Here is a 56007-nt window from a genome sequence, read left to right as displayed (position 1 = left end):
GTGGTGGCGATCTCTCGCGTAGACGGCACGCGATCACCGTCCTTGAGCTGACCAGACTTGATCTGCTCGCGGATGTGACGGACCACCTGCAAGTACGGCGGCTCAGGTCGTTCGATCGATGGCACGTGCGCCTCCTTCTGCACGGTCCAGCGTACTAGTGCACCCACGCTATCAGTGCACTAGAACACCAGGTCAGGCGGCCATCGTAACAGTGCACTAGTTCACCACTTGCCGGTGCACTAGTGCACCTGGTAGCTTCGTCTGCGTTGTCAACGCGGCCCACCAGAGCCGCAGGGCAACGCGAAGCACAACTCAGCGACTCGACGCGCAGGACCGGGCTGCCAGGCCGGACGCCACCGTCGCCGGTCATGTTCTTTGACAACTGAACAGGGTCAGCAAAACCTGCACCCCTGGCAGCACGTCGGGCCTCACGGCCTGGCGATAGCCCGCAACGACCTGCGCAGCGTGCTGCGCGGTGAGCGACGTGAGGCATTGGACGCCGATGCCGGGAGATCTACGGCCGAGGCTGACCCCTTGAGAGCGCTCAAGACCGTTTTCGAGTGCCGGTTCCTCATCGTCCGCGGCTTGTCGGGCCGGTGAGGTTCCGGGACCCAACGGTCTGCGACTACTGCGGAGACGTCTGTTTCCGCAGGTAGGCGCTTCCCTCGATCATTTGCAAACGTAAAGGATTCTTTCATGCCTGAGATCAAGAGCATTGTGTCCCCGCTGGCTGCGTTCCGTCTGGCCGAGGAGCAGGCCTGCGCCGGTTACCTCAAGGCACGTAAGTCGATGCTCCACCTGGCGACGCAGGTCGCCTCGATCAGTCAGCTGGTTCGGGAGCGGCCTGGCCGTGCTGATTACCGGGCTGCGCTCGGCAACGTGATGGGCAAGCACCTCGACGCCCAGGAGCGCACGAGGCTGGCCTACAGCCGGTGGCAGCGTGCGCAGCGGCGGGCCGATGCGTTCTGGTCGGCCGCGAACAAGGCCGGTGCGCCGGTGTCGGGTGTGCACACGCTGGCTGAGGTGGCCTGATGGCCGGGTACAGCGAACAGGTCCTGGCCCGTGTCGAGCAGGCGCAGGCGGACGTGGCAGACCAGCTGCGCCGCGCGGACACCAAGGTTGCGCTGTTGCTGCCGTTGTTCGGCGGGTTCCTGGCGGGTGTGGTCGCGCTGACGACGCGGGGCCTTCCGGTGGTGGCTGAAGTGCTGGTCTGGCTGGCCGCGCTGCCGATGTTTCTCAGCGTGCTGCTGCTGTTGTCGGCGGTGCGTCCGAGGTTCCGCGTGGGTGACAGGTACGGCTTCCCGCACTTCGCGGGCTTCGTGGAGCGCCCGTCTGAGCTGCTGGAGCAGTTCGACGCGGAGATGCCGGCGACCGCGGTGGCGGTGGACGTGTGCCGGTTGTCGGTGATCGTGCGGGCCAAGTACACCGCTGTGCGGCGGGCTGTTGATCTGCTGATGGCCGGTTTGCTGCTGGTGGGCGTCGCCCTGGTCGTGCTGGCGGTGTTGTAGCCGTGGGCCGCCGTCAGTACCCGTGGGTGCTCGCCGCGGTGCCGTGGTCGGACGCGCCGCAGTACACACGCGGCACGCACGACGGGTTGCCGCTGCTGTCCCACGGCTGTGCGCCACGGGACAAGCTGGCCACCTACCGCCAGCTCCGTGCGATCGGGCGACGGCCGGGCGGACAGGACCCGGTGGCGGTGCTGTACGGGCGCCACAACCGTTCCAAGAAGCGCTGGTTCGCCAGCCTCTACCTGATCAGCCGTTCGCTGCCGGTCCGGCCGATGACACCCGCGAAATGGACCGCCCTGGCGAAAGCGAACCTCGCCCGCCGGATCTGCCGCACGTGCGGCAAAGACCCCCTGTACGTGGTGCCGACCAGCACGCGGCAGTGCTGGCCCTGCTTCGAGATCACCTGTGAGAGCAACGAAACCACTGACGTGATGGAGGCTGCGTGATGAACGAAATGGTCGGTCTGCTCGAACTGGCCGCGCGCGTGCTGCGTGAGCACCCGGACGCTCCTGCGGTGGTGAACGCGGAAGTGTGTCACCGCAGCGGTCATGGCCTGCTGGTGTCGCTGCAGCTCGGGTACGCCGCCCGGCTGCGGGAGATCACTGACGCGGTGGCGTCGTGGGCGCTGGCACTGGACGCTGCGGTGCAGGTGGTGGACCGGAAGAGCTACGCGGAGATTGCCGCGTACGGCGTCGTGGGCGGTCAGACCGTGTGGGTGTGGGACCACCTCGAACCTGCTCAGGTCATCGAACTGCTCGACAGGACTGGCGAGAGCTTCGAGGGCGGCCGGATGGTCTTCGACCCGGTGGCCCTGCTCAGCGCGCTCGCGGTCCGGGCGGTGGCCTGATGAGCGTGTCGTTCGTGCGAGTGCCCACCCAGACCGTGCAGGACTGCCGCGACGGCTGTGACCTCAAAACGGTGCTGGTCGATCCCCGGTTTCGGTGAACCGGTCCGGGTGCATGCGGGCACCTACGAGTACCGATGCCCGGCCGAGCCCGGTCGGCGCCACTGACTTCGCCCTGCCCTGGCGGCTCGAACCGCCACTCACGCCCTGCCGGGTCAGGTTCCACCACCCCACCCGAACAGGAAGGACCCGACCATGTCCCGTCCAGGGATCGACTGGTGCACGCGATGCGGCCACAAGAGGGCCGAGCAGGGCAAGACGAAGAAGCCCTGTTGGTGCCCCTAGCTGCAAGTGCGGCCCGTCCAAGGCCCCCAAGCCGCGCTGATCCCGCTGACTTCGCCCCGAGCTCCTCACGTCCCTGTTGCACACCAAGGAGGTTCACCGTGTCGGCTATCGAAGACGAGTACCGCAACCACAAGCGCAAGCGGCCCGGCCGCGGCTCTTCCACCCAAGCGAACATCGTCTGGTCACGGCAAACGATCGCGATCCTCAACCGCATCGCGGCCGAACAGCCGCACCTGAAGGCGTGGGCGCGCAACGAGATCAACCACGAGATGCAGTGGATTGCCGACCTGCGCACCGGCAAAGACTCCTGAGCCGCACCACGCTCTCATTCGCCCTGGTCCGGCGGCTCGAACCGCCAAGTACGCCCCGCCGGACCAGGTTCCACCACCCCACCCGATCAGCAGACCGAGAAAGGGCATGCCCAGTGTCTCTCCTCAACAAGCTCGGAACCAAGTCCAGCGCCACCCACTGCACCGCCCCGACCGGCAAGCACGGCCGCCACTGCGGCAAGCGCATCCGCCTGGGCCGTTACGGCGACGGCGTCACCTGCGGCGCCCCGGAGTGCCAACTCTGGCGCTCCTGCGCGGAGGACAGGAAGACCAACCAGGCCAAGAACGTCTGGGAGTAGGAGCACGCCGTGAGCACAGTTGAGGAACTGCGCCGAGTGCTCGCCGAGATCGCCAACTCCGCGAAAACCGACACCGCCGAGAAGGTGATCCGCCAGCGCATCGCGCAGATGGAACGCGACGCCGTTGCGCAGTGGCAACCACGGCAGCAGGACTGATCACTGCCACAGCGCCACCCGCGCGGCGGGCCGCTCGAACCGCCAAGCACGTACCGGCCACCGCACCACCGCCGCGCTCTACCAGCTGCCCGACGTCGTCGCGCCGACGGCTGGTGATGACGCGGTGGCCGGCTGCTCACCGCCGCGCTCAAGCACCTTGACCAGGAAGGAGACCTCACGATGTTCAACAACCCCACCGCCGCGCCCGACCATGCCTGTAACTGTGCAGGCCCGGTCGCTTCACGTTGCAAGACCTGTTGCAAGCGCTGCCACTGCTCATAGCGCGGCGGGTAGCTCGAACCGCCAGTGACGCAAGCGTCCAGGACGAATACGTCACGCACGCCACCGCCCGCGCGTTCACCACACCCCACCGTGAAGTCCATCCACAGCACGGAAAGGGCGCACCGCCATGCAGTCACAGTCGATCCGGCAGGACAAGGTCATCAACCTGATCCGGGCCATCCGCGAAGAGCACCACGCGGACTTCCTGAGCGGATCGGGCCACCGCGATCACCTGGAAGCGGCCGAAGCCGCCGCCCGCAAGCGCCACACGATCGAGCGCAACTGCACCACCGGCGAGATCCAGGCCGCGCACACCGAAGCGTTGAAGCTCGGGTACCTGCCCTGACTCTCCTCCCGCACCGCCACATCCCACCCCAGGCCGGGCGGCTCGAACCGCCACGAACGCTCCGCCCGCCTGGGGTCTCCCATCACCTCACAGACAGGACCCCTACGTGTTATGCCTGCCACCAACCCCCTTGCCGCCACTCGCCTGTCACTGCGCGATGTCATGGCCGCGATGACGGAGAACTGCCCCTCGATGAACGCCAAGCCGGGTGAGGTCGCCGCCTGGTTCGAGCGCTGCGTGAACCTGCTGCGGCCGATCACCCGCGACCGCTCCCACCCCGAGCACGACGAAGCCTGTGTGCTGGCCGCGCAGTACTCCGCCGACGCGATCGCCGCCCGCAAGCCCGCCGCCAGGAACGGAGCTGGACGATGACCAACGAGCCGATGTTGTTGCTGCTGCTGGGTTCCAGTGTCGCGGTCGTGTTCGCGGTGCTGCTGTGGAAGCTGCTCGTACTCACCGCCGGCATCGCCGCCACACAGTGGGCGATCGTGACCGGGCTGCCCGATGAGCCGGTGGCGCAGGTGCTGGCGTACGGGATTCCCGCGCTGCTAGCCGCGTTCGCACTTCTCTACGTCCCGCGCCTCGCCGCCTGGGGCTCTGCCCGCTCGATCACCCGTTCGACGCGTCTTCTCGTGAGGGGAGCCCACTGATGACCAGCGCCTACCCCATGCCCTTGGACGAGCTGATCCCGCGCGTGCGTGCGCTGGCCAGTGAGACGGGAGAGAAGCCGTCGCTGCGCGGTGTGATGGACAGGTTCAGCGTGGGGGCCAAGAAGGCCCGTGCCGCGCTCGCCGTGCTCGACGACACCGACACCGGCGACCGCGACACCGAGCACGAGCGCCGGTTGCACTCGGTGCCCGCGCTCGCTGCCGCGCCCGCAGATCTCGACACGGCCGCACCTGCGCCGGTCACGCCCGCCGCGCCGGACGTGGACGCGTCGCCCGCGCCGACCGTGCCGGACACGGACACGGACACACCGGTTCTCCCGGCGCAGCCGCAGGTGTCCGATCAGGACCCGGTGATTGCCGCAGGGCAGGTCAGCACAGCCGTAGACACACCCGCGCACACCGTGCCGCAAGGGCGTCGTGTGGGCTGGTCGCGGACCCGCTCGCAGGTGCGGCGCTGGCCCATCGTGCTCATCGCGCTCGGTGCGTTCGTCTCGATCTGGGGTGGCTGGGTCGAGCTGGGCAAGCTCACCGGGTTTGGTGAGATCACCCCGCTGCCCGGCATCGCGGACGGCTGGACGATCAACTCAGCGATCACGCTACCGCTCGGCATGGAGGCTTACGCGGCGCTGGCGTTGCAGGTGTGGCTGTCCGGCCGCACTCGCTCGGACACGGCCCGCTCGTTCGCGAAGTGGTCCGCGCTCGGTGCGCTCGTGCTCGGAGCGGGCGGACAGGTCGCCTACCACCTGATGAAAGCCGCGGGTATGACCGTTGCCCCGTGGCAGATCACCACCGTCGTGTCCTGCCTGCCCGTGATCGTGCTCGGGTTCGGCGCCGCGCTGGTGCACCTGATGACCGACGACCCCACCCACGACACACAACCGGAGGAGGTGCGCTGATGAGCACCGTGGACACCACCACGCCCGACCACAACGACGACGGCGACGCGGACGCGACCGTGTACGACCTGTCCGCGCACCGCGCCGTCCCGGCACTGCCCGCCGGGCGGCGCGGCGAGATCGTGCCCGATCACGCGATCGAGGGTGAGGTGCTGTCCGCGGAGGAGTCCGCCGCGCTGGACCAGCGCCTTGCCGCGCAACGCGCCCGGCAGGCCGCTGGCGTGGTGCTGCGCACCAGCCGCACCATGGCCGTGAGCACGGTGCGAGTGATGCGTGACGAGCGCACGCACCGTGTGGCCAAAGCGTTGGGCCGCAACGTGTTCGTCTACGTCCCGGCCGGTGCCGCGAAGGTGGCGCGGCGGGTGTGGGAGTCGCGGACCTCCTCCCGCTACGAACGGATGATGCGTCAGGCCGAACTGGCCGGTGACCTGGACAAGGTCGCAGACTGGGAGGCCCGGCGGGAGGCCGAACGCGAACGCCGGCACCGCCGCCGCCAGGACCTGCTGCACGCCCCGGTGGCGATCGCCCGCGCGGCGGCGGTCAGCCTGGTCACGGTCACCGTGCTGCTGCTGATCCTCGGCATCATCCTTGCCGTCGCCAGCGGCGAGTTCGCGCAGGTCCTGCGCCCGATCCGGGCCGTGGTCGACGCGATCGCGTGGCTGGTGTGGCTGGCATCGGTCCTGGCTCTGCCGCTGGCCGTCGCGGTGCCCGCGGTCGGGTTGGGCGTGCTGTGGAACATCGGCCGCAAGGCCGATGTCCCGACCTGGCTCGCTCCCGCCCGCCAGGTGCGCGACAACGCCCCGCCGATCACACCGTCCATTGTGGTCAAGGCCTTGCGTGACCTCGGAGTGCGTGAGCTGCGCAAGGCGATCGACGACATGGGCGACGCAGGTGCGGGAATGCTCTCGCCGATCGTGCTCGCCGGGTGCGGTGTCGAGCTGGAAGTCTCGCTGCCCTCGGGTGTGTCCACGAAGGACATCACCGACCGCCACCGGCGGCTGGCGGAGAACCTCAACCGGCACGAACACGAGGTGTTCATCACCATCCCCACCGCCGCGCGCACAGTGCGGCTGTGGATCGCCGACCCCGGCGCCCTGGACGAGCCGATCGGACCGTCGCCGCTCGTGCTGGACGACACCATCACCGCCGACCTGTACACCGGCCGCGCGCCGTGGGGACAGGACCTGCGCGGTGACCTGGTGGCCATCGCCTTGCTACAGCGGCATTTGCTCATCACCGGTCTGTCCAACCAGGGCAAGACCGCCGCCCTTCGGGCGCTCGCTTTGTGGCTCGCGCTCGATCCCACGGTGGAGCTGCGCATCGCCGATCTCAAGGGCATCGGCGACTGGCACATGTTCACCGGCCTGGCCACCACCATGATCGCCGGACCGACCGATGAGCACGTCATCGCCGCCACGCACATGCTCGAAGCCGGGGTGGAGGAGATGGAACGCCGCCTGGCCGCTGTCGACCCCGAGGTGCACAAGAACGGCGTCACCCGCGACCTCGCCCGTTCCGGCGAGGGATTCCACCCGCTGTTCCTGCTGGTGGACGAGGCGCAGCAGGCGTTCATGTGCCCCGCGATCGGGGACGACAAGCGCCCGTACGGCGGCAGCAAGAGCACGTCTCGGTACTTCATGGCCGCCCGCAAGCTGCACAACCAGGGCCGCGCGGTGAACGTGATCCTGTGGCAGGGCACGCAGAACCCGACTGATCAGAACCTGCCCAAGCTCGTGCGGGAAGGCGCGCACATCCGCGGTTCGCTCGTGCTCGGCACCGAGGCCGAGTCCCGCATGGCGTTGGGAGACAAGGCCGTCAACGCCGGGGCCGCACCGCACAAGCTGCGCCAGGGCCTGGACAAGGGCACGCTCGTCATCGCCGGGGACGGCGTGCCCCTCGCGCCCGGCCAGTCCAGCCTGACCGTCCGCACCCACTTCATCGACGGTGAGGAGGCCACCGTCATCGCGGACCGGGCCAAGGCCATGCGCGCTCCGGTCACCAGCAACACCGGCGAGACCGCACCGGCGCGGGACTTCCTCGCCGACCTCGCGCAGATCATGGGCGGGGAGGTCCGCGTCCGCACGGAGGTCATCCGCCAGCGGCTGCGCGAACTGCACCCCGCCACCTACGAGGGCATGACCGCGGGCGACCTCACCGCCAAGCTCACCACCGCCGGCATCGAGCCCTACAAGACCAGCGGAGTCATGCACGTCCGCACCGCCACCGTCCACCAGGCGATCGCGGAGCGTGACGGAAACGACGGTGAGTAGAGCAGGGAACCACCCCCGCGAACGGCGGGGAGGCACGCACAGGACGGGGAGGACTCCCCACCCGCCTCCCCGCCACAACTCCCCAACCTGAGCAGCACCAACACCCCACCAGGGAGCCGGGGAGGCGCACGCCCCCGACCAGCGAAAACCCCGAAAACACGAGTTCCGCGCGGGCCGCGCCAGCCTCCCCGCGCCACTTCCGCACACCCACACACAGTCACTCACAGTGACGGACTGGAGATGGCATGCAGGAGACCGTCAGCGTCCTCGACCTCACGCCCAACACCAAGATCCGACTCAACGGAGGCCTCATCGTCACCGTCACTGCCGTCACCAACCGCGGTGGCACCGCGACCCTGCACACCACCGTCGGCGCCCTGCTGGTGCAGCTGCCCTGCCAGGCCCGGCTGGCCTGAAAGGCGATCACGATGCCGAACTGGACCATGCACATCGAGAAGTCCCGGTCCTGGTGGAACGGCACCTCGACCACCCTGTGCGGCCTGACCATCACCAAGGTCGAGAAGACCGGCTACTGGTGGACCGGAACCTCCGTCACCTGCCCGGCGTGCAAGGCGATCAAGCGGGGTGGCCGCTGATGGCACGCCAGGTCATGCACATCAAGAAGTCGCGCTCCTGGTGGGACGGCAGCGTCACCACGCTGTGCGGGCTCAAGATCCTCGACCCCGAACGGATCTGGTTCCCCAGCCTGTCCGGCAACGTCAGCTGCCCCGCGTGCGTCGCCGCGTCCGAGAACGGCGCACGGTCGTGACGGGGTTCGTCGCCACCTGCGCCGCGCCAGGCTGCGGCAACACCGTCTCACCCGGCCAGGTCATGTGCAGCACGTGCGCGCTGGCGCACACGGCACACCTCCACCGAAAGGAATGCCCATGAGCCGTCCACGGCCCTTCACGCCGATCGAGCCCAGGCCGATCACGATCGGCTCCCGGGTCCTGTTCGGCCACTACCCGAACAACCCTGTGATCGTCACCAGGGTGGACCGCGACCCGGCCGGAGTCGTCAGCTACCGCGTCGCGGACGACGACGGCAACGTGGTTGGCCATGTCGGCGACGAATTCGCCACCCCGGCCATCGAGTGGTTGTGGACCCCCGACCATGGCATCTGGGTCGGCGAGGGACCCGAACCCGCCGCGCCGTACATCCCGAACTACAGGGCCAGGTGCTTCGGACCGCCGCTGTGCGAGACCTGCGCGGAAGACCTGGAGATCTTGAGGTCCGGCAGCTGGTGACCACTACTGCAACAACCTCTCTTCAGAGTGGAAAACAAACCCGCAAACCCGCAACGCGGTGGGCGCGGGTTTGCTGATCTGCGGAAACACCGTGCGGGTTTGGGTGCGGGTTTGGCTGGCGGTGCGGGTTTGAAACCCGCAAACCCGCCACCCAAACCCGCAACCACCACGCACCCGCCAGCTGCCCACCACAACTGGCAGGCCCTACTACCCCGCGCGGGGTAGTAGGGCCGTCCTTCGACCACGGCGGCACAACCCCTCTGCCGCCCACATGAGCGAGGCACGGCCACACCCCCTGGCCGTGCCTCGCTTCTCGTTGCGCCACAACCCACCACCCCCGCTCGACCCACCCGGCACGCACCCCGATCACGCCGTGCACAGAAGGGATTGGCCATGACCGCGAACCCGACCGCGCAGACCGCCGCCACCGCCGCGCTGTGGCTGGCCACCCACCACAAGTGGCACGTGCTGCCCCTGCACCCCAGCACCAAACGCCCGCTGGCCGGGTGCACGGACTGCCGCAACGGCGACCTCCACCACGCCGACCAGTGCCCGTGCCTGGCACGCGGCAACGGCGCGCTATGCCACGGCGTGTGGGCCGCCACCAACGACACCGACGTCATCACCCGCTGGGCAAGCCGGTGGCGCACCAGTGTGTGGGCCGTCCACCTCGGAGTGTCCGGGCTGCTCGCGGTCGACCTCGACGCCCACGGCGGAACCGCGCCCGCCCAACCACTCAACGGCCTGCCCTGGCCCGACAGGGAACCGCCACCAGCCGACGGCATCGACACCTACGCCACCCTGGCCAGCCTGTCCGGCGCCGCCCTGGACACCGACACGTTCGCCACCGACACCCCCAGCAGCGGGCTGCACCTGGTGTATACCGCTGAACCCGGCCGGTGGAAGTCCAGCCGCGGCTACGTCCGCAAGGGCGACGACACCGTCCGCACCGGACTCGGGTGGCAGATCGACATCAAAGCCCACGGCGGCTACGTCATCCTGCCCGGCTCCACCAGCACGACCGGCACCTACCGGCGCGCCTCGAACACCGTCACGCCCGCACCACGGCCGAACTGGCTGGCCGACGCGCTCACCCGCACCGGCCACGACCGCACCACCCCACCGGCCCCGGCCGCGAAAGCGCCGGCACCCGTGGTGGCGGTCGACGGCCACGGACCGGCCCGGTACGCCGCGTCCGCGCTGCGGTCCGCGTGCACCGAGCTGGCCGCGATGCAGCCCAACACCGGCCGCAACCGCAAGCTGTTCCGCTCCGCCTCACGCCTGGCCGGGATGGTCGAGGCCGGATGGATCGACCGCACAGGCGTCGAAACCGCACTGGCACAAGCCGCACAGCACGCCGGACTCCCGGCCGGTGAAATCCGCTACGCCCTCGCGTCCGGGTTCAAGCGGCCACGGCCAGCACCCGACATCAGGAGCGCCGCATGAACCGTCCCCGTCTGCTCGACTTGTTCTGCCGCGCGGGCGGTGCGTCCGCCGGGTACCACGCGGCCGGGTTCGACGTGACCGGTGTCGACATCGAACCCCAGCCGCACTACCCGTTCCCGTTCATCCAGGCTGACGCGCTCACCGTCGACCTGTCCGGCTACGACGTCATCGCGGCATCGGCGCCCTGCCAGAGGTTCTCCCAAGCCACGCCACGGCACCGGCGTGACGCCCACCCGGACCTGCTCGACCCGGTCCGGACAAGGCTGCGTAAGGCTGTGGAACGCGGTGACGCGTGGGGCTACGTCATCGAGAACGTGCCCGGCGCACCGATGCACGACCCCATCACGATCTGCGGTGAGACGCTGCGCCTGGGTGTACGACGACACCGGTTGTTCGAGTCGAACCTGCCGCTGTTCGGCACGCCCTGCCACCACGACCGCGGCACCCCCGCCGTTCCCGTCTACGGCAGACCGCGCTGGCAGACATCGTCCGTACCCACCGACGTGGCACGGGAAGCGATGGGCATCGACTGGATGCCGTGGACCGACCTCACCCAAGCCATCCCGCCCGCCTACACCGCATGGATTGGCGTACAGCTCATCGGCCACGCACGCCAGCAGGTGACGCAAGCGGCTCGACTGCGTGTGACGCAAGCGGCCAGGACGGAAACGTCACACGCAGTCGAGCCGCAAACGTCACGCGGTGACGCAACCCATGAGCTCGACGGCCCCGAGCTCATGCCTTCCGTCACCACCCGCTCATGCCGTTGCGGCACACCGCTGCGTCGGCCGCCAACCGGCCGGTGGCCGCTGCACTGCTCCCAAGCCTGCCGACAGGCCGCCTACCGAGAACGCACCAAGGGAACCGCCGCATGAGCACCACACCGCCAACCCCGCACACCACCAGCAGGACGGAGAGGAGGACACGAGCATGACCGCCACCGCAGACACCGGCCCGATCAGCCCGGCCGCCAACACCGCGCCCGCGGACCGGCTGGCCATCGAGATCGGCGGCGAGGCCGAAACCATCCGTGTCCTGACCACCGCCCTGGGCCAGGGCGCGCTGCCCGACGTCTACGTCTCCGGTGGCCAGCTGGTGCACCTCTCCCGCGTGTCCGGCCCGGCCGACACCGCCACCGACCACGCACACACCACCAGCGCAGCGCTGCCCGTGCGCGCCGAACCGCTCACCGCCGCCTCGCTGGCCTGGCTGCTCGCCCACCACACGTTCACCCACCGCATGAAGCGCAACAAGGACACCGAGGAATTCGAACCGGTGGAGACCAGCCCCACCAAAGCGGCACTGTCCGCGGTGCTGTCCTCGCGCTACTGGCCCGACGTCCGGCCGCTGACCGGCGTCGTCACCTCACCGGTGCTGCGCCCGGACGGCAGCCTGCTGCAGACCAGCGGATACGACACCGCCACCGGCCTGTACTACGCGCCCACCACCCCCATGCCGGCAATCCCTGCCACGCCCACCACACAGGAGGTCACCGACGCCCTGACGTTCGTGCTCGACACGTTGCTGTGCGACTTCCCCTTCGTCGCCCCGGCCGACCAGGCGAACCACCTCGCGCTGCTCGTGGCGCCGATCCTGCGCCCCTACCTCGGATGCCTAACCCCATTCGGCCTGATCTCCGCCACCACCCAAAGCTCAGGCAAGACGCTGCTCGCGGAGATCCCCGGCTACCTCTACGGCAGCAAAAACCTCGTCTGGCGCAAGGGCGATGACTCCGAGCTGGAGAAGGCCATCACCAGCGCCCTGCACAGCCCGGCGCCGATCATGCTGTGGGACAACGTCGCCGAAGGCACCGTCGTGTCCTCCGCCGTGCTCGCCCAGCTGCTCACCAGCCCGCACTGGTCCGCCCGCATGCTCGGCTCCTCCGGCGCCGGGTTCACCGCGGCCAACAACCGGCTCTGGCTGGCCACCGGCAACAACATCCGGCTAGGCGGCGACATGGCCACCCGCACCGTGCTGGTCCGCCTCGACCCCAACGACCCGCACCCCGACCAGCGCGACCAAACCCGGTTCGGCATCCCGCACCTGGACACCTGGCTCAAGAACCCGGCCAACCGCGTCACCGTGCTACGGCACCTGCTCATCCTGGTCATGGACTGGATCAACGCAGGCGCACCACGCAGCGGCCACACCATGCGCCAGTTCACCAGCTGGGCAGGCGCGGCCGGCGGATTCCTCGCCCACCACGGCATCGACGGCTTCCTCGACAACCTCGACGACATGCGCGACACCGACGACGAAAACACCGAATGGAACGCCTTCCTCGCCCGCTGGCACGAACTGCACGGCGACCGACGCGTCACCAGCCGCATCCTCTGCCAGACCGCCGAAATCGACGTCGTCAACGGCCAACCCGTCGACCGCTGGGAAGGAGCATTCCTCACCGACGACAACGGCCGCATCCCCTCCGTCAAAAGCATCGGCCGCCTGCTCACCGGCCACATCGGCCGCTACCACGGCAACCACGTCCTGCGCTCCGTCAAAGACAGCCACGCCAACGCCCTCGTCTACTGGGTCGAAACCCGCACCGACCAGCAGCAGCCCGGGCCAGACGACACGCAAGACGACAGCCATCAACCGCGGCTACCCGCCTAGCCACGCCAGAACGCCCGTCGCGGGTTTGAACCCGCCTGCGGGTTTGCGCCGGGTTTGACGCGGGTTTGCCCACAACCCAAACCCGCACCACATCACCGCAGCTCACAGACCTTCCACACCCCAGTTGCGGGTTTGCGGGTTTGAAACCCGCATCCCCCACCAGCCCGCACACACAGCGGGCAACACCGGCCCACCCGGACGGCTCGAACCGCCAACCACGCACCGCCCGGACAGGGACACCACCACCCTCACAGAACGGATTCACCCATGACAAACAAGGCCGCCGAAGTGGCTGCATTGATTGCTCGACTGACTGAGCTGCTGACCAGTAGCGGTCTTCCGGGCGCTCCGGACGCTCCACCGGAGCCCGCGCGGAAGATGCCCGAACGCGTGCTTCTAACGCCTGAGGAAGCGGCAGCACGCATCGGCGTAGGGCGGACCACTATGTACCGCCTGATCAAGACGAATGAAGTCGTCTCCGTCCAGATCGGTCGCCTACGCCGAATCGCCGCCAGCGAAGTCGACGAATACACCGCGCGCCTGCTTGCGGGTCAGTCCAACCGAGCCGCTGCCTAGGAGGCGAACGTGCCACGTACGAAGAAAACTCGGCAGGCCAACAACACCTCATCCGTCTACTTCGGTGCAGATGAGTACTGGCATGGTCGCGTAACGGTCGGAACGAAGGACAACGGCAAGCCAGATCGTCGGCACATCATGCGGCGAGATGAAACCGAGTGCCGCGAAGCCGTTCGAGAGCTGGAGAACCAGCGGGACGGCGGCCAGATCCAGAAGGCAGGCGTCAGGCGCTGGCGCGTCCGCGAGTGGCTGATCCACTGGGTTGACAACATCGCAGGGCCGAGCGTGCGATTCAAGACGCTTGAGGGATACCAGACTGCGATCTACAACCACATCATCCCTGCCCTGGGAGACAACTGGATGCGCAAGGTGGAGCCAGAACACTTCGAACGGCTCTACGCAAACATGCGAGCGAAAGGGCTCAAGCCCGGTACCGCACACCAGGTGCACCGCACAGCACGGACGGCATGGCGTGAGGCCCGCCGCCGAAAAGTCGTGATGGAGAACATTTTCGAGGTCGTGAAAGCACCACGACTGGATGAGGAGGAGATCGAGCCGTTCGAACCTGAAGAGATTCAAGCGCTGATGGCCGCTGCCTTGGCGAGGCCGCGAAACGGCGTGCGGTTCATCCTCGCTCTGGCACTGGGCACCAGGAAAGGCGAGACAATTGGCTTTCGCTGGTCGCGCTTGAACAAGAGGACGAAGGTCCTCTCAGTGAAGAAGCAGCGCCAGCGCCAGACCTACAGGCACGGGTGCGCCGACCCGGCCGCTTGTATCGCGACGCGTCATAAGACGAAGCCCTGTACGGCGCCGTGCAAGAAGCACAAGAGGTGCCCGGCACCGTGCCCGCCAGGTTGCACAGGCCATGCGCGTTACTGCCTGAGCAGAGTGGGCGGCGTCGTAGAAGTGGACGTGAAGTCCAAGAAAGGGCGCCGACCGTTGCCCCTACCTGACCAGCTCTTCGACCTGCTGATCGCACACGAGGAGGTGCAGGCCAAGGAACGAGAAGCAGCAGGCTCGGAGTGGCACGGCGGCGACTGGATGTTCACGCAGCCCAACGGGAAACCGATCGACCCGCGTGCGGACCATGACGACTGGAAGGCGCTTCTCGCCGAGGCAGACGTGCGGGACGCGCGCCTGCATGACGCACGACACACGGCGGCAACCGTCCTCCTGTTGCTGAACGTGCCGCAACGCGTCGTCCAGGAGTTCATGGGCTGGACCAACGCAAAGGTGGCAGAGCGGTACATGCACGTCACCGAGTCCATGCGGCAGGACGTCGCGGGAAGGCTCAACGGCTTCCTCTGGGCACCTGAATGAGACTGGAAATGAGACTGGACGCAACGGGGGTGCCTCACCAACTGGCGAGGCACCCCTGTTTGTACTGGTCAACCAGCGGAAGCGGAGGGATTTGAACCCCCGGACGGTTGCCCGTCTCCCGCTTTCAAGGCGGGTGCATTCGGCCGCTCTGCCACGCTTCCCAGACGCCATGGGCGTCAGCCGAGAAGCCTAGCCGTTCGACTCCCGCAGGTGTGTCATGACCCGGTCGAACACCTTGGCCAGCACTTCGCCCTCCTCGGGCGTGAGCAGGTCGACGATGTGGGCGCGGACGCCGCGCAGGTGAGTCGGGGCCGCCTCCACCAGCTGGGCCATGCCCTTCTGGGTCAGTTCGGCGAGGACGCCTCGGCCGTCTTCCGTGCACTCGCGGCGCAGGACCAGGCCGGCCTTTTCCATGCGGGCGACCTGGTGGGAGACGCGGGACTTCGAGGAGGCCACGTCTTCGGCCAGCTGGGTCATGCGCATGCGGTGGTTCGGCTGCTCGGACAGGCGTACGAGGATCTCGTAGTCGGCGAGTGACACGCCGTGGGTGTCCTGTAGCTCGCGGTGCAGGCGGTCCATGAGCATGGAGGAACCGTTCACGTAGGTGCGCCATGCACGCATCTCGCCCTCGTCGAGCCAGCGCGGCTCCTGCTCACTCGGTGTCACGGGAACAAGGTTAGACCTGCGGATGACGATCGAGTCATTCCTCTGGTAAACGCCGCGTCCGGGAGGCAGACTCCTCCGCCGTACACGCGCGTTAACCACGCCTTTGCTGGAGAGGCTCTCACCCATGAGTTCGTTCAGACGGCTATCCGTTCTGGCGATCACCGCCGCCGCGGCCACTGTCATCAGCACCACTGGACCTGCCCAGGCCGACGTCCAGTCACTGCGCGGTCGGGGCACGGTTGACGTGCGCCTGATCGGCATCAACGACCTGCACGGCAACATCGAGCCGCCCAGCGGGTCGTCGGGGCGGGTCGTGCTGGCTGACGGCACGACCGTCGACGCTGGTGGTGCCGCCTACAACGCCACGCACATCAAGAACCTCCAGGCGGAGGTCAAGAACTCGGTCATCGTCGGGCAGGGTGACCTGATCGGCGCTTCGCCGATCGTGTCGGCGCTGTTCCACGACGAGCCGACGATCGAGGTGCTCAACAAGGTCGGCATGGACGCGACCGCCGCGGGCAACCACGAGTTCGACGAGGGTTACAAGGAGCTTCTGCGCATGCAGCGCGGTGGCTGCCACCCGACGGACGGCTGCCAGTTCCGCGACACGTACCCCGGCGCGAAGTTCCCGATCCTCGGCGCGAACGTCACCAAGGCCAAGACCGGGCTGCCCGCGCTGCCGCCGTTCTGGGTGGAGATCCGCGACGGGATGCCCATCGGGTTCATCGGCATGCCGCTCAAGGACGTGCCGATCCTGGTCGACCCGAACGGCATCAAGGAGCTCGAGTTCGGTGACGAGGTCAAGGCCGCCAACAAGTACGCCAACTTCCTCGACGCCATCGGCGTGAAGTCGATCGTGCTGCTCGTCCACCAGGGCGACCAGGTGACGTCGCCCGGCGGCGGGCCCAACGCGTGCAACGTCGCGCCGCAGAACCCCGGCAGCTACATCGCCACGAACGTCAGCCCGAAGATCGACGCCGTCTTCTCCGGTCACAGCCACCAGCACTACAACTGCGTGGTGAAGGACCCCGCCGGCAACCCGCGGCCGTTCATCGAGGGCCTCGCCTTCGGGCGTGAGCTGAGCGTGGTCGACCTCAAGATCGACCGTCGGACGCGTGACGTCATCCGCGGCGAGACCAAGGCCGAGAACAAGATCGTCACGCGCACGGTCACGCCGGACCCGGAGATCCAGGCCCTGATCGACGTGGCCAAGACGAAGGTCCGCCCGATCGCGAACAGGCCGGTCGGCACCATCGCCGCGGACATCCTGAGGGCGCAGGTCCCCTCCGGCGAGTCGCCGCTGGGCAACCTGATCGCCGACTCGCAGCTCGCGGCCACCACCGGCAACGGCGCTGTGATCGCGCTGATGAACCCCGGTGGCGTGCGCGCGGACCTCACCTACCTCAGTTCGCCTGAGGGCGAGGGCAACGGTGTGGCGACCTACGGCGAGACGTTCACCGTGCAGCCGTTCGGCAACATCCTGCAAACGGTCACGCTGACCGGCGCGAACATCAAGAACGTGCTGGAGCAGCAGTTCAGCACGACCAGGACGTTCGTGCTGCAGCCTTCCGCGGGCCTGAAGTACAGCTGGTCGGCGTCTGCGCCGTTCGGTTCGAAGGTCTCCGGCGTCACGATCAACGGCGCGCCCCTCGACCCGAACGCGAGCTACCGCGTGACGATCAACAGCTTCCTGCAGGGCGGCGGTGACGGCTTCAGCGAGTTCACCAAGGGCACGAACATCACCGGCGGTGGCATCGACCTGGACGCGTTCTCCGCCTACCTGGCGGCGCACCCCGGTCAGGCGCCCCCGGCGACCGACCGCATCACGCGACTGCCGTAACCACAGGACGCACCTGAAGGCCATCTCGGTGACGAAGTTCGCCGAGATGGCCTTTTTCGTGTGTCGGACTGCTCCATTTGATCTAGGGTGAGGGTCGATGTCCTGGTTGCGTCGGCTCCTGCTGCTCGCCGGTCTGGTGACCGGCGCCTGGTTGCTGGGCAGCTCAGGTGAGGCGAACGCCGACGTCAAGGTCGAGATCGACCAGCTCGAGCTCGAGGTGGAGCTCCCCGTCGTCGACGTCGGCCTGAAGGTCGAGACCGGGCTCGTTCCGCAGCAGCCGCAGGTGCCCGTGCCACCGGTGCCGGACCCTCGCACCGAGGCTCCCGCCCTGCCCGTGGCACCGCGCACGCCGCCTCAGCCGGTCGCCGACGCGCCGGCGCCGGTCCGGACCGAGGTGCCGGAGCAGCAGCAACACACGCCGCCGTCGACGACGCGGCCCACGGACCCCGCTCCTGCCCCGCAGCCGCCGCAACCGCAGGCGGAGACACCGATCACCGGCACGCTCCCCCAGAGCGGCGCGGGTCAGGCGGGTGGCAGCCAGATCCCGGTGGGCATGCTGCCGCACGCGATGCGACCGCCCACCGCAACGACGTCTCTCATCAGTACCGAACAGCTGGACACACCGCGTAGCTTCCGCGCAGAAGAACCAACGTTTTCCCCCGATTGATCCAGTCCCGCGACTCCACAGCCGTGCACAGGGATCAGTCATTCCACTCCAGGGAGAACATTCATGCGCAAGAACCTCAACCGAACCATGTCCGCCGCGCTCCTGACCGGCGGCATCATGGTCGCGACCGCCGGGTTCGCCCAGGCCGTTCCGCTGCCGATCGACGTCGACGAAGAGATCCGCGTCGGCAACCTGGTGAGCGCCCCGGTCAAGGTCTGCGGCAACGTGATCAACATCCTCGGCGAGAGCGACGCGACCTGCGACTCCGCCCCGCAGACCGCCGACCAGCGCACGATGGCCGACAACGCGCTCGTCTCCGCACCGGTCACGGTGTGCGGCAACTCGGTCGGCGTTGTCGGCGGTGGCAACGGGAGCTGCGGCGAGACCAAGCCGGAGCCGCCCAACGGCACCATCGAGGCCCCCGTGACGGTCTGCGGCACCAGCGCGGCCGTGCTCGGCACCGCGAGCGGTGACTGCGGCAAGACCGAGGCGCCCGAGGAGCCGCAGCCGGAAGAGCCCCAGCCGGAGGAGCCGCAGCCCGAGCAGCCCCAGCCGGAGCAGCCGGGCGAGAACCCCGGTGGCCAGAACCCCGGTGGCGGCAACAACGGTGACAACAACTCCGGTGGCGGCAACCCCGGCAGCGGCGACACGGGTGCCGGCGTCCCGCAGACGGGCAACAAGGCGTCGCAGCAGGCGTCCCCGATCCCGAACCTGTCCAAGACCGGTGCCGACCCGCTCGAGTTCCTGCTGGTGGGTCTCAGCCTGATGACCGCGGGCGTCATGGCCCGTCGTGGCGCGCGGCGCGTGACCAAGGCCTGATCGTGTCCTGAACGTTTCCATCAATCGCCCGGCGAGGGGCTCCCTCGTCGGGCGATTGCTGTCTGCACAGTCGATCTCCGCAGGTCACCCGACTGACTTCACCAATTCAGGTTCCGGGTGAAGTGTTGAGATATATGGCGATCAAGCGCATGCTCGATAACGAGCTGGCAACCGGAAGGTGACTCAACTAGACCACCGGATGCCACGCCCAGAAGGGGTAGGTGGTGCCGTGCAGGTAACTCCTCGCTGTGGCGAAACGCGGTCTGTTGCATCCCCGCGAGTGGATCGGACGTGACCGGTCCGGTCGCGACTGCGTAGCAACTTCGAACGGGGTTTCGGGTGCCCAGGCGCCATCGGCGTCGCTCGGCGCACTTCGACGCTGTTGAGCTCGACATCGGTTTCGTCTCATGGCGTCACCGGTCGGGCGCCACGCCAACCACCGTTGGCCGTAGTCGCTACATCCAAATGGGAAAGCCTCGGTGCGGTGCCCCGACGTCGGGCTCCGCACCGAGGCGTGTTTGGTGCTTTATCGTTTGCGGCACCCATGGGGTCCTTGGCAGGAGGATTGCGGTGCAGTTCAACGAAGGCGCGGAACTCGATCTTTCTCAGGTTTCGGACCAGCGTGGCGTTGGAGGGCGCGTCGCCGGCGTCGGCGGTGGCCTCGGCGTGGTCGGCCTCATCATCTACTTCCTGGTGCAGCAGTTCACCGGCATCCAGCTGCCCGCGGGCGGCCTGGAGGGACTGGGCACCAACACCCAGGTCGAATCCGGCCAGCTGGCCGAGAAGTGCAAGACCGGCGCCGACGCGAACCGCGACAGCGACTGCCGGGTCGTCGCCACGATCAACTCGATCCAGGCCTTCTGGACCGACCAGTTCGCCCGCTCGGGCAACACCTACCAGGTCACCAAGACCAACTTCTTCCGCAACAGCGTGAGCACCCGCTGCGGCAACGCCAGCTCGGCCGTCGGCCCCTTCTACTGCCCCGCCGACTCCCAGGTGTACATCGACCTGGACTTCTTCAACGAGCTGCGCACCAAGTTCGGCGCGACCGGCGGCCCGTTCGTCGAGGCCTACGTGCTCGCTCACGAGTACGGCCACCACGTGCAGAACCTGCTCGGCACCTCCGACCGCGTCAGCTCGCGGACCGGCCCCACCTCCGACTCCGTTCGGCTGGAGCTGCAGGCCGACTGCTACGCGGGCGCGTGGGCCAAGGCCGCGACGACGACCCCGTCGGCCAATGGTCAGCCTCTCATCACGAACATCACCCAGGAGGACGTGAACGCGGCCCTGGACGCGGCGGCGCGCATCGGTGACGACTTCATCCAGCGCGAGCTCGGCGGTGGCCGGGTCGACACGACCAAGTTCAGCCACGGCAGCTCGGCGCAGCGGCAGAAGTGGTTCACGACCGGGCTGCAGACGGGCGATCCCAGTCGGTGCAACACGTTCGACACGAACAACCTTGGCTGACCGGCCATCCCGCCGGAATTGTCAGACCCTTCTGGAAAAATGAAAGCAGGGGTCCCCTTGCGGGGGACCCCTGCGTCAGCGAGAACTGCTTACGCCACGGCCGCGTGCGAGTGGTCCTCGTGCGCGGTCAGCGACATCTTGGCCGCGGCACGTGCCTCGGCCCTCTTGGCGCGCGGCGGCACGCCGTTGACGTCCTCAGTGGACACACCGTAGGCCGCGGTCACGAACGCGATGGCGCCCGCGTTGCGGCCCAGGGCCGTGCGGTCGACGTTGCCGAGGTTGTCACAGGCCGAGTGGTAGCAGGGGTCGTAGGCGATGCCCGCGGTGCCGCCCCACTTGGCTGCCTGGGCCGCGGTCTTGACGCCCTCGGCGCCGGTGAACAGGCCGCCGGCCGGGATGCCCTGCGCGATGAACTCGCCGTAGTCGGAACGGCCGGAGAAGTCGGTGCCCTCCGTCGGGATGCCCTTGGCCGCGAAGTAGTCGGCGAAGGCCTTCTCGATCTGCGCCGAGCCGAACGGGCCGGGGCCCGCGCCCACGTTGTCGGAGTTGTCGCCGTCGTAGATGAAGTACGCGGCGTTCGGGGAGCCGACCATGTCGAAGTTCAGGTACAGGGCGATGTCCAGCTGCTGTTCGAACGTCAGCGAGCGGACCCACTCCTCGGAGCCGATCAGGCCGCGCTCCTCCGCGCCCCACCAGGCGAAGCGGACCGCGTTGTCGACCTTCGGGCGGGAGCCCATCTGCAGCGCGGTTTCCAGCAGGGCCGCGGAGCCCGTGCCGTTGTCGTTGATGCCGGCGCCTGTTTCGACGCTGTCGAGGTGGGCGCCCGCCATCACGACGTTGTTCGTGCGGCCGGTGCGGGTCTGGGCGATGACGTTGCGCTGCGTCCGGGTCTCGTTGTGGAAGCGCATGTCGACGGTCACCGAGGAGCCGGCCTTCGTCGCCAGCGTGGTGCCGTCGGCCTGGGAGATGCCGCCGACGGGGATCTTGCCGGGGTTGGTCAGCGTCACGTTGGTGAGCGGGCCCGCGGTGTTGTTCGAGACCAGCACCGCGACGGCTCCGGCGGCGAAGGCGTTGAGGTGCTTCTGCTCGAAGGTGCAGCCGCCGCGGCGGATCAGGGCGACCGAGCCGGTGAAGTCCTGGCCCGCGAAGTCGGACGCCTCGCAGCCCGTGGTGGTGTCCTCCGGGACGACGCGCAGCGGGCCGGTGACGCCGCCGGCCGGGGTCTGCGGTGAGGCGGTCATGATGATCGCCTGGTAGTTCACGCCGTCGACGCGAGCCGTCTCGGCGTCGATGACCGGGATTTCGAAGCTGAAGTTCGGCGTGCTCACGATGAAACCCTCGTCGCGGAGCTTGCCCGCGACGTACTCCACGCTGGCGTCGTAGCCGGGGGTCAGGGCGGCGCGGGTGCCGTTGTTGCGGTCGGCGATGCGCTGGAAGGCGATCAGGTGCCGGTTGACGCCCTCGACGGTCACCTTCTTCGCGAGCTTCTTGGCGAGTGCGGGGCCTGCTGGTTCGGTTGCGGCGGATGCGGTGGCGGTTGGGGCTGCGACCAGCGCCGAGATGGCAAGCAGGGTCGCCAGCTTTGATCTGCCGGACATGAACGTTCCCCTTCGTTGGAGAGTCGCTGAACCCTCACAAAAAGGAGACGTGGGACACAATCCTACGGGCGAAGGGTGTTCAGCTGGTGATCAGCTGAACACACTCAGCGAGGTCTTCGACTTGAACGCTCCACTCCGGGCGCACGAAGTTCGCCGCGTCCAGCCGCAGTCGCACGTGCTCAAGACGCTCGCCGCGGGGTGCGAGGCCGATCGTGCCGTCGTGGACGTAGCCGAGCTTCTCGCTGACGCGGTTCGACGCGTGGTTGCCCTCCCACGCGGCCGAACGCGCGATGCGGGCACCCAGATGGTCGAACGCGAACTGCAGCACGGCGATCCGCATCTCGGTCCCGAACCCCTGGCCCTGGAACTTCCGGCCGATCCACGAGCCCGTGTTCACCTCCCGCAGCACCGCGAAGTCCCGCGCACCGACGTCCTGGACGCCGATGACCTTGCCCTCGTGGCGGACCAGGAACGTCACCGTCCAGTCGCCTGCCGCCAGCTTCGCGCGCTGGCTCCAGAAGAACTGGACCATGCCACGGCCGTTGTCGTCGGCGAGGCGGTCGGTCCACGGCACGTTGAACGGCATCTCCGCCGGGTCGTGCACGCCGTCCTTCGCCACCTCGACGAGCTCGAACAAGCCCTCGTCGTCGTCAGGGCGCAGCTCCAGGCGCGGGGTGCGGAGAACGAGGTGCCGCAACGGCCAGGGGTCCATGTTCCGATGGTGCCTTCCCCGTCCAACGGATTACGGTCGACTGTATGCGTGCCATCACTGTTCGCGAACCCGGCGGCCCGGACGTGCTCGAGTGGACCGAGGTCGCAGACCCGGTGCCCGGCAAGGGCGAAGTGCTGATCGACGTCGCCGCGAGTGCGGTCAACCGCGCGGATCTCCTGCAGCGCCAGGGCTTCTACCCGCCACCGCCCGGCGCGTCGGACATCATCGGCCTGGAGTGCTCCGGCACGATCGCCGCAGTCGGCGAGGGCGTGACCGGCTGGAACGTCGGCGACGAGGTGTGCGCGCTGCTCGCGGGTGGCGGCTACGCGGAGAAGGTCGTGGTCCCGGCGCCACAGGTTCTCCCGCTGCCGAAGGGCGTCGACGTCGTCACGGCGGCCGCGCTGCCCGAGGTGGCGTGCACGGTGTGGTCCAACGTCGTGATGGACGGCAGGCTCAAGACGGGTGAGACGTTCCTCGTCCACGGCGGCGCGGGCGGCATCGGCACGCACGCGATCCAGGTCGCCAAGGCGCTCGGCGCTACGGTGGCGGTCACAGCCGGGTCCGACGAGCGTCTGCGCAGGTGCGCGGAGCTCGGCGCGGACATCACCGTCAACTACAAGACGCAGGACTTCGTGGCCGAGGTCAAGCAGGCCGACGTCGTCCTCGACAACATGGGCGCCTCCTACCTGGCGCGCAACGTCGACGTCCTCGCCCCCGACGGCCGGTTGATGATCATCGGCATGCAGGGCGGTGTGAAGGGCGAGCTGCCGATCGGCAAGCTCCTCACCAAGCGGGCGATGGTGATGGCCACCGGCCTGCGGGGGCGCAGCGTCGACAGCAAGGGCGCGATCGTGGCGCAGGTCCGCGAACACCTCTGGCCGTTGATCGAAAGCGGCGCGGTGCGGCCGATCGTCGGCGAAACGGTGCCGATGTCGGACGCGGCGCAGGCGCACCGGCTGCTGGACGAGGGCGACGTCTTCGGGAAGGTCCTGCTCAGGCGAGAGCGGTAGCACCGGCGAGCGAGGTCCGGGGAGCCGTGCGGAACTCCAGCCCGAACTCCTCGGACCACCGTGCGAGCACGGCCTGTTCGTCGGGCCGGTCGACGTCGTCGACCAGCACCGTCGCTCCCGGCGCCAGCACGGCGCGCAGCACGGGCAACGCCGGATAGCGCGAGTCGCCCAGCCCCGGTCCGTCCACGAGCAGGAGATCCACGAGGCCGAACCGGTCGACGAACCCGAGCACCTCGTCGTGCACCTGCTGTGGCGCGTACCACTGGCCGTGCCGCGACAACGCCGCCGGATGCCGTGACAACGGCGCGTGCACAACGCGAGCGACCGAGCCCAGCCCTTCACGCCGCAGCTGCGAGGCCACGAAAGCTGCGGTGCGTTCGTCGTGCTCGATCGACAGCAGATGCCCGAAACCTCGCTGCTGCAGCAACCGGGCCAGCAGCACCGAGGAAGACCCGCAGCCCAGCTCCACCAGGACGGTCCGGGCGCCGAGCACGATCTCGTCCATCACCGCGACCAGGGCCGCCGGTCGCAGGTCGCCGGCGATCGCCGGCAGGTACTCCGTGTTCAACGATCCGAGACGCTGCAGAGCCGAGAGATCGGCGAGCTCGCGAGCAAGCGAGTCGTCCAAACAAGATCTCCCAAACCTCAGCCCAGCTCGGCCACCGCCCTCACCAGGTCGTCCACCTCGACCGCGTTCGTGTAGTGGGCGAGCCCGACGCGGATGGCGCCGCCGACCTCGCCGACGCCCAGCACCGAGAACACCCCGTGCTGACCGGGGTCGGCGAACGCGCAGACACCTCGTGACGCGAGGTGCTCCACGCTGTCCTCCGCCTTGACCCCGGCGATCGTGAACGCCAGCGCGGGAACCCTGCGCATGGCGTCGCCGATCACCATCACGTGTCGCAGCGAACGCAGTTCGTTGATGAGATTAGCGAGCAGCCCGGCCTGGTACGCCTTCACGGATCCCAAAGACGTGACGAGTCGCTCACGGCGCGTGCCCGAAGCCGCGTCGTCGAGGTCCGCGAGGTACTCCACGGACGCGACGAGACCGGCGAGCATCGGGTAGGCGTGCGGGCCGAGCTCCAGCCGTTCCGGACCGCGGGCCATCGGGTCGACCGAGCAGGACGGCAGCCGCTCCAGCATCGCCGGGTCGCGGAACACCAGCGCGCCGACCGGCGGCCCGCCCCACTGACCAGCGGAGAGAGCCACGACGTCTGCGCCCATGCCAACGATGTCCAACGGCACGAACGGCGCGGCCGAGGACGCGTCGACGACCATCAGCGAACCGTGCGCGCGAGCCACCGCGGAGATCTTGGCGAGGTCGGGGCGGGTGCCCACCACACCGGACGCCGCGGTGATGGCGATGAGCTTGGTGCGGTCGGTGACCAGCTCGTCGTACTGCCAGCTCGGCAGCTCGCACGTCTCGATGTCGATTTCTGCCCATTTGACCGCGCTGCCGGTGCGCTGGGTGGCGCGCAACCAAGGCGCGATGTTCGCCGGGTGATCCAACCTGGACACGAGCACCTCGTCGCCCATGAACCAGTCGTCGGTCATCGCGTCCGCGAGGCGTTGCAGCAGCACCGCCGACGACGGGCCGAGCACTACGCCCGCCGGGTCACCGCCGACGAGGTCCGCGACGGACCTGCGAGCAGCGTCCACGATCGCCTCTGCCCGTTGCGAGGCAGGGAAGATACCGCCTGGTCCGGAGACCGGGGCGCGCAGCGCGGTGGAGACGGCGGTGGCGACCTGCTCTGGCACCTGCATGCCGGCCGGTGCGTCGAGGTGGACCCAGCCGTCGCCGAGCGCGGGGAAGAGCCCTCGTACCCGTGCGACGTCGAACGCCATGCCACACACCGTACGTATGAACGCAAACACGGTGTCGGCCAGCCCCCACCCGGATAACCGTTGACGAACGAAAGAGGCAAGGATGGAGACCATGAACCAGGAGCAGCCCGTCGTCATCGTCGGCGGCCAGGACGGTGACATCACCGACATGGTCGAGCAGCCGGCGAAGGTCATGCGGATCGGCACGATGATCAAGCAGCTGCTTGAGGAGGTGCGGGCGGCACCTCTGGACGAGGCGAGCCGCAACCGCCTCAAGGAGATCCACAAGCGGTCCATCGAGGAGCTCGAGGACGGCCTCGCACCGGAGCTGCGCGAGGAGCTGGAGCGCCTCTCGCTGCCGTTCACCGAGGACGGCACTCCGTCCGACGCCGAGCTGCGCATCGCGCAGGCACAGCTCGTCGGCTGGCTGGAGGGCCTGTTCCACGGCATCCAGACGGCTCTGTTCGCGCAGCAGATGGCCGCACGCGCACAGCTTGAGCAGATGCGCGGCCGCGCGCTGCCCGCCGGCGGCAGCGGCGATGCCCACGAAAGCGGCAGCACCGGCAAAGGCACCGGTCAGTACCTCTAGCGCTGACACCAGGGCCTGGCTCTACTATGCGCTGAACTTTCGGGAAGGAGCCGTCGTGCTCGAACGCGTCCGCCGCGGTCTGCAGGCCGAGCAGCTGCGCCACAAGCTGCGTGTCAAGGCGATCGAACTGATCCAGGACGCGATCGCGCCGCAGCGCGAGCAGATCGCACGGCTGCAGGCTCAGCTCGACGACTTGAGCAAAGAGGTCGCACACCAGGCGGACCGGATCGTCGACCACACAGTCGCTCACGAGGTGCGGGCACGCCGCGACATCGTGTTCGCCGCTGACCGGGAAGCATCGCTGCAGAGCGCGCGGTTCGTGCAGCAGCACATGCCGCGCGTACCGCACTTCGGCGCACCCCACGAGACGCTCAGATACGCGCTGGGTCTGGCTCCGGAGGGCGGCATGGCCCTCGAGTTCGGGGTCTACACCGGCGCCACCCTCAAGATCATCGCCAAGGCCAGGGAGACCGAGGTCTACGGCTTCGACTCCTTCGAGGGTCTGCCGGAGGATTGGCGCAACGGTTTCCCCGCCGGCACGTTCACGATGGACGGCCTGCCGGACGTGCCCGGCGCCGAGCTCGTCCCCGGCTGGTTCGACGAGACACTGCCGAAGTTCCTCGAACAGCACGCGGGCCCGGTCACGTTCCTGCACGTCGACTGCGACCTGTACTCGTCCACCAAGACCGTGCTCGACCTGGTCGGCCCGCGGCTGGTCGAAGGCAGCGTCATCGTGTTCGACGAGTACTTCAACTACCCGCAGTGGCAGGAACACGAGTACAAGGCCTGGATGGAGTACGTCGAGGCGCACGGCGTCGAGTTCGAGTACCTCGGGTACACCTATGACCACGAACAGGTCATCGTCAAGGTGATCAAGGTCTGAGGCCGGTAATCGCACCGTGACCGCCCAGCGAGCAGGCCTCGGGACGGACGCCGGTACGCTCAGTCCTCGTGCAAGCCACCAGTACCGTCGACCATCCTGAGGCACCGCCCGCCGTCAAGTCGCGCAGCTTCAAGCGCGCGTTCGGGGACGTGCGTGAGGCGTGGGACCACCGCGAGCTGTGGGGCCACCTCGGCTGGCAGGACATAAAGCAACGCTATCGCCGCTCTGTCATCGGCCCCTTGTGGATCACCATCTCGATGGGGACGACAGCGCTGGCGCTCGGCTTGCTGTACTCGGTGTTGCTCGGCGCGGAGCTGCCGGCGTTCCTGCCGTACATCACGGCGGGCTTCATCGTCTGGAACTTCATCCTCGGATGCGTCACCGAGGGCACGGACGTGTTCATCGCGAACGAGGGGCTGATCAAGCACCTGCCGGCGCCGATCACCGTGCACGTGATGCGCATGGTGTGGCGCCAGGTGCTGTTCCTGCTGCACAACCTCGTGATCTACGTGATCGTCATGATGATCTTCTTCGGCACGCTCTCCGAGCCGTACAGGATGACCCAGGACGGCCCGCTTCAGCCCGGCCTGAGCTGGACGGTCGCGCTGGCGATACCCGGGTTCATCCTGCTGGCGATCAACGCCGTGTGGGTGTCGCTGCTGTTCGGTGTGATCAGCACCCGCTTCCGCGACATCCCGCCGGTTGTGAACAGCTTCATCAACCTGGTGTTCTTCATGACGCCGATCGTCTGGGACGCGAGCATCCTGACGAAGGTCACCAAGGGCAGCCCCGAGGACGGCGCCTGGCGCATGTGGATCGCCGAGCTCAACCCGGTGTACCACTTCGTCGAGATCGTCCGCGCCCCGCTGCTCGGCCACACGGTCGACTGGCACCACTGGGCGGTCGTCGGCGGCTTCACGGTGGTCGGCTGGCTGCTCGCACTGGTCATCCTGCGCAACTACCGCGCTCGCGTCTCCTACTGGGTCTGAAAGGAGGTCGACTCACACCATGGTCAGCATCGACGTCTGGAACGCATCGGTCGACTTCCCGATCTTCGACGCGAAGTCGAGGTCGCTGAAGAAGCTCGCGCTCGGCAAGGTCGGCGGCAAGATCGGCTCGGAGGGCCGGGTGCCGATCATCGAGGCGCTGCACGACATCACGCTGTCGCTCAAGGACGGCGACCGGGTCGGCCTGGTCGGCCACAACGGCGCCGGCAAGTCCACGCTGCTGCGCCTGCTGGCGGGCATCTACGAGCCGACGCGCGGCCACTCGCGCATCGTCGGCAAGGTGGCGCCGGTCTTCGACCTCGGCGTCGGCATGGACCCGGAGATCTCCGGGTACGAGAACATCATGATCCGGGGTCTGTTCCTCGGCATGACCCGCAAGCAGATGGAAGCCCGCGTCAACGACATCGCTGAGTTCACCGAGCTCGGCGACTACCTGCAGATGCCGCTGCGCACGTACTCGACCGGTATGCGGGTGCGGCTCGCGCTCGGCGTCGTCACCTCGATCGACCCCGAGATCCTGCTGCTCGACGAGGGCATCGGCGCCGTCGACGCGGCGTTCATGGCGAAGGCCCGCGACCGCCTCAAGGACCTCGTGAAGCGGTCCGGTCTGCTCGTGTTCGCGAACCACTCCGACGAGACGCTGCTGGACTTCTGCGACAGCGCGATCTGGATGGACGAGGGCCGCGTCAAGATGCACGGCGGTCTGCGCGAGGTGCTCACCGAGTACAAGGGCCACGACCCGTTCGAACGGATGAGCGCGGAACAGCTGGCCAGGCTCGGCTACACCTCCCCCGTCCTCAGTGGAAATGGCGGCGAATAGACCGTGAATCTCCAGGCACTGCCCAAGGGCTCCGTCGTCGCGGTGGTGGTCACCCGCCACCGCCGCGAGCTGCTGGCCGAGTCGCTCAAGGCGCTGGCCACCCAGACCCGTGTCCCCGACCACCTGGTCGTCGTCGACAACGGCCCTGACCAGCCGGTCGACGACCTCGTCGAGCAGTGCCCGCTCCCCACGACCTACCTGCCGTCGCACCGCAACCTCGGTGGCGCCGGAGGCTTCGCGCTGGGCATCCTGCACGCGCTCTCGCTGGGCGCGGACTGGGTGTGGCTCGCCGACGACGACGGCCGTCCTGCCGACGAGAACGTGCTGGCCGTGCTGCTCGAGGAGGCAGACCGCCGCAAGCTCGCCGAGATCTCGCCGGTCGTCACGAACATCGACAGCCCGGACAAGCTCGCGTTCCCGCTGCGGCGCGGCCTGACGTGGAAGCGTTCGGCGGCGGAGCTCGGCACGAACTTCCTGCCCGGCATCGCCTCGCTGTTCAACGGCGCGCTGTTCCGCGCGTCCACGCTGGACGTCATCGGCGTGCCGGACTACCGGTTGTTCTTCCGCGGCGACGAGGTGGAGATCCACCGCCGGCTCGTCCGCTCCGGCCTGCCCTTCGGCACCTCGCTGCGGGTCGCGTACGTGCACCCGGACGGCTCCGACGAGTTCAAGCCGATGCTGGGCGGCAAGTTCCACGCCCAGGACCCGGAGAACCCGATCAAGCGCTACTACACCTACCGCAACCGCGGGTACCTGCTGTCACAGCCGGGCATGCGGAAGCTGGGCGCACTCGAGGTGTTCCGGTTCGGCCTGTACTTCCTCGCCGTGAAGCGGGACCCCAAGGCGTTCGTCGAGTGGCTCAAGCTCGTGCGCCTGGGGCAGCGGGAGCGCTTCTTCCGCAAGTGATCTGCTGAGGGCGGAATCGCTGCGCGCGAAACCGCCCTTCAACAGCTTCGGCACGCGGTTTGCTGAACGGCATGAGCCGACTTGTGCTGTTCCTCGCCGCCAACCCGAACCCGATCACCCTCACGGTCACCGACGAGACGCGGGACGATCTTGCGCCGCGCCTGACGCAGATCGTCCGCAACGGCCACACGCAGCCGATCGCGGGCCCGGACGGCCGTGAGTACGTCGTCAACTTCTCCAACGTCGTCGTCGCGCACTTCGAGTAACCACTCGCGCACCGGACGTGATCGGAGTAAGACGTGATGGGTGATCTCCCGACGCAGACTTCTCTCCTTGGCGGGCGCGAGCGCGCTGCTCGCGGCGTGCGGCTCGAACACCGGCAGGGGCGGCAGCGGCCAGGCCCTGAAGCAGTGGTACCACGCCTACGGCGAGCCCGGCGTGCAGCAAGCCGTGGAGCGGTACGCCAGCTCGTACCCGAAAACTCAGGTCGACGTGCAGTGGAACCCCGGAGACTACGACTCCAAGCTCGCGACGAGCCTGCTGTCCGACGGCGGACCGGACGTCTTCGAGTCCACCCCGCAGATCAGCTCGGTCCGGGCGGGTCAGCTCGTGCCGCTCGACGACGTCTTCGGCGACGCCAGGAACGATTTCTCCGAGTCGATTCTCGCGACGCACACCGTTGACGGGAAGATCTACGGAGTTCCGCAGGCGGTGGACATGCAGATGTTGTTCTACCGCAAGAGCTTCCTCGCACAGGCCGGAGTCCAGCCTCCATCCACTGTAGACGAACTGATCGACGCGGCCCGGCGGCTGACCCGGGACGGGGTCAAGGGGCTGTTCGCCGGTAACGACGGTGGCGGCGGGGTGCTGGGCGGGCCTGCGCTGTGGTCTGCGGGGCTCGACTACGTGCGCGACCATCAGGTCGGGTTCGACGATCCCCTTGCGGCTCAGGCGATCGGCAAGCTGCGCGAGCTTTACACCAGCGGCGGCCTGCTGCTCGGCGCGGTGAAGGACTGGGCTGAGCCGGACGCGTTCAACCAGGGCCTCGTCGCGATGCAGTGGACCGGGTTGTGGGCCGTTCCCGCCGTGCAGAAGGCGCTGGGCGACGACTTCGGTGTGCTCCCGTTCCCGAAGCTCACCGGCAGCGGCAGGCCCAGCGTGCCGGTAGGTGCGTTCGGCGCGATGGTCAACGCCAAGTCGAAGCGGGTCGACGAGGCCAAGGAGTTCGTGCGCTGGCTGTGGATCGAGCGGACCGACTACCAGGAGGACTTCAACCTCGGCTACGGCTTCCACATCCCGCCGCGCAAGAGCATCGCCGAGAAGGCCTCGAAGCTGACGACGGGCGCGGCGGCCGATGCTGTGAAGTTCGTGCGGGACAACGCGAAGGCGTCCAACCCGCCGGACTGGACATCGGTGATGCGCACCGCGTTCAACGACGCCGTGTCGCGGGTGGTGCGTGACGGCGCTCCCGCCGACGCCGAGATGAAGGGTGCGGCGGGGAAGGTGCGGGACGAGCTGAAGCGCCTGTACGGATGAGCAACGGGCGCGCGTTCTGGCTGTTCGTCGGGCCGTTCGCGATCGGACTGCTCGTGTTCGTGTACGTGCCGATCGGGTGGAGCCTGCTGCTGTCGTTCTTCGACGCCCGCAACACGGTGACGCCCACCGAGTTCGTCGGCCTGCGCAACTACGCGGACATGCTGACGGACCAGCCGTTCCTGTCGAGCCTGGGGACGTTCAGCGTGTTCGCGGCGTTCATCGTGCCGCTGACGTTCGTGCTCGCGCTGGCACTGGCGTTGCTGGTCAACCAGATCAGCTTCATGCAGGCGTTCTTCCGGTCGGTGTTCTTCCTGCCGACGGCGTGCTCGTACGTCGTGGCGTCGCTGGTGTGGAAGCTCTCGATCTTCAACGGGGTGCGGTTCGGGCTCGCGAACACGGTGCTGGGGTGGTTCGGCGCGGAGCCTGTCGCGTGGACCGTGTCGACGTCGCCGCCCTGGTACTGGCTGGTGCTCGTGACGCTGCGGCTGTGGTTGCAGCTCGGGTTCTACATGATCCTGTTCATCGCCGGGCTGCAGCGGATCCCGCAGCACCTGTACGAGGCGGCGTGGATCGACGGGGCTCGGCCAGGTTGGCAGACGCTGCGGTACATCACGTTGCCGCAGTTGCGCACGACGTCGGTGGCTGTGGTGCTGTTGCTGCTCGTCGCGGCGTACCAGGCGTTCGACGAGTTCTACAACGTGCTGGGGACCGACCGCGGCTACCCGCCGTTCGCGCGACCACCGTTGATCTACCTCTACTACACGGCGCTGGGTTCGGGCGGGCAGGACTTCGGGCACGGCAGCGCGGGCGCGGTGATCCTCACGCTGCTGATCGCGGGCGTGACGTTGCTGCAGGGCCGGGTGATCACGCGATGAAGGCCGTCCGGTACCTCGCGCTGTCGATGGCGGCGGTGTTGTTCCTCATCCCCTTCTACCTGGTGCTGCGCAACGGTTTGGCGACCGAGCAGGAGATCGCCGCACCCTCGTGGACGTTCTGGCCGAGCGAGATCCACTGGGAGAACTTCGCCGCGTTGTTCAGCAACCCGGCTGTGCCGATGGTCCGCAGCATGCTCAACTCTCTCGTCGTCGCCGTGCTGCAGACTGCGGGGCAGCTGCTGTTGTGCGGGCTCGCGGGGTATGGACTCGCGCGGATCCCCTACCGGTACGCGAACGTGGTGCTGTACTTCGTCGTCGCCACGCTGATGATCCCGGCGGCCGTGACGTTCGTGCCGACGTTCGTGGTCGTGTCGACACTGGGCTGGGTCTCCGACCTGCGCGGGCTGGTGATCCCCGGCCTGTTCAGCGGGTTCACCACGTTCCTGTTCCGGCAGTACTTCCTCACCTTCCCGGGCGAGCTGGAGGAGGCGGCGCGGATCGACGGGCTCGGGCACTGGGGCACGTACTGGCGGGTCGTGGTGCCGAACTCCCGGGGATTCTTCGCGGCACTCGGGGTCATCACGTTCGTGACGTCGTGGAACCAGTTCCTGTGGCCGTTGGTGATCGCGCAGGACCAGGACGCGTGGACGGTGCAGGTGGCGCTGTCGACGTTCCTCACGGCGCAGTCGATCAACGTGCACGAGCTGTTCCTGGCGGCGGCGGTCTCCATCGCGCCGTTGGTCATCGTGTTCGTGGCCATGCAGCGGTTCCTCGTGCGCGGCGTGACGGAAACCGGAATCAAGGGTTGACGTCAGAATTGCTCAGCGACGAGACCACCCGGTCAGGCCACGGAACTGGCGAAGTCACCCGGTGGGGCCCACGGGACACCGGGGTGGAACACCCGGCCGTCCGGCTGGTACCGCCTGCTCAGCGCAGCTCGCCAGCTGAACGCGTTCAGCTCAGGGTCGTGCGGCCAGTACTCGTCCCAGATCTCGGTCTTCTTCTCGCGCAGGAACCCGTGGACGTTCTCCGGGAACGTGAGCACCTTGTACCCGACGTACTCGCAGCGGAGCACCGCCGTCCGCCCCGCACCATCGGTGTTCGCGTCGGCGACGAGGATCGCGCCGGCCGTGTGGTCGACGTGGTCGCCCTCGCGGTGGCCGATCGAGCTGCTCGTGCGGATCAGGTCCGGGTCGGCCTTGGCGATGAGGCCGCGGATCATGCCGACGAACCCGTCGTACGTGTACGGAGGCCGTCCGTCGATCGGCTGGGCCTCGAAGCCCGGCACGTTGAGCAGGCGCCACAGGTCACCGAAGTTGTCCTCAGGACCGGCTGCGGCGTGGATGTACGTGTACACGATCCGCACGTTCGCGCCCACGAGCTTGTTCGTGGCGACCGGGTGGCCACCGAACGTCATCTGTTCGAACGCCCACTCGTTCGCCACCCCGGCTGTCCGCGCGTACGCCGCACGCGCCCCGTTGAGGCGCATTTCCGAGTATTCGATTCCACCGGGCTTGTCGGGACGATGTGGAATGTCCCCTGCGGTCAAATACACGACCCAGACATCGTGGCCGTCCCACACGTTCGCCGCGATGTCCGGATTCATGAACAGCAGGTCGTCGTCCGGATGCGCTACAAAGCTGACTGTAGTCACGGGTCCCTCCCCAAAGACCGTGCGTCTCTTTGAAGAAGGAGGGCCGAACTACCGCTCGAATACCTTTCGCCACGATTCCGTCGACGTCAGCTCCGGCAGGGCTTCCCGGTAGACCCGCTTGAGCTGGTCCCACTCCTGGCCGAGACGGCGGTAGTTGCGGACCGCCCGCTTGGCCAGCGTGCGGAACTCCTCCGGGTCGCGCTTGTAGAACGCCACCGCGGTGCCGTCTGCGGTGGACACGGTCGCACTGTCGAGGTTGCCGAGCAGGAACCAGCGCGCGCTCAGCGCCGGCACGTTCATCTGCGGGCGGCCGGCGGCGTCGGGAGCTGGCTTGCTGAAGTTGTGCAGCAACGACTTCGCGGCGCGCTTGGCGGTGGTGATCCGCGACTGCGACGGCCGCAGCATGGCCTCGGCGCGCACCTGGTCGAAGGTCGGCGGCGGGAACTCCCTCGCCGAGGGCAGGGTCTGCGCGTCGGAGTACTTCGCGCGCAGCTTGCGCACCTCCGGCAACGCCGTGCGAAGCGAGTCGAAGAGCAGCGAAGGACCGGCGAGGAAGTCCTCGATCGCCTTCTGCTGCAACGCGACCGTCGAGTACTCCATCGACAGTAGGTGCCGCAGCGTCAGCTTCAGGCCGTGCTTCACGATGTTGGTCTTCACGTCGTACGGGCTGTGCAGCGCGGCCAGGATCAGCCGGTTGCGCGTGTGGAAGTACGCCTGCCAGTCCGTCGAGTCGTTCTTGTCGGTCCACGGCATGTGCCAGACCGCCGAACCCGGCAGCGACACCGTCGGGAAGCCGTGCTCCAGCGCCCGCAACGAGTACTCGGCGTCGTCCCACTTGATGAAGAGCGGCAGCGGGTAGCCGCTGCGGCGCACGACCTCACGCGGGAACAGGCACATCCACCAGCCGTTGTAGGTGGCGTTGACCCTCGGGTGCAGTGCCGCGGTCTCCCGCAGCGAGTCGGTGGCGAAGTTGTGGTCGGTGACCGCGCCTGGTGCCGCGCGCCAGAAGCACGTGTTGAGATCGACGATCTCCGCGAAGCTGTGCAGGCGCGCACGCGAGTGCAGGTTCAGCATGTGGCTGCCGACGATCACCGGTTCGGCCGCGGCACGGGCGAACGCGTTGGAGCGCAGCACCGCGTCCGGCTCGAGCCGGATGTCGTCGTCCATCAACATGATCTGGTCGGCGTCGCTGTGCTCGATCGCCTCGAACATGCCTCGGGTGAACCCGCCGGAACCACCGAGGTTGTCCTGCTCGATGACCTCCAGCTTGTCGCCGAGCAGTGCCGCTGCCTCGGCGAAACCCTTGGTGTCACGGACCTTCACGTCGCCCTGGTCGGCGACGAAGACCTTGCTGAGCACTTCGAGCACGGCCGGGTCCTCGCCGAGCGCGCGCAACGCGATCACCGCGTCGACCGGGCGCATGGTCGTCATCCCGATGGCGACCTTCTGCACGGGCAACGGCTCGCGCACCGTCCACGCCGCCTCGCGGATCTCCAGCGGCGCGTCGTCGGTGAAGACGTCGAACCAGATCCAGCCGCCGTCCTCGAACGGCTTGAGCGACACGGTGAACTCGACGTCGGCCCACTCGGCCGCGTCGCGGACGTACTGGCCCTCGATGTGGATGATGTCGCCGGACGGGCGGGAGCGGTACACGTCGATGCGACCCGTGCCGCGCACCGCCAGGCGCAGCACGACCTCGTCGACGGTCGTCCAGCGCTTCCAGTAGGAGGCGGGGAAGGCGTTGAAGTACGTGGCGAAGGAGACCTTCGCCGACGGGGGAACCGTGGCGCTGCGGCGGGACGCGACGTGGCAGTTCGTCGTCTCCGGCTCGTCCAGGTACAGCGGCCGGACGTCGAGCGGATCTTCGTCCCTGGGCAGGATCACCCGCTGCAGCACGCAGTTCTGGTCCACAGACCTTCCCCTGTCAGTAGTGCGGGCGGCCCGGAAGATCCGGACCGCCCGTGCGAAGCGTTGTGGAAATCAGAGGTCGTACAACCGCGACCAGGTGTCGCGGCTGGTGAGCTTCCCCATCGCGTCCCGGTAGGAGCGCTGCACCTCCGGAGCCCTGCGGTACAGCTCGCGGAACAGCTTGGCGCCCTGCTTGGACAGGCGCACCGCGAGCTCCTTGTCCCGCTTGCGCACCCGCACGCCTTCCTGCGACGCGTCGGTCACGACCGCCGTGTTGAACAGCGAGACGTGCCACCACGCCGCGTCACCCGCGGGGACAGCGCCCGCCTCGTGCGCGGACTTGCCGAGCAACTGGTTCACGAGGCGCTTCACGAACACCGGCGCGATCAGCTTCGGCGTCGGCGCGGCAGTGATCATCGGCAGGCTGCCAGGCTTGAAACCGGGGATCTCCGACGCGGGGTGCCGCACGGTCTCCGGGTACTCGGCGCGCAGCTTGCGGATGTCCGCCGCCGCCTGCACACCGCCGTCCGAGAGGAAGTCCGGGCCCTTGAGGAAGTCCTCGACCGCCTTGAGCTGGGTGGCGGCGAGACCGTACTGCATGCCCAGGATGTACGTGGCGAACTGCTTCGCCATCCCGCGCACGATCATCTTCGGGTCGAACCGGCTGTGCAGCGCGGACGTGATCAGGGCGTTGCGCAGGTTGAAGTACCTGTGCCAGTCGTCCCAGTCCTTCCAGTGGAAGTCGGCGTGCCAGACGCCGGCACCGGGCAGCGACACGGTGGCGAAGCCGTGCGCACGGGCGCGGTAGCCGTACTCGATGTCGTCCCACTGGAAGAACAGCGGCAGCGGGTAGCCGACCGCCTTCACGATCTCCGACGGGATGAGGCACGACCACCAGCCGTTGTAGCCGGCGTCGACGCGCTTGTCCTGGACGTTGCGCTTGCCCGTCTCCTCGTCGTACCCGGTGAGGTCGGCGTTGAACAGCGCGCCTTCCACGACCTGGCCCGGCGCGAGGGTGTCGAGGTTCGCGTACTCGGCACCGACGTGCAGGAAGTTCGGGTGCAGCAGGTAGAGCATCTGACCGCCGACGATCGTCGGCTGCGTCGTGCGGTTCGCGAACGCGGTGAGCCTGATGACGATCTCGGGCTCGCACAGCACGTCGTCGTCCATGAACAGGACGTTGGCGTGCTCCGCGTGGTCGATCTCGGTGACCTCGTAGAGGCCGCGCGTGAAGCCGCCGGCGCCACCGAGGTTCGGCTGGCGGATGTAGCGCAGCTTCGATCCGAGCGCGGCCGAGACGTCGGCGAACCGCTCACGCGACTCGACGGCGTCCGTGCCCTGGTCGACGACGTAGATCGTGTCGACGAGCTCCAGCGGCTCCGGGTCGGAGGCGAGGGCGGCCATCGTGTTGAGGCAGTCGTCCACACGGTTGAACGTGCAGATGACGACCGCGGTCGGCCGCACCGTCTTGGGCGGCGCGACCGTCCAGCGGACCTTCTCGACCGCGAGCGAGTCGTCGGCGGTGGTCACGTCGAACCAGAGGCCACCGCCGTCGGTGAACTTGTCGATCTTCGCGGAGAGGCGCACCGTCTGCGCCTTTGCGCCGACGACCTTCTCCGCGGCGACCGTGCGGGTCTCACCCTCGGAGTCCGAGGCGACGAGCGCGACCTGGCCGGAGCCGGTCACCTCGAGCTCGAGCTCCACCTCGGGGCTCACGCACCACCGCTGCCAGTACGACGCGGGGAAGCGGCCGAAGTAGGTGTTCATCGAGACCGTGGCGTTCGGGTGCACCATCATGCGGTGGCGCTCCCGGTCCGCGATCCCCCGCTTCACCTCGGCGTACAGGTCCTCCGAGACGATCTGCGAGGGACCGGCGAACAGGCCGCGCTGCGTCAGCAGCTTCTCCGGCGCCTCGTGCTCCACGAGGTTGGACTTGCCCGGCATTGCGATTCAGTCCTCCAGAGACCCGTCCAGCGCCTGACCGGACGCCAGGTGCGGAGCGATCTTGTTGTCGAACACACTAAGCGCGGAACCGATCGCCATGTGCATGTCCAGGTATTTGTAGGTGCCGAGGCGCCCGCCGAAGATGACGTTGCGGTCTGCGGCTTCCTTCTTCGCGAGCTCGCGGTACCGCTCGAGCTTGGCGCGGTCCTCGGGCGTGTTGATCGGGTAGTACGGCTCGTCGTCCTTCTCCGCTGCGCGGGAGAACTCACGAACAATAACGGTCTTGTCGTTCGGGTACTCGCGCTCCGGGTGGAAGTGACGGAACTCGTGGATGCGCGTGTACGGCACGTCTGCATCGTTGTAGTTCATGACCGACGTGCCCTGGAAGTCACCGATCGGCAGCACTTCCTGCTCGAAGTCGAGCGTACGCCAGCCGAGCCAGCCCTCGGAGTAGTCGAAGTACCGGTCCACCGGACCCGTGTAGACGACCGGCGTGCCGGCCGGGATCTCGTCACGCACGTCGAAGAAGTCCGTGGACAGCTTCACGTCGATGTTCGGGTGGTCCGCCATCTTCTCGAGCCACGCGGTGTAGCCGTCGACCGGCAGGCCCTCGTAGACGTCGTTGAAGTAGCGGTTGTCGAAGGTGTAGCGCACCGGCAGGCGGCTGATGACCGCCGCGGGCAGTTCCTTCGGGTCGGTCTGCCACTGCTTGGCCGTGTAGGCCTTGATGAACGCCTCGTAGAGAGGACGGCCGACCAGCGAGATGGCCTTCTCCTCGAGGTTCTTCGCGTCCTTGGTGTCGATCTCCGAGGCCTGCTCGGCGACCCACGCCCTCGCCTCCTCGGGCGACATGTAGCGACCGACGAACTGCGAGATGAGGCCGAGTCCCATCGGGAACTGATACGCCTGGCCGTCGTGCATCGCGAACACGCGGTGCTGGTAGTTCGTGAACGAGGTGAACTGGTTCACGTAGTCCCACACGCGCTTGTTGGACGTGTGGAACAGGTGCGCGCCGTAGCGGTGCACCTCGATGCCCGTCTCGGGCTCTGCCTCCGAGTAGGCGTTGCCTCCGATGTGGTCACGGCGCTCCAGCACCAGCACCCGCTTGTTCAGCTGGGACGCGGTGCGCTCGGCGACCGTGAGGCCGAAGAATCCGGAACCGACGACGATCAGGTCATAACCTGCGAAGCTCACGGCAAGCGAGGTTACCTGTATGCCCTGAGTGCCCGGAAATCAGGGCCGCGCTTGGACAAGTTGTTCTTCGGCGCTCGCGATGCGCTTGTCCAGCTCCGCACGCACGCCTTCCAGCTCACAACGCAGCAGAGCGATCTCTTCGACCGTCGTGCGCACCTCTTCTTCGAGGTGACCCACCTCACTCGACAGCTGCAGCACGACGAAGAGCAGCGTGAACGCGGCGGCGGCGAACAGGAAGTTGGCCGCCAGCTGGATCCCGGTGAGGTTGGACAGCCACGTCGGAAGGCCTGGGATCGCACCCAAGCAGACCACACCGATTCCGACGAACAGCCACATTCCCGCGTACTTCTCGCGAAGCTTGCGGCGCCGCATCATTTCGATCACGACGACCAGAACGAGCGCCGCGACCACAATCGCCAGCAATCGGAACGCAGACACGGGGAGCCTCCTAAGCGGCTTCGAAGGAACCGGTCTTGGGCTTGCGGCGAACGAGAGCGAGCGTCAGCGCCAGGGTGGCCCGCAGCAGGTAGACGGCGGACTTCACGGGCGACGTGCTCGGCGTACCGCCGGCGCGCACGCGCATTTCGACGGGAACCTGCACGATCTTCAGATCGGCCCGTGCCGCCATGACGAGCGCTTCCAGCGTGTCACCGAGGTACTCCGCCGGGTAATGGGCGGCGAACAGGCGCACAGCACGCGGACCGGACGCCTTGAACCCCGACGTGACGTCGGTGAGCTTCGTGCCGGAGATCGCCGAGATCACCACGGCGAAGAGCTTCATGGCCCAGCGGCGCGGGCCGCGGGCCTTGTAGTCGCCCTTGCCCGCGAACCGGGCGCCGATGACGATGTCCGCGCGGTCCAGTTCGCGCAGCAGCTCGGGCACGTGCGCGGGGTTGTGCTGGCCGTCGGAGTCCACCTGGACCACGACGTCGAAGCCGTTGCGCACGGCGTAGCGGAACCCGGTGCGCATCGCGCCGCCGACACCGAGGTTGACCGCGAGGCGCGCCACCCTGGCGCCGCTCTCACGGGCACGCAGCGAGGTCTGGTCCGTGGAACCGTCGTCCACGACCAGCACGCCGGCGTCCGGCAGTGCGGCCTTCACCTCGGCGATGACCTTCTCGATGTTGTGCTCCTCGTTCAGGGCGGGAAGCACGATGAGCACTCGTCGCAGGTCGACAGAGTCAGACACGTCGAGGAGCCTAACCAGTGGTGGTTTCAGCGCGAACACCAGGCCGCAGCACGAAAGCGATGGCCACGAAAGCACCGATGGTCGGCGCGATCACCAGACCGAGCACGGCACGCAACACCAGGTCACCGGGCGCGAACGTCAGCACCAGCACGCTCAGTGCCGCGACGATCGCCCACAGAAGAAGGACTTTGCCGCCCTCGGTGCGTGCGACCAGCACCGCGGCAAGCAGCATCACGGCGCCGAGCAGCACGGACGACCACACGAGACCTGCGACGACCCAGCCGGGAACGTCGTACTTGGCGCTGAAGAGCAGCTGGACGACCCACGGGCCGATGAGCCAGCCGAAGGCCGCACCGACCGCCGCGAGCCCGAACGCGGCAGCTGAACCTTTGACCAACAGGCCACGAAGCTTTCCGTGCCCGTCCTCGTCCTGAGAGAGCCGCACGACCGTAGGCACCGCCATCGCCTGCACCGGCGACAACAGCAGCAGCGGGATGCGGGCCACGCTCAGCGCGAGGAACAGGCCGCCGAGCGCTTCGAGCTCCTCCTTGCTGGAGGCGAAGAGCTTCACGATCGCCGGGTAGCCGGTCAGCACCGACGCGGTGAGGCCGGCACTGAGCATCAGCACCAGGATCCGCCTGCCCACGACGCCCCACGGTTCGGCGTCACCGGTCAGGTCGAGGTGCTTGCCCGCCCGCACGCCGAACGGCAGGAAGGCGAACGAACCGGCGGCGACCGCGATCGCGAGCGGCACCACACCGTTGAGCCCGAGCAGGAGGAACAGCCCGAGCAGCACGATCCGCACGGCCGCCTCGGTGACGACCAGGCCACCGAAGGACTTCGCCTCGTGGAAACCGATGAGCGTGCCTCTGGTGCCGAACTGCACGGCGAACGCGAGACCGGAGGCCAGGGCGACGAGCGCGAGCACGGTGTACTCGCCGAAGAGCCTCTCGCTCACCGGAGGCAGCGCGACGAGGAGCCCGAACAACCCCACGGCCGCCGCCGCGACCGCGACCGTGCGCACCGCGGTCGCGGTGACGCGCTTGCCCGCCACGTCGGCCACCGCCGCGAGGCGCGACAGCTCCTGTTCGACCGGTGCGAGCGTGCTGCCGACGCCGAAGACGATGCCCCAGAACGTGAGGAAGACCGCGGTATCCGCTTCGGACAGGACGCGGCCGGTCACGATCAGGATCGGATAGCCGAGCCCCGCCGCGATCAGCACCGCGATTCCGACGGTGCCGAGCGATCTGCCGGCGGTCTTCCCGCTCACTTCGACAGTGCCTTCTTCAGCGCGAGGAACAGGCCGCGCACCACGCCGGAGCCGAAACTCGCGGCGAAGACCGGCAGCAGCTTGGTCACGGCCAGCGCCTGGCCCTTGGACGCACCGGCCTTGCGGGCCACCGCACCCGCCGCGACCATGCCCAGCAGGACGAGCACGAGTGCCGTCTTCGGGAACTTCGCCGCGATCACGAGCCCGACGACGCCGACAGCCATCGCGGCGAACAACGCGTTGCGGGCGGGGCCGGGCGAGTCGAGGTAGCTGTCGACGAACGTGGTGCCGCGGAAGTACGCGTGCTTCACGAACTTCTTGAACGAGTCGCGGCTGTTGTAGGTGGCGGCGAACTCCGGCGTCAGGTGGATGTTCTCGCGCTCGGCGATCCACCGCAGCATGCGCGTGTCGTCACTGGCGAGCTTCACGTCGTCGAAGAGGGACTCGAACGACCGCGCCGCGGCCTCGAGCAGCTCGCGCGGCGCACAGAAGAAGCCGGTGCCCTTGGGGTAGACGTCGAACTCGTCCGCGCCGAACGACACCAGGCGCGGGTTCGCCATGTAGCGCCGCCAGCCGATCGCGACCAGCCCGGCCCAGAACCCGCCGTAGGGGTTGCCGTCGGTGCTGACGTTGATGTGCCCGTTCCACACCTTGCGTTCCGGGTGCCGCAGGAACTGGTCCTTCAGGAACCCGAAGGCGTCCGGCTCGATGATGACGCGGGCGTCCAGCAGCAGGATGCGCTCGCCACTGGCGGCGCGGATGCCCGCCTGGCGCGCGGCGAAGCGGCCCGCGTTCTCCTGGCTCACCACGGTGATGCCGAACTGCCCGGTGAGCTCGACGAGGCGCTTCGGCGTGCCGTCGGTGCTGCCGTCGTCGACCACCACGATCTCGGCGGGCCAACCGGCACGGTCGAGCGACGTCGTCAGCGCCTCGATCGAGCGGCCGATCCAGTCCTGCTCGTTGTAGACCGGGATGACAATGCTGAGGCTGGGGACGTCGGGGAGGGATTTGCTCCGGCTCGTCACACCTGACAGTATCCAGGCGGTCCGTTGATCCCGAGCCTCAGGGGTCCTTCCCGTGATCGCCTTCATCGCAGGTACCACCGCTGAACTCATCAAGGTGGCACCCGTCTACCACGCGCTCGTCGCCCGCGGCACGAAGCCGCTGCTGTGGTTCACCGCCCAGCACTTCGACGAGGTCGCCGACGTTCTCGAAGACCTCCAGCTGCCGGAGCCGGACCTGTGGCTGGTGCCGCGGGGCAAGGCCCGCAACCTGGAGACCCCCAAGCAGGTTCCCGGCTGGGCGCTCTCCGTCGCGCAGACCGCGTGGAGCCAGCGCAAGGAGCTGCGCCGGTCGCTCACCACGGACGGCAAGCCCGGTCTCGTGGTCGTCCACGGCGACACCTTCACCACCCCGTACGGCAGCCTCATCGCCCGCCGCCTGCTCGGTGCCCGCGTGGCCCACGTCGAGGCCGGCATGCGCTCGGGCAGCCTGCTCTCGCCGCTGCCGGAAGAGCTCAACCGTCGCATTGCGACGAAGCTCACGGACGTCCACTTCGCACCGTCGCAGAACGAGGTCGACAACCTCCGCGGCGCCCGCGGCGTCGTGGTGAACACCGGCGCCAACACCGTCATCGACGCGATGCGCCTCGCGATCAACGCGAACACGACCGAGGACCTCCCCGAGGAGTTCGGCCTCGCCACGCTGCACCGCTTCGAGCTCGTGTCCCGCACGGACAAGTTCCGCGAGGCGCTGGAGCTGTTGAAGAAGGCCAGCGAGAAGACCCCGATGCTCTACCTCGCCGGTGCACCGGAGCGGGAGCGCATCGAGCGGCACGGCTGGGGCCACCTGTTCGACGGCGAGCGCTTCATCATGCGTCCCAAGAAGCGCTACCTGCAGTTCCTGCCGATCCTGGCGCGCGCCAAGTTCGTCGTCACCGACTCCGGTGGTCTGCAGCAGGAGTGCTCCTACATCGGCATGCCGTGCGCGATCCACCGCGAGCGCACCGAGACCAAGCAGGGCCTCGGCCAGAACATCGTGCTGACCGGCATGGAGACCGCGAAGCTCGAGAAGTTCCTCGGTGAGTACGAGTCGCTGCGCCGTCCGTCCATCATGGAGAAGTACCACCCGAGCGAGATCATCGCCGACACGCTGGCGCAGCTCGGTTACGTGTAAGTCCTCTGAGGACGAAAAGGGGGCCCGCCGATGGCGGGCCCCCTTTTGACTGTCCTGTCAGCGCGCGGTCAGGAGGTCTGACCGGTGCCGGGCTCCACGAACTCGTAGATGGTGGCCTGCGGGTTCTCGTACACCTTCCGCACCTCGGGCAGCCTCTCCAGGGCCATCAACCCCGGCGCGGGCCTCGAGTTCGACCGCACGTAACCCGCCCCGACGACGATGTACTTCACACCGAGGGCGTTGATCGCTTTGCGGACGTCCGGGTTCTTGTCGATCTCCTGCAGGTGCCACGTGATCTGTCCGGCGCTGGTCTTCTCGTCGGCGCCGTAGAACGTCCACTCCACGGGCTTGACGCCGGCCAGCGCGTACATCCACACGGAGCCGTCCAGCCGGTCGTTGGCGACCGGGCGGTCCTTGGAGTGCTCGGCGAGCCACTTGTAGGCCTCGCGCTCGCCCCTGGTGACGGTCGCGCCCTCGTTGTTGGTCTCTGACAGGCGCTCCGCGTTGCGGCCGATGTAGGCGCCCTTGCCCAGCAGGCCGAGCACGAGGACGCCGACGACACCGATCGCGACGGGCGCGGCGAACGCGGCTCGCTGCGCACTGACGCGGGAGCCGAGCTTCGCGGTCAGGCCGGTGGCGACGGTGTGGCCGAGCTCGCCCACGGCGATGGCGCCGGCGAGGGGCAGCAGGGCCGCGAAACGCCAGGCGTCGTTGTAGAACGGGCCGCTGAGCATGTTGACCAAGGAGTTGTTCAGCGAGGCGGTGCCGGCGTACATGGCGCCGAACACGACGTAGGCGGCGATGATCCACGGTAGGCGCCGGTGCTTGATCATCAGCACGACGCCCGTGATCGCGGCGATGCCGAGGAACCACTGCGGGTACCGGACGACCGGGGAGAACAGCAGCGTCTGGCCGATGCCCTCCGCGGGTGACGCGAACTCGTCCCACTGCGCGCCGGTCACGCCGGCGGACTGCACGAGGGCCGGCATCATGACCGGGATGACGGCGAGGAGGCCGAGCCCCGCGGTGAGGGCGAGCGGCTTCCAGCTCGTGCGCCAGTCGATCGGCTCCAGCTTGAAGGCCAGGGCCAGGATCAGCATCGCGAGGTAGACGAAGGCGATGAACACGAGGCTCGTGTGCAGGCCGGTGAGGCCGGCGACCGCGAGCGCGAGGCCGAGCGGGCCGGTCAGGCCGCGCGTGGTCAGCACCTTGCGGGCGATGGCCACCGTGGCGGGCACCAGGGCGACGCCGGCGACGTAGGGCCACAACGGACCGCGCCACAGCGAGTCGTACGGGAACGCGGTGAACCACGTCGAGACGGCGGCGGCGATCGCGGCGCCGAGCGGCGGCATGCGCCACGCGAGCGCGAGCGCCGCGATGCCCAGCGGCCACGCGAGGATCACCGAGAGCGCGGCGAGGTTCAGCAGCTCCGGCATGCCCGCCACCTTGTCGAGCAGCGGGGCGAGCAGCGCGTGGTAGGTGTTGGGGTAGAAGTACTTCGTGCCGGCCGGCAGGTTCGCGATCGGTGCCAGCGCGGACGGCAGCGCGGTGGCGTGCTCGGACATCCACCGGATGGCGTTGCCGTGGAACGGCGCGTCCCAGTCCTGGTTGATCGTGCTCAGCGTGCCGCCGATGCCGCGCAGGAACGTCGCGGCGCCCACCGCCATGCCGAGCACGACGCCACCGAGGACGACGAGGTTCTCGCCGAGCGAGCGCTTCGGCTCCTCGATCAGCGGCTCACCACCGGTGCGGCGGGCGACGAGCCACGTCACCACGCCGACCACGGCCGCCAGCACCACTGTCCACAGCGCCACCGTCAGCAGGTTCCACGGGATGCCCAGGTTGCCGAGCACCAGCGTACCGAGCGCGACGGTGCCGAAGGTGAGCACCGGCGCCGCAGCCGCGAGGGTCCAGCCTCTCAGCCGCAGCGCGAGCCCGACCGCGAGGCCGGGCAGGATGAACGCCAGAACGACGAATGCACCCATCAGAAGTCAGTTCCTCGAGTTCAGCCGGCAACCGCGGCGGACTTCGCCTTGACCTCGGCGACGGCGCGGTGCGAGGGCAGGATGCGGCGGCGCTCGTCCTCGGCGTCCAGCTTGCCCGCGATGAGGTCGAGGAAACGGTCGAGCTGGGTCGCGAGCGGCTCGCGCGCGGTGACCAGCTCGGGGATCTCGATGACGGTCTGCTGGCGGTAGCCGCGGCCATCGGGGTCCGAGTCGTGCGAGATGTGCTTGTAGATCGTCACATCCCTGCGCAGCAGGTCGACCTCGATCGAGCGGTCCAGCTCCTGGATCGTGAGGGACCGGATCTTGCGCTGGCCGATGCGGCTCGCGGACACCGTGGCGATGCCGCCGGACGGGAACGTGAGCAGCGTGTCGACGACGTCCTCCGCGCCCGGCACCGACGACGGGTGGAACTGCGCGACACCGGCGGACACGCGCTCCGGCTCGGCACCGCCGAAGCACTGGATGGCGAGGTCGACGTCGTGCACCAGCAGGTCCCACGCCACACCGGTGAGGATGCGCGGCGCGTACGGCGAGTGCCGGATCGCGGAGACGTACACCGGCTCGTTGATCAGGCCGAGCGCCGTCATCACGGCCGGGTTGTAGCGCTCCAGCAGGCCGCACATGACCGGCAGGCCCTTGGCCTCCGAGGTCGCGAGGACCTCCTCGGTCTGCTCCAGCGAGGCGCACACCGGCTTCTCGACCAGCAGCGGCTTGTTCTTCGCGAGCACCTCGAGCGCGAGCCCGTGGTGGGTCTCGGTGCTGGAGGCGAGGACCACCGCGTCGATGCCGTCGAGGTCGCCCATCTCCGGCGCCCACGTGGTCTCGAACTTGTCGGCGGCGGCCTTGCCGACGTCCTCGCGCGGATCGACGATCAGCGCGAGCTCGGCCCGCTCGGACTGCGCGGTCACGCGGGCGTGCAGCGAGCCCATCGTGCCGACGCCGATGACGGCGATGCGGGGAAGGCTGCTCATGCGCCCAGCACCTCGCGAACCGTCGTGATGATCGTGTCGAGGTCGGCGTCGGTGAGCTTCGGGTGCACCGGCAGCGACAGGGCCTGGCGCGCCACGCGCTCGGCGACCGGCACGTCCGAGGCGATGACCTTCGGGTTGTCCCGGTAGCAGTCGTAGTCAAACACCGTCTTCGGGTAGTAGATCCCGTTGCCGATGCCCTTCTCGGTCAGCTTCGCGGCGAACTCGTCGCGGCTGATCGGGGCGTCGTCGGTGATCAGCACGGTGTACTGGTGCCACACGTGCGTGCGGCCCGGCAGCACCTGCGGCAGCTTGAGGCCCTTCACGCCGGCGAGCCCCTTGTTCAGGGCCTCGGCGTTGGCCTGGCGCGCCTTGGTGATCTCGCCGAGGCTCTCCAGCTGCGGGATGCCGATCGCGGCGTGGATGTCGGTCATCCGGTAGTTGTGACCGGCGACCTCGTACTGGTAGCGCTGCCGCATGCCCTGGTTGCGCAGGACGCGCAGGCGGTCCGCGAGCGTGTCGTCCGACGTCGTGATGACGCCACCCTCGGCGGTGGTGATGTTCTTGGTCGCGTAGAGCGAGAAGCAGCCGAGGCCGAAGCTGCCGGACGGGCGGCCCTCGTAGGTGGCGCCGACGGCCTGCGCGGAGTCCTCGACCAGCTTCAGGCCGTGCTCCTCGACGACGGGCATGATCTTGCCCATGTCGGCCATCTGCCCGTAGAGGTGCACCGGCATGAGCACCTTGGTGTTCGGGGTGACGGCTGCCGCGACCTCGTCCGCGTCGATGTTGAAGTCGTCCTCGCGGATGTCCGCGAACCGCGCGGTCGCACCAGCCTCGAGAATCGCGTTCAACGTCGCCACGAACGTGAACGGCGAGGTGATGACCTCGTCCCCCGGCTGCAGGTCCAGAACCTGCAGGGAGGCAACGAGCGCAGTGGTCCCGTTGTTCACCGCCACGGCGTGCGGAACGCCCGCGACGCCCGCGAAGGCGTCCTCGAAACGCTTCACCATCGGGCCCTGCGCGATGGCTCCCGAGCGCAGCACCTGTACCACCAGCTGCTCGGCAGCGGCGACGTCAACAACAGTAATCGGGATCATTCAGCAGTCTCTCGCCTTCGGGGATCTCCACCGGCGCGGCCGGTACAGTGCTTGGGCCTGCACGCGGGGCTTCACGGTACCCGTACGGGCTAAGTCGCCTGTCCCCACCTCCTGATCGGACGCTCGTGGTCAACCACATCCATCGCAGTGCTGTTGTCGGTGACGGCGTCGAGCTCGGCGACGGCATCACCATCGGTCCGGGTGCCGTCGTGCTCGGTCCGTGCGTCGTGGAGGACGGTGCGTGGATCGGCCCCGGCTGCGTCATCGGCACCCCGCCGGAGATCACCTCGGCCGAGCACAACCGGGCGTGGGACGGCGACCTGACGCACGCCGGCGTGCACATCGGCGCGCGAGCGGTGATCCGCGAGCTGAGCACTGTCCACCAGGGCTCGTACCGGGCGACGACCATCGGCGCCGACTCGTGGCTGCTCAACCGGGTGTACGTGGCGCACGACGGCCTGATCGGTGCGGGCGTGACGCTCTCGGCCGGTGTGTCGCTGGGCGGGCACGTCCAGATCGGTGACCGGGTCAACGTGGGCATGAACGCGGCCGTGCACCAGCGCCGCGTGATCGGCACCGGCGCGATGGTCGGGATGAACACGCCGGTGTCGAAGGACGTGCCGCCGTTCGCCCGCGCCTACGGCAGCCCGATCCGGCTGAACGGCGTGAACTCGGTCGGCATGAGCCGCTCCGGCATCTCCGACGCGGCCATCACCGCGCTCGCCGAGGCCTACGCGGCGGGTCGCCTGCCCGCGGAGATCCCCGCGGAGCTGGAGATCGCCTTCAAGTGGTGGGCCGAGGTCGAGCCGGCGAAGCCTCTCGTGGCCTAGAACCAGCGTTCCAGCACCATCGCGACGCCGTCCTCGGAGTTCGGGCCGGTGACCTCGTCCGCGGCGGCCCGAGCGGCCTCGTGGCCGTTGGCCATGGCCACTCCGTGCCCCGCCCAGCCGAGCATCTCGACGTCGTTCGGCATGTCCCCGAACGCGATGACGTGCTCGCGGTCGACGCCGAACCGTTCCGCGACGTCAGCCAGCCCGGACGCCTTCGTGACGCCGTGGACGGAGGCCTCGATCAGGCCGTTGTTCGTGGAGAAGGTGAGGTCGACCTCGCCGTGCAGCACCTCGTTGATCGCGGCCGCCATCTCCGCGCTGGTCATGGCCCGGTGCCTGATCAGCAGCTTGGTCGCGGGGTGGCCGAGCGTCTCGGCGCGGGTGAGGCCGCTGTGCGGGCCCTCGGGCCACGGGTGGGTGTAGCTGAGTTCGGCGACGAACGTTCTGTCGTCCTTCGGCGTGCCGACGAGCTCCACCGCGTACGTGCAGTCGTCCAGCACGCTGTCGACGGCGGACACGATGTCGTGCAGCTGCACCGGGCTGAGTGTGCGCGCCCAGACGATCTCGTCGCGGCCGATGTCGTAGAGCACCGCACCGTTCGCGCAAACAGCGAGCCCGTCGAGGCCGGCCTCCTCCGCGATCCGCGGGATCCAGCGCGGCGGCCTGCCGGTCGCGAGCACGAACGGCACACCGGCCGCGAGCACGCGTGCGACCACCTGTGCGGTGCGCGGGCTCACCGTCTCCTGAGGGTTGAGCAGGGTTCCATCGACGTCGGAGGCGACCAGGCGCGGCTGTTCCACACCGTCATCTTGCCTTCTCGACTACGCGAGCCAAGTTCGTAAGCAGCTGAACAGCTGGTTACCTTACGTGCGTGCGCGTAGGCATCGTGATTCTCCCGGAGCACCGCTGGTGGATCGCCGAACCCAAGTGGCGCGCGGCCGAGGAGTACGGGTTTCACCACGCGTGGACCTACGACCACCTCGGCTGGCGCACCCTGGTCGACGGTCCCTGGTTCGGCGCTGTCCCGACCCTGACAGCAGCCGCGCTGGTCACCTCGCGCATCAGACTCGGCACGTTCGTCGCGAGCCCGAACTTCCGTCACCCGGTGCCGTTCGCCCGTGAGCTGCTGGCGGTCGACGACGTGTCGGACGGACGGTTCACGCTCGGCGTCGGCGCAGGTGGGGACGGTTACGACACGGTCGTGACGGGGTCGAAGCCGTTGCTGCCGCGCGATCGGACGGCCCGGTTCCGCGAGTTCGTCGAGCTGCTCGACCAACTGCTGATCAAGGACCGCACGTCGTGGAGCGGGGAGTTCTTCTCGGCCGAGGAGGCCCGCAGCGCACCCGGTTGCGTGCAGCGGCCGCGGCTGCCGTTCGTGGTCGCCGCGAACGGGCCCAAGGCGATGGCCGTGGCGGCCAGGTTCGGGCAGGGGTGGGTCACCACCGGACCGCCGACCGAGGACGTCGATGCGTGGTGGCAGGGCGTGGCGCAGCTCTCCGAACAGTTCACTGAGACGTTGGCCACGCAGGGCCGCACGTCGCGGGTCAACAGGTACCTGAACCTCGACTCGTCGCCGGTGTACTCGCTGTCGAGCGTCGAGTGCTTCGTCGACGCCGTGGGCAGGGCTGCTGAGCTGGGCTTCACCGACGTCGTGGCGCACTGGCCGCGGCACGACGGCATCTACATGGGCAGTGAGCAGGTGGTCGAGGACGTCGCCGCCGAGGTGCTGCCGACGCTCGATCGGCACCTGTAACGGCGGACGGCCGGAAACTAGATTCCGTCACTGTGCGCTCAGTTGTGGTGATCGGTGGCGGAATCGTGGGGCTCGCGGTGGCGGCCGAGCTGGCCTCACGCGGCGATCGCGTGACGGTGCTCGAGAAGGAGAAGCGCTGGGGCGCCCACCAGACGGGCCACAACTCGAACGTCGTGCACGCCGGCCTCTACTACAAGCCGGGATCGCTGAAGGCGCGGATGTCCGTCGCGGGCAACGCGTCCATGGTCGCCTTCGCCCGCGAGCACGGCGTGCCGGTCGACGTGTGCGGCAAGCTCGTGGTCGCGACCTCGGAGGACGAGCTCCCCAGGCTGCACGACCTCGCGGCGCGCGCGGAGGCGAACGGCGTCCCGGCGAAACTGATCTCGGCCTCCGAGGCGCGCGAGTACGAGCCCGAGGTGTCGTGCGTCGCGGCGTTGCGTGTGGAGAGCACGGCAATCATCGACTTCCCCGCGGTGTGCTCCGCGCTGGTGGACTTGCTGTCATCGCACGACCTGCGTCTGCAGTCGCCCGCGCTGGCGATCCGTTCTGCTTCTGGCGGCGTGGAGGTGGCGACGCCGCAGGGCGTGATCCGGGCGGACGCGCTGGTGAACTGCGCCGGCCTGCACAGCGACCGCGTGGCGCGACTGGCCGGGCTGACGCCGTCCGCGCGCATCGTGCCGTTCCGCGGTGAGTACTTCGAGCTGCGCCGCACGTCCCTGGTCCGCGGCCTGATCTACCCGGTGCCGGACCCGACGCTGCCGTTCCTCGGCGTACACCTGACCCGCATGCTCGACGGCAGCGTGCACTGCGGCCCGAACGCCGTGCTGGCACTGCGCCGCGAGGGCTACCGCTGGCGCGACATCTCGCTGGCAGACCTCGCCGACGTCGCCCGCTTCCCCGGCACGTGGCGGCTCGCCCGCAAGTACGCCCGCACCGGCGCCGAGGAGGTCCTTCGCTCGCTGTCACGCAAGCGGTTCGCGGCCTCGTTGGCGCGGCTCGTGCCCGCCGTGCGCGAGGACGACCTGGTGCGCGCGGAGGCGGGCGTGCGGGCGCAGGCGATGCTGCCGGACGGGTCACTGGTCGACGACTTCCTGATCGAGATGGCGACGCGCCAGGTGCACGTGTTGAACGCGCCTTCACCGGCCGCAACGGGTTCACTGGAGATCGCCAAGTACGTCGCCGACCGCCTGACCAACTCGATGGAGTGACACCAGCCCAAAGATCGGCACGGTGGTGGCGGGCTGGCTGACATTGCTTTCAGTCCTCATGACACCGCGCAGGGCCGGACGAGTGTCCGGCCCTGCGCGGTGTCATGTCAGACGATCGCCCTGTGGCTGGCCCAATGGGCGCCGTTCCACATCGGGCCGCCCCAGCCGAGGCCGCCCGCGCCGTTGCCGGCGTAGTAGGCGAGGTTGCCGTCGGCATCGATACCGGCGACATCGGTCTTGCTGTCACCGTTGTAGTCGGCGGCCGTGATGAGGCGCTGTCCGGCCCAGTGCCCCGTCCCGCTCATCGCGTTGCTGTAGCCGAGCCCACCCGCACCGTTACCGGCGTACAACTCCATCGTGCCCTCAGCCGAAATCGCGGCGATGTCCGTCTTGCCGTCACCGTTGAAATCACCCGCAGCGATGGCCTTCTGTCCGGCCCAGTGCCCCGTCCCGCTCATCGCGTTGCTGTAGCCGAGCCCACCCGCACCATTGCCGGCGTACAACTCCATCGTGCCCTCAGCCGAAATCGCGGCGATGTCCGTCTTGCCGTCACCGTTGAAATCGCCCGCAGCGATGGCCTTCTGTCCGGCCCAGTGCCCCGTCCCGCTCATCGCATTCGAGTAACCGAGGTCGCCTGCACCATTACCGGTGTAGAGCTCCATCGTGCCACTCGGCGAAACCGCAGCTATGTCAATCTTGGCGTCACCGTTGAAATCGCCTGCGGCCAGGAGGCGCTGCCCGATCCAATGCCCCTTGCCGCTCATGGCGTTGCCGTAGTTGACCCGCCCGGCACCGTCACCAACGAAGAGCACCATGGTGCCTTCCGGGTCGATCGCCGCGAGGTCGGTCTTGCCGTCGTTGTTGAAGTCGTGGCTGGACGGCTTGCCCATCCTGCTCCAGACGAAGTTCGCGATGATCGTCGCCTGGTCGAGACTGGCGCGGTAATTCGACCCGTCCGGGAACGCCGATTTCTGGATCTTTTGACAGATGGTCGGGATGTCACCCCCCTGCCACGCGTTGTTCGGGTAATGACCGTTCATCGCGTTGAGAAAGGCGTTCGTGGCGTAGGCCGGGTCGGTCAACTGTGCGGGCGTTCCCCAGCCCATGCTCGGCCGCTGCTGGAACAACCCCAGGCTGTCTGCGTCCTCGGCGACACTGATGTTGTCGAAGTGCGTCTCGGTGACAACGGTCGTGAATGCGATCTGTAGTGCACGCAGGTCAAGACCTCGAGACTTGACCTGCCGGGCAACCGCCCTGGCACACGACATCCGGTACCCGGTCATCCAGCTGATCTGAGCACGCAGCTGGCTCGCCAGTGAGTTGTCGTCAGCCGAGACTCCGGCAGAACTGCAGGGAGCGGTTGAGCGGGCAGATGCGGGCGCGGTGAGACCTAATACGAGAGCGCCGGCGACAGCGAACACAGCGGTGGCTTTGGTGAGCAGCGTCGAGTTCATTATCCCCCCTTGACGAATCGCGAGCACCGACATCACGCGAGCGCGCGGTGGTTGAGCCAGTGGGCGCCGTCCCACATCGGGCCGCCCCAACCCAGGCCTCCCGCACCATTTCCGGTGTAGTAGGCGAGGTTGCCGTCGGCATCGACGCCCGCGATGTCCATCTTTCCGTCGTTGTTGAAATCACCCGACGTGACAAACCGCTGACCGGCCCAGTGCCCCTTGCCACTCATCGCGTTGCCGTAACCGAGACCGCCCGCACCGTTACCGGTGAACAGAGCCATCGTGCCTTCGGAGTCGATACCGGCAATATCAGTCTTGCCGTCGCTGTTGAAGTCACCCGCGACAATCTTGGTGAAGCCGTTCCAGTGGCCGACACCGCTCATTGCGTTCGAATAACCGAGACCACCGGCTCCGTTACCGGTGTACAGCTCCATCGTGCCCTCTGCCGAAATTGCGGCGATGTCGGCCCTGCCGTCACCGTTGAAATCGCCCGCGGCAATCGCCTGCTGGCCCGCCCAGTGCCCGGCCCCGCTCATTACATTCGAATAACCGAGATCGCCCGCGCCGTTGCCGCTGTAGAGCTCCATCGTGCCGCTTGGCGAGACCGCGGCGATGTCGGCCTTTCCGTCCCCGTTGAAGTCACCTGTGCTCAGGAGCCGCTGCCCGATCCAATGCCCCTTGCCGCTCATGGCCTTGCCGTAGTTGACCCGCCCGGCACCGTTACCGACGAAGAGGACCATGGTGCCGTCGGGATCAATCGCGGCGATGTCGGCTCGGCCGTCGCTGTTGAAGTCCTTGAGCTTCGGAGGCGTCGGGGTCGGCGTCTCCTCCAGCACCTTGTGGTAGCGGCGCGGTTCGTAGCCGGCAGCGGTGCTCGCGGACCAGGTGCGTTCGACTGTCGGTGCGCCATTCGGCCCCGCCTGCTCGCGAACGACGGGCTGCGTCTTCGCGGCGTCGGCCCAACGGACGAAGAGTGCCACGTGGCCGTCGTTGAGCAGGGCGTCACCCGTGCGCAGGTCGGCGCGGTTGATCAGCGACGAGAAGTTCCGCAGGGTGAGAGTGGTCTCGGACCGGCCTAATCCCCAGATGAGCGAGACGTAGCCAGAGCAGTCGGTGCGGTAGCTCCCGTACTGGTTGGAGTAGCACGCTCCCTGGCTGTACGGGACGCGGGCGTCGATCCACGCCTGCGATCTGACGATCATCTGGCTGCGGGTCACACCGCCAGGAACGCCGATCTCCTGGCAGTAGAGCATCGCGTGGAAGTCATCGGTCTGAGGAGCTGGTGTGCCAGCGGCGGCAGCGGGTGCGGTGAACAGAGCGACAGTTGCAGCCGAGAGCAAAGCGGCAATGACTGTGTTGCGTGACATGTTGCCCCCTTCGGTGACGGAGAGTTCTTCTCTCGCACCAAAGAGTGGCGATCACGCCTTCAAGTCACCTCCAAGTCGGCTGCAGCCGCCCTTACAGGTCACTTACAGGCACAGGATGTAGGCAGCCTGACTACACCGGCTTGAGCACTTCCTGGCCGCCCATGAACGGACGCATGGCCACCGGGACGGTGACCGAGCCGTCGGCGTTCTGGTGGTTCTCCAGGATCGCGACGATCCACCGCGTGGTCGCCAGCGTGCCGTTCAACGTGGCGGCGATCTGCGACTTGCCGTTCTCGTCCCGGTAGCGCACGTTCAACCGGCGCGCCTGGAACGTGGTGCAGTTCGACGTCGAGGTCAGCTCGCGGTACTTCTGCTGCGTCGGCACCCACGCCTCGCAGTCGAACTTGCGGTGCGCCGACATGCCGAGGTCACCCGTGGCCGTGTCGATGACGCGGTAGGGCACCTCGATCTTGGCGAGCATCTCCTCCTCCCACGCGAGGAGCCTGGCGTGCTCGGCCTCGGCCTCCTCGGGGCGGACGTAGGAGAACATCTCGACCTTGTTGAACTGGTGCACGCGGATGATGCCGCGGGTGTCCTTGCCGTACGACCCGGCCTCGCGCCGGTAGCACGACGACCAGCCCGCGTACCGCTTCTCGCCGTCGATGATCTCGTCGGCGTGGTAACCGGCGAGCGGCACCTCCGACGTGCCGACGAGGTACAGGTCGTCGGCGGGCAGGTGGTAGATCTCGCTCGAGTGCGCGCCGAGGAAGCCGGTGCCCGCCATGATCTCCGGCCGCACCAGCGTCGGCGTGATCATGAGCTGGAAGCCGTTGGCCGTGGCCTGCTGCGCCGCCATGTTGAGCAGCGCGAGCTCCAGCTGCGCGCCGACACCCTTGAGGAAGTAGAACCGGCTGCCGCCGACCTTGGCGCCGCGCTCCATGTCGATCGCGCCGAGCTTCGTGCCCAGGTCCAGGTGGTCCTGCGGCTCGAAGTCGAACTGGCGCGGCTCGCCGACGGTCTTGAGGACCACGAAGTCGTCCTCGCCACCGACCGGCGCGTCCGGGTGCACCAGGTTCGGGATCTTGGCGAGGAGCTCGTTGACCTCCAAGGCGGTGGCGGCCTGCTCGGCCTCGGCGGCCTTCACCTCTGCGGCCAGGTCTTTGGCCTTGACGAGCAGGGCGTTGCGCTCGTCGCCCTTGGCCTTGCCGACCTCCTTGCCGAGGACCCGCTGCTCGGCGCGCAGGGTGTCCGCGCGGGAGATGGCGGTCCGCCGGCGCTCGTCAGCGGACAGCAGGGAGTCGACGACGCCCTCGTCCTCGCCACGGGCGCGCTGCGAAGCGCGCACGATCTCCGGGTTCTCGCGCAACACCTTGAGGTCAATCACCCGGAGAAGGGTAGTCCCCGTCCGTCACGTCCTTCACGCGGATATCCCGTTCGCGCTGTTCAACGAACACTCGTGGTGTCGACCACCCGGCACGCCGCAGGCGGGCTGCCTCCTCCCCGTTCCCAGGAAAGAAACAGCCCGCCTGAGGCTTGTTGGTTAGCTGATGGTGGTGGTGCCGATGTTGTACCAGCCTTTCCAGCCGTTGGTGGTGTCGCTGATGTAGGCGTAGGCGGCGTAGCCGC

Annotated in this window: 60 protein-coding genes and 1 tRNA gene (1 of these 61 only partly in view); 39 read left to right on the top strand and 22 right to left on the bottom strand. The window is 68.1% G+C overall.

Going from position 1 to position 56007, the window contains the following annotated elements:
• On the bottom strand, positions 1-125 hold the start of the coding sequence (locus tag C8D87_RS43775; protein WP_112232511.1) for a GntR family transcriptional regulator. It extends 628 nt beyond the left edge of the window; 125 of the gene's 753 nt are visible here — the first part of the coding sequence; its start codon is at positions 123-125; its stop codon lies beyond the left edge, outside the window.
• Between the two features lie 571 nt (positions 126-696).
• On the opposite strand from C8D87_RS43775, the gene C8D87_RS43770 reads away from it, so the two are divergent.
• The 21 genes from C8D87_RS43770 to C8D87_RS43690 all read left to right on the top strand — a co-directional run bounded on the left by C8D87_RS43770 (position 697) and on the right by C8D87_RS43690 (position 15145).
• Positions 697-1032, top strand: a complete 336-nt coding sequence (locus C8D87_RS43770) for a hypothetical protein (protein ID WP_112232482.1) — start codon at positions 697-699, stop codon at positions 1030-1032.
• The gene (locus C8D87_RS43765; protein WP_112232479.1) at positions 1032-1508 is read left to right on the top strand and encodes a Pycsar system effector family protein; all 477 of its coding nucleotides are present in this window, start codon (positions 1032-1034) and stop codon (positions 1506-1508) included. Before C8D87_RS43770 ends, C8D87_RS43765 begins: the two co-directional genes overlap by 1 nt.
• 2 nt (positions 1509-1510) lie before the next feature.
• Entirely contained in the window at positions 1511-1954 is a 444-nt protein-coding gene (locus C8D87_RS47300; RefSeq protein WP_215732665.1) for an RRQRL motif-containing zinc-binding protein, read from the top strand.
• On the top strand, positions 1954-2355 hold the full coding sequence (locus C8D87_RS43755; protein ID WP_112232477.1) for a hypothetical protein: 402 nt from the start codon (positions 1954-1956) through the stop codon (positions 2353-2355). The genes C8D87_RS47300 and C8D87_RS43755 overlap by 1 nt, the downstream gene beginning before the upstream one ends.
• Before the next feature lie 440 nt (positions 2356-2795).
• Positions 2796-3008, top strand: a complete 213-nt coding sequence (locus C8D87_RS43750; RefSeq protein ID WP_112232476.1) for a hypothetical protein — start codon at positions 2796-2798, stop codon at positions 3006-3008.
• Between the two features lie 113 nt (positions 3009-3121).
• Positions 3122-3325 carry a hypothetical protein gene (locus C8D87_RS43745; protein WP_112232474.1) on the top strand — a complete coding sequence of 68 codons (204 nt, stop codon included), beginning with the start codon at positions 3122-3124 and terminating at the stop codon, positions 3323-3325.
• 9 nt (positions 3326-3334) lie between these two features.
• Positions 3335-3481, top strand: a complete 147-nt coding sequence (locus C8D87_RS46600) for a hypothetical protein (protein ID WP_170166806.1) — start codon at positions 3335-3337, stop codon at positions 3479-3481.
• Between the two features lie 409 nt (positions 3482-3890).
• Positions 3891-4109: a hypothetical protein gene (locus C8D87_RS43740; protein WP_112232472.1), complete on the top strand. Its 219-nt coding sequence runs from the start codon at positions 3891-3893 to the stop codon at positions 4107-4109.
• Between the two features lie 171 nt (positions 4110-4280).
• Positions 4281-4481, top strand: a complete 201-nt coding sequence (locus C8D87_RS43735) for a hypothetical protein (protein WP_146772093.1) — start codon at positions 4281-4283, stop codon at positions 4479-4481.
• Positions 4478-4759 (top strand): hypothetical protein, encoded by a 282-nt coding sequence (locus tag C8D87_RS43730; protein ID WP_112232468.1) that lies wholly within the window; start codon positions 4478-4480, stop codon positions 4757-4759. Before C8D87_RS43735 ends, C8D87_RS43730 begins: the two co-directional genes overlap by 4 nt.
• Complete coding sequence (locus tag C8D87_RS43725) at positions 4759-5673, top strand: ABC transporter permease (RefSeq protein ID WP_112232466.1); 915 nt, start codon at positions 4759-4761, stop codon at positions 5671-5673. The genes C8D87_RS43730 and C8D87_RS43725 overlap by 1 nt, the downstream gene beginning before the upstream one ends.
• Positions 5673-7943, top strand: a complete 2271-nt coding sequence (locus C8D87_RS43720; RefSeq protein ID WP_215732664.1) for an ATP-binding protein — start codon at positions 5673-5675, stop codon at positions 7941-7943. The genes C8D87_RS43725 and C8D87_RS43720 overlap by 1 nt, the downstream gene beginning before the upstream one ends.
• Positions 7944-8188: 245 nt before the next feature.
• Positions 8189-8359 carry a hypothetical protein gene (locus C8D87_RS46595; protein WP_170166805.1) on the top strand — a complete coding sequence of 57 codons (171 nt, stop codon included), beginning with the start codon at positions 8189-8191 and terminating at the stop codon, positions 8357-8359.
• Between the two features lie 12 nt (positions 8360-8371).
• Positions 8372-8539, top strand: a complete 168-nt coding sequence (locus C8D87_RS46590) for a hypothetical protein (RefSeq protein WP_170166804.1) — start codon at positions 8372-8374, stop codon at positions 8537-8539.
• On the top strand, positions 8539-8712 hold the full coding sequence (locus C8D87_RS46585) for a hypothetical protein (RefSeq protein WP_170166803.1): 174 nt from the start codon (positions 8539-8541) through the stop codon (positions 8710-8712). The genes C8D87_RS46590 and C8D87_RS46585 overlap by 1 nt, the downstream gene beginning before the upstream one ends.
• A gap of 118 nt (positions 8713-8830) precedes the next feature.
• Positions 8831-9190 carry a hypothetical protein gene (locus C8D87_RS43715; protein WP_112232464.1) on the top strand — a complete coding sequence of 120 codons (360 nt, stop codon included), beginning with the start codon at positions 8831-8833 and terminating at the stop codon, positions 9188-9190.
• A 393-nt stretch (positions 9191-9583) separates the two neighbouring features.
• Complete coding sequence (locus C8D87_RS43710; protein WP_112232462.1) at positions 9584-10636, top strand: bifunctional DNA primase/polymerase; 1053 nt, start codon at positions 9584-9586, stop codon at positions 10634-10636.
• The gene (locus tag C8D87_RS43705; protein ID WP_112232460.1) at positions 10633-11511 is read left to right on the top strand and encodes a DNA cytosine methyltransferase; all 879 of its coding nucleotides are present in this window, start codon (positions 10633-10635) and stop codon (positions 11509-11511) included. Before C8D87_RS43710 ends, C8D87_RS43705 begins: the two co-directional genes overlap by 4 nt.
• A 55-nt stretch (positions 11512-11566) precedes the next feature.
• Positions 11567-13249: a hypothetical protein gene (locus C8D87_RS43700; protein WP_215732663.1), complete on the top strand. Its 1683-nt coding sequence runs from the start codon at positions 11567-11569 to the stop codon at positions 13247-13249.
• Positions 13250-13516: 267 nt separating this feature from the next.
• The gene (locus C8D87_RS43695; protein WP_112232458.1) at positions 13517-13825 is read left to right on the top strand and encodes a helix-turn-helix domain-containing protein; all 309 of its coding nucleotides are present in this window, start codon (positions 13517-13519) and stop codon (positions 13823-13825) included.
• A 9-nt stretch (positions 13826-13834) separates the two neighbouring features.
• The gene (locus C8D87_RS43690; protein WP_112232456.1) at positions 13835-15145 is read left to right on the top strand and encodes a tyrosine-type recombinase/integrase; all 1311 of its coding nucleotides are present in this window, start codon (positions 13835-13837) and stop codon (positions 15143-15145) included.
• 76 nt (positions 15146-15221) lie between these two features.
• Here C8D87_RS43690 and C8D87_RS43685 read toward each other — a convergent pair.
• Both C8D87_RS43685 and C8D87_RS43680 read right to left on the bottom strand, forming a co-directional pair.
• A tRNA-Ser gene (locus C8D87_RS43685) sits at positions 15222-15306 on the bottom strand.
• A gap of 28 nt (positions 15307-15334) precedes the next feature.
• Positions 15335-15766: a MarR family winged helix-turn-helix transcriptional regulator gene (locus tag C8D87_RS43680; RefSeq protein ID WP_109633015.1), complete on the bottom strand. Its 432-nt coding sequence runs from the start codon at positions 15764-15766 to the stop codon at positions 15335-15337.
• Between the two features lie 169 nt (positions 15767-15935).
• On the opposite strand from C8D87_RS43680, the gene C8D87_RS43675 reads away from it, so the two are divergent.
• From C8D87_RS43675 to ypfJ, 4 genes are all read left to right on the top strand, one after another.
• A complete protein-coding gene (locus tag C8D87_RS43675; RefSeq protein WP_112232453.1) occupies positions 15936-17651 on the top strand; it encodes a bifunctional metallophosphatase/5'-nucleotidase in 1716 nt (571 codons plus the stop codon).
• A 97-nt stretch (positions 17652-17748) separates the two neighbouring features.
• On the top strand, positions 17749-18318 hold the full coding sequence (locus C8D87_RS43670) for a hypothetical protein (protein WP_112232451.1): 570 nt from the start codon (positions 17749-17751) through the stop codon (positions 18316-18318).
• 63 nt (positions 18319-18381) lie between these two features.
• Positions 18382-19137: a hypothetical protein gene (locus C8D87_RS43665; RefSeq protein WP_112232449.1), complete on the top strand. Its 756-nt coding sequence runs from the start codon at positions 18382-18384 to the stop codon at positions 19135-19137.
• Positions 19138-19707: 570 nt separating this feature from the next.
• Entirely contained in the window at positions 19708-20604 is an 897-nt protein-coding gene (gene ypfJ, locus C8D87_RS43660; RefSeq protein WP_109630598.1) for a KPN_02809 family neutral zinc metallopeptidase, read from the top strand.
• Positions 20605-20693: 89 nt separating this feature from the next.
• Here the strand turns inward: ypfJ and C8D87_RS43655 are convergent, their stop codons facing one another.
• Positions 20694-22202 carry a M28 family metallopeptidase gene (locus tag C8D87_RS43655; RefSeq protein WP_109630596.1) on the bottom strand — a complete coding sequence of 503 codons (1509 nt, stop codon included), beginning with the start codon at positions 22200-22202 and terminating at the stop codon, positions 20694-20696.
• 79 nt (positions 22203-22281) lie between these two features.
• Positions 22282-22914 (bottom strand): GNAT family N-acetyltransferase, encoded by a 633-nt coding sequence (locus tag C8D87_RS43650; protein WP_112232447.1) that lies wholly within the window; start codon positions 22912-22914, stop codon positions 22282-22284.
• A 44-nt stretch (positions 22915-22958) separates the two neighbouring features.
• Here C8D87_RS43650 and C8D87_RS43645 point away from each other — a divergent pair, with 44 nt between their 5' ends.
• Positions 22959-23924, top strand: coding sequence for an NAD(P)H-quinone oxidoreductase (locus C8D87_RS43645; protein WP_109630591.1), 966 nt, complete (start codon positions 22959-22961; stop codon positions 23922-23924).
• On the opposite strand, the gene C8D87_RS43640 is transcribed toward C8D87_RS43645, so the two are convergent.
• Together C8D87_RS43640 and C8D87_RS43635 are read right to left on the bottom strand one after the other, a co-directional pair.
• Entirely contained in the window at positions 23908-24552 is a 645-nt protein-coding gene (locus C8D87_RS43640) for a class I SAM-dependent methyltransferase (RefSeq protein ID WP_109630588.1), read from the bottom strand. The two genes, C8D87_RS43645 and C8D87_RS43640, sit on opposite strands and share 17 nt — an antisense overlap.
• 17 nt (positions 24553-24569) lie before the next feature.
• Complete coding sequence (locus C8D87_RS43635) at positions 24570-25769, bottom strand: cysteine desulfurase-like protein (protein ID WP_109630585.1); 1200 nt, start codon at positions 25767-25769, stop codon at positions 24570-24572.
• 82 nt (positions 25770-25851) lie between these two features.
• On the opposite strand from C8D87_RS43635, the gene C8D87_RS43630 reads away from it, so the two are divergent.
• The 9 genes from C8D87_RS43630 to C8D87_RS43590 all read left to right on the top strand — a co-directional run bounded on the left by C8D87_RS43630 (position 25852) and on the right by C8D87_RS43590 (position 33173).
• Entirely contained in the window at positions 25852-26337 is a 486-nt protein-coding gene (locus C8D87_RS43630) for a bacterial proteasome activator family protein (protein WP_112232445.1), read from the top strand.
• Positions 26338-26392: 55 nt separating this feature from the next.
• Positions 26393-27220 (top strand): class I SAM-dependent methyltransferase, encoded by an 828-nt coding sequence (locus tag C8D87_RS43625; protein WP_170154710.1) that lies wholly within the window; start codon positions 26393-26395, stop codon positions 27218-27220.
• 68 nt (positions 27221-27288) lie between these two features.
• Positions 27289-28209: a galactan export ABC transporter permease subunit Wzm/RfbD gene (wzm, locus tag C8D87_RS43620; protein ID WP_109630575.1), complete on the top strand. Its 921-nt coding sequence runs from the start codon at positions 27289-27291 to the stop codon at positions 28207-28209.
• Between the two features lie 19 nt (positions 28210-28228).
• On the top strand, positions 28229-29047 hold the full coding sequence (gene wzt, locus C8D87_RS43615; protein ID WP_109630572.1) for a galactan export ABC transporter ATP-binding subunit Wzt/RfbE: 819 nt from the start codon (positions 28229-28231) through the stop codon (positions 29045-29047).
• A gap of 3 nt (positions 29048-29050) precedes the next feature.
• Positions 29051-29953, top strand: a complete 903-nt coding sequence (gene glfT1 / locus C8D87_RS43610; RefSeq protein ID WP_109630568.1) for a galactofuranosyltransferase GlfT1 — start codon at positions 29051-29053, stop codon at positions 29951-29953.
• Between the two features lie 71 nt (positions 29954-30024).
• Positions 30025-30219: a hypothetical protein gene (locus C8D87_RS43605; RefSeq protein WP_146231381.1), complete on the top strand. Its 195-nt coding sequence runs from the start codon at positions 30025-30027 to the stop codon at positions 30217-30219.
• A 67-nt stretch (positions 30220-30286) separates the two neighbouring features.
• Positions 30287-31489 carry an ABC transporter substrate-binding protein gene (locus C8D87_RS43600; protein ID WP_233442573.1) on the top strand — a complete coding sequence of 401 codons (1203 nt, stop codon included), beginning with the start codon at positions 30287-30289 and terminating at the stop codon, positions 31487-31489.
• Positions 31486-32364 carry a carbohydrate ABC transporter permease gene (locus C8D87_RS43595; RefSeq protein ID WP_112232443.1) on the top strand — a complete coding sequence of 293 codons (879 nt, stop codon included), beginning with the start codon at positions 31486-31488 and terminating at the stop codon, positions 32362-32364. Before C8D87_RS43600 ends, C8D87_RS43595 begins: the two co-directional genes overlap by 4 nt.
• 26 nt (positions 32365-32390) lie before the next feature.
• Positions 32391-33173 carry a carbohydrate ABC transporter permease gene (locus C8D87_RS43590; RefSeq protein ID WP_112232505.1) on the top strand — a complete coding sequence of 261 codons (783 nt, stop codon included), beginning with the start codon at positions 32391-32393 and terminating at the stop codon, positions 33171-33173.
• A gap of 32 nt (positions 33174-33205) precedes the next feature.
• Here the strand turns inward: C8D87_RS43590 and C8D87_RS43585 are convergent, their stop codons facing one another.
• The 8 genes from C8D87_RS43585 to C8D87_RS43550 all read right to left on the bottom strand — a co-directional run bounded on the left by C8D87_RS43585 (position 33206) and on the right by C8D87_RS43550 (position 42548).
• Complete coding sequence (locus C8D87_RS43585; RefSeq protein ID WP_146772092.1) at positions 33206-34018, bottom strand: PIG-L deacetylase family protein; 813 nt, start codon at positions 34016-34018, stop codon at positions 33206-33208.
• A 48-nt stretch (positions 34019-34066) separates the two neighbouring features.
• Positions 34067-35929, bottom strand: a complete 1863-nt coding sequence (locus C8D87_RS43580) for a glycosyltransferase (protein WP_233442571.1) — start codon at positions 35927-35929, stop codon at positions 34067-34069.
• Positions 35930-35998: 69 nt separating this feature from the next.
• Positions 35999-37870, bottom strand: coding sequence for a glycosyltransferase (locus tag C8D87_RS43575; RefSeq protein WP_112232437.1), 1872 nt, complete (start codon positions 37868-37870; stop codon positions 35999-36001).
• Between the two features lie 6 nt (positions 37871-37876).
• Positions 37877-39064: a UDP-galactopyranose mutase gene (gene glf / locus C8D87_RS43570; RefSeq protein WP_109630540.1), complete on the bottom strand. Its 1188-nt coding sequence runs from the start codon at positions 39062-39064 to the stop codon at positions 37877-37879.
• A 39-nt stretch (positions 39065-39103) separates the two neighbouring features.
• On the bottom strand, positions 39104-39502 hold the full coding sequence (locus tag C8D87_RS43565; RefSeq protein WP_109630537.1) for a DUF2304 domain-containing protein: 399 nt from the start codon (positions 39500-39502) through the stop codon (positions 39104-39106).
• 10 nt (positions 39503-39512) lie between these two features.
• Positions 39513-40253, bottom strand: a complete 741-nt coding sequence (locus C8D87_RS43560) for a glycosyltransferase family 2 protein (RefSeq protein WP_109630533.1) — start codon at positions 40251-40253, stop codon at positions 39513-39515.
• 10 nt (positions 40254-40263) lie between these two features.
• Positions 40264-41523: a lipopolysaccharide biosynthesis protein gene (locus C8D87_RS43555; protein ID WP_109630530.1), complete on the bottom strand. Its 1260-nt coding sequence runs from the start codon at positions 41521-41523 to the stop codon at positions 40264-40266.
• Positions 41520-42548: a glycosyltransferase family 2 protein gene (locus tag C8D87_RS43550; protein WP_233439135.1), complete on the bottom strand. Its 1029-nt coding sequence runs from the start codon at positions 42546-42548 to the stop codon at positions 41520-41522. The genes C8D87_RS43555 and C8D87_RS43550 overlap by 4 nt, the downstream gene beginning before the upstream one ends.
• A 52-nt stretch (positions 42549-42600) precedes the next feature.
• Between C8D87_RS43550 and C8D87_RS43545 the strand changes: the two genes are divergently transcribed.
• The gene (locus C8D87_RS43545) at positions 42601-43698 is read left to right on the top strand and encodes a UDP-N-acetylglucosamine 2-epimerase (RefSeq protein WP_112232435.1); all 1098 of its coding nucleotides are present in this window, start codon (positions 42601-42603) and stop codon (positions 43696-43698) included.
• Between the two features lie 68 nt (positions 43699-43766).
• Here C8D87_RS43545 and C8D87_RS43540 read toward each other — a convergent pair whose 3' ends face one another.
• Genes C8D87_RS43540 through C8D87_RS43530 form a run of 3 tightly spaced genes read right to left on the bottom strand, consistent with a single transcriptional unit; the run spans position 43767 to position 47769 of the window.
• On the bottom strand, positions 43767-45683 hold the full coding sequence (locus C8D87_RS43540; protein ID WP_109630522.1) for a DUF6541 family protein: 1917 nt from the start codon (positions 45681-45683) through the stop codon (positions 43767-43769).
• Positions 45684-45703: 20 nt separating this feature from the next.
• Positions 45704-46675, bottom strand: coding sequence for a Gfo/Idh/MocA family protein (locus C8D87_RS43535; RefSeq protein WP_109630520.1), 972 nt, complete (start codon positions 46673-46675; stop codon positions 45704-45706).
• Positions 46672-47769 (bottom strand): DegT/DnrJ/EryC1/StrS family aminotransferase, encoded by a 1098-nt coding sequence (locus tag C8D87_RS43530; RefSeq protein ID WP_109630517.1) that lies wholly within the window; start codon positions 47767-47769, stop codon positions 46672-46674. The genes C8D87_RS43535 and C8D87_RS43530 overlap by 4 nt, the downstream gene beginning before the upstream one ends.
• 125 nt (positions 47770-47894) lie before the next feature.
• On the opposite strand from C8D87_RS43530, the gene C8D87_RS43525 reads away from it, so the two are divergent.
• Complete coding sequence (locus tag C8D87_RS43525; RefSeq protein WP_109630514.1) at positions 47895-48599, top strand: acyl-ACP--UDP-N-acetylglucosamine O-acyltransferase family protein; 705 nt, start codon at positions 47895-47897, stop codon at positions 48597-48599.
• On the opposite strand, the gene C8D87_RS43520 is transcribed toward C8D87_RS43525, so the two are convergent.
• On the bottom strand, positions 48596-49399 hold the full coding sequence (locus C8D87_RS43520; protein WP_233442570.1) for an HAD family hydrolase: 804 nt from the start codon (positions 49397-49399) through the stop codon (positions 48596-48598). The two genes, C8D87_RS43525 and C8D87_RS43520, sit on opposite strands and share 4 nt — an antisense overlap.
• A gap of 71 nt (positions 49400-49470) precedes the next feature.
• Here C8D87_RS43520 and C8D87_RS43515 point away from each other — a divergent pair, with 71 nt between their 5' ends.
• Together C8D87_RS43515 and lhgO are read left to right on the top strand one after the other, a co-directional pair.
• The gene (locus C8D87_RS43515; protein WP_109630512.1) at positions 49471-50352 is read left to right on the top strand and encodes an LLM class flavin-dependent oxidoreductase; all 882 of its coding nucleotides are present in this window, start codon (positions 49471-49473) and stop codon (positions 50350-50352) included.
• Positions 50353-50384: 32 nt separating this feature from the next.
• Positions 50385-51560, top strand: coding sequence for an L-2-hydroxyglutarate oxidase (lhgO, locus tag C8D87_RS43510; RefSeq protein WP_112232433.1), 1176 nt, complete (start codon positions 50385-50387; stop codon positions 51558-51560).
• Between the two features lie 107 nt (positions 51561-51667).
• On the opposite strand, the gene C8D87_RS43505 is transcribed toward lhgO, so the two are convergent.
• The 3 genes from C8D87_RS43505 to serS form a co-directional block, all read right to left on the bottom strand.
• On the bottom strand, positions 51668-53014 hold the full coding sequence (locus C8D87_RS43505; protein ID WP_170166802.1) for an FG-GAP repeat domain-containing protein: 1347 nt from the start codon (positions 53012-53014) through the stop codon (positions 51668-51670).
• 32 nt (positions 53015-53046) lie between these two features.
• On the bottom strand, positions 53047-54381 hold the full coding sequence (locus C8D87_RS43500) for an FG-GAP repeat domain-containing protein (RefSeq protein ID WP_109630501.1): 1335 nt from the start codon (positions 54379-54381) through the stop codon (positions 53047-53049).
• A 130-nt stretch (positions 54382-54511) separates the two neighbouring features.
• Positions 54512-55765 carry a serine--tRNA ligase gene (serS, locus tag C8D87_RS43495; protein WP_112232429.1) on the bottom strand — a complete coding sequence of 418 codons (1254 nt, stop codon included), beginning with the start codon at positions 55763-55765 and terminating at the stop codon, positions 54512-54514.
• Positions 55766-56007: the final 242 nt, after the last annotated feature.

Source organism: Lentzea atacamensis (genome assembly GCF_003269295.1).
In the GTDB taxonomy this organism is placed as follows: domain Bacteria; phylum Actinomycetota; class Actinomycetes; order Mycobacteriales; family Pseudonocardiaceae; genus Lentzea; species Lentzea atacamensis.
Note: the sequence above shows the minus strand (reverse complement) of the source record. Positions and strands in the feature narration are given on the sequence as shown.

Excerpts from the sequence above, each read along its gene's own strand:
- C8D87_RS43770 (WP_112232482.1), top strand. The coding sequence starts at position 697 with ATGCCTGAGATCAAGAGCATTGTGTCCCCGCTGGCTGCGTTCCGTCTG.
- C8D87_RS43765 (WP_112232479.1), top strand. The coding sequence starts at position 1,032 with ATGGCCGGGTACAGCGAACAGGTCCTGGCCCGTGTCGAGCAGGCGCAG.
- C8D87_RS43755 (WP_112232477.1), top strand. The coding sequence starts at position 1,954 with ATGAACGAAATGGTCGGTCTGCTCGAACTGGCCGCGCGCGTGCTGCGT.
- C8D87_RS43740 (WP_112232472.1), top strand. The coding sequence starts at position 3,891 with ATGCAGTCACAGTCGATCCGGCAGGACAAGGTCATCAACCTGATCCGG.
- C8D87_RS43735 (WP_146772093.1), top strand. The coding sequence starts at position 4,281 with ATGACGGAGAACTGCCCCTCGATGAACGCCAAGCCGGGTGAGGTCGCC.
- C8D87_RS43730 (WP_112232468.1), top strand. The coding sequence starts at position 4,478 with ATGACCAACGAGCCGATGTTGTTGCTGCTGCTGGGTTCCAGTGTCGCG.
- C8D87_RS43725 (WP_112232466.1), top strand. The coding sequence starts at position 4,759 with ATGACCAGCGCCTACCCCATGCCCTTGGACGAGCTGATCCCGCGCGTG.
- C8D87_RS43720 (WP_215732664.1), top strand. The coding sequence starts at position 5,673 with ATGAGCACCGTGGACACCACCACGCCCGACCACAACGACGACGGCGAC.
- C8D87_RS46595 (WP_170166805.1), top strand. The coding sequence starts at position 8,189 with ATGCAGGAGACCGTCAGCGTCCTCGACCTCACGCCCAACACCAAGATC.
- C8D87_RS46590 (WP_170166804.1), top strand. The coding sequence starts at position 8,372 with ATGCCGAACTGGACCATGCACATCGAGAAGTCCCGGTCCTGGTGGAAC.
- C8D87_RS46585 (WP_170166803.1), top strand. The coding sequence starts at position 8,539 with ATGGCACGCCAGGTCATGCACATCAAGAAGTCGCGCTCCTGGTGGGAC.
- C8D87_RS43715 (WP_112232464.1), top strand. The coding sequence starts at position 8,831 with ATGAGCCGTCCACGGCCCTTCACGCCGATCGAGCCCAGGCCGATCACG.
- C8D87_RS43710 (WP_112232462.1), top strand. The coding sequence starts at position 9,584 with ATGACCGCGAACCCGACCGCGCAGACCGCCGCCACCGCCGCGCTGTGG.
- C8D87_RS43705 (WP_112232460.1), top strand. The coding sequence starts at position 10,633 with ATGAACCGTCCCCGTCTGCTCGACTTGTTCTGCCGCGCGGGCGGTGCG.
- C8D87_RS43700 (WP_215732663.1), top strand. The coding sequence starts at position 11,567 with ATGACCGCCACCGCAGACACCGGCCCGATCAGCCCGGCCGCCAACACC.
- C8D87_RS43695 (WP_112232458.1), top strand. The coding sequence starts at position 13,517 with ATGACAAACAAGGCCGCCGAAGTGGCTGCATTGATTGCTCGACTGACT.
- C8D87_RS43680 (WP_109633015.1), bottom strand. The coding sequence starts at position 15,766 with ATGCGTGCATGGCGCACCTACGTGAACGGTTCCTCCATGCTCATGGAC.
- C8D87_RS43675 (WP_112232453.1), top strand. The coding sequence starts at position 15,936 with ATGAGTTCGTTCAGACGGCTATCCGTTCTGGCGATCACCGCCGCCGCG.
- C8D87_RS43670 (WP_112232451.1), top strand. The coding sequence starts at position 17,749 with ATGTCCTGGTTGCGTCGGCTCCTGCTGCTCGCCGGTCTGGTGACCGGC.
- C8D87_RS43665 (WP_112232449.1), top strand. The coding sequence starts at position 18,382 with ATGCGCAAGAACCTCAACCGAACCATGTCCGCCGCGCTCCTGACCGGC.
- C8D87_RS43655 (WP_109630596.1), bottom strand. The coding sequence starts at position 22,202 with ATGTCCGGCAGATCAAAGCTGGCGACCCTGCTTGCCATCTCGGCGCTG.
- C8D87_RS43650 (WP_112232447.1), bottom strand. The coding sequence starts at position 22,914 with ATGGACCCCTGGCCGTTGCGGCACCTCGTTCTCCGCACCCCGCGCCTG.
- C8D87_RS43645 (WP_109630591.1), top strand. The coding sequence starts at position 22,959 with ATGCGTGCCATCACTGTTCGCGAACCCGGCGGCCCGGACGTGCTCGAG.
- C8D87_RS43635 (WP_109630585.1), bottom strand. The coding sequence starts at position 25,769 with ATGGCGTTCGACGTCGCACGGGTACGAGGGCTCTTCCCCGCGCTCGGC.
- C8D87_RS43630 (WP_112232445.1), top strand. The coding sequence starts at position 25,852 with ATGGAGACCATGAACCAGGAGCAGCCCGTCGTCATCGTCGGCGGCCAG.
- wzt (WP_109630572.1), top strand. The coding sequence starts at position 28,229 with ATGGTCAGCATCGACGTCTGGAACGCATCGGTCGACTTCCCGATCTTC.
- C8D87_RS43605 (WP_146231381.1), top strand. The coding sequence starts at position 30,025 with ATGAGCCGACTTGTGCTGTTCCTCGCCGCCAACCCGAACCCGATCACC.
- C8D87_RS43595 (WP_112232443.1), top strand. The coding sequence starts at position 31,486 with ATGAGCAACGGGCGCGCGTTCTGGCTGTTCGTCGGGCCGTTCGCGATC.
- C8D87_RS43590 (WP_112232505.1), top strand. The coding sequence starts at position 32,391 with ATGGCGGCGGTGTTGTTCCTCATCCCCTTCTACCTGGTGCTGCGCAAC.
- C8D87_RS43575 (WP_112232437.1), bottom strand. The coding sequence starts at position 37,870 with ATGCCGGGCAAGTCCAACCTCGTGGAGCACGAGGCGCCGGAGAAGCTG.
- C8D87_RS43540 (WP_109630522.1), bottom strand. The coding sequence starts at position 45,683 with ATGGGTGCATTCGTCGTTCTGGCGTTCATCCTGCCCGGCCTCGCGGTC.
- C8D87_RS43535 (WP_109630520.1), bottom strand. The coding sequence starts at position 46,675 with ATGAGCAGCCTTCCCCGCATCGCCGTCATCGGCGTCGGCACGATGGGC.
- C8D87_RS43530 (WP_109630517.1), bottom strand. The coding sequence starts at position 47,769 with ATGATCCCGATTACTGTTGTTGACGTCGCCGCTGCCGAGCAGCTGGTG.
- C8D87_RS43505 (WP_170166802.1), bottom strand. The coding sequence starts at position 53,014 with ATGAACTCGACGCTGCTCACCAAAGCCACCGCTGTGTTCGCTGTCGCC.
- C8D87_RS43500 (WP_109630501.1), bottom strand. The coding sequence starts at position 54,381 with ATGTCACGCAACACAGTCATTGCCGCTTTGCTCTCGGCTGCAACTGTC.